Consider the following 57,671-nt stretch of genomic DNA (forward strand, 5'->3'; position numbering starts at 1 on the left):
GCAGGCAACGGCCCGAAGGGCGAGGCGCTTTAGCGCCGAGTAATCCTTCCCCCACTACTGTTGCATTCTCTTCAGCCACCTGCACTGCTATCTCCTCGCTCGCGCTTCGCTTAGCGAGGCTACACACTCTCGCACTCTCTCAGCCACTTGCACTGCTATCTCCTCGCTCGCGCTTCGCTTAGCGAGGCTACAGGTGGTGCCGTTTGGTAGCCCGGACAGGTGCGCAGCACCGCCTCCGGGAAAACTCACAGCGGGGGCAATCGTCTTTTTACCGGTGAACTCTTCACTACCGATGTATTGCACTGCGCATACTCTGCGAGACCATCCAGTATCGTATCCAGCTGCGTAATATCACGGACCACAAGACGCATAACAAAACAATCCTCTCCGGTGACTTTGTCACTTTCGATACACTCCGGCATAGCCTGGATATATTTATCCACTTTTTGCAGCAATCCCGGTAGCGGTCTCACTCGTACTAATGCCTGCAGACTATATCCCAGCGCCGCCAGATTCACCCGCGCGCCATAACCCTCAATTACCCCTTTTTCCTCAAGGCGTTTTACCCGCTCGGCGGTACTCGGCGAGGTCAATCCCACCTGCGCGCTCAATACCTTGAGCGAAACTCTGGCATCTTGTGTCAGGCAGGTCAGAATCGCCCGGTCTATTTCATCAATTATGTATTCCATTTATTTCACCTAATTAATAAAGGCATTCATCTGTTTTTACCTTATTTCGGATATATCAAGCTGTCAGGCTTTTCACGACAATAATGGAAAACTTCTGGAGGTGAAATATGCAGCTTTCTCGTGGTGTCTGGCAGATGAGCCTGGCGATGATCATTTCCGGCTCGATTGGCGCATTCGTGCTGCTCTCTGGTTTGCCGGTAATTGATGTGGTGTTCTGGCGCTGTCTTATCGGCGCGGTCACATTATTGCTGTTTATTTTGTTAAGCCGGCAACCCTTCAGCCGCCTGACGCGCCTCACTCTGGCGCTGGCAGTCCTTGGCGGCGTCGCGCTGGTGATCAACTGGCTGCTGCTGTTTGCCGCCTACTCACGCGTTTCTATCGGGATGGCCACCGTGGTCTACAACACCCAGCCCTTTATGCTGGTATTACTGAGCATGATACTAGGTGAAAAGGTAAGCGCGGTAAAATGGGGATGGTTACTGCTGGCCTTCGGCGGCGTAGTGATTCTGCTATCGAGCGAACTAACTCCCGCCCACGGCGACAATCTCGTTACTGGCATTGCACTGGCGTTATGCGCGGCGTTTTTTTATGCCCTGACCGCCATTATCGCCCGCAAGCTGCAGCCGCTACCGGCGCAGCATATCGCTTTTATTCAGGTTATCGTCGGTACGGTAATGCTTTTGCCGCTGGTTCATGCCCCCGAGTTTAACGGCCATTTTCCCTGGCGCTATTTGCTGATCCTCGGCATCGTCCATACCGGGATTATGTATCAACTTTTATATAGTGCGATTCAAAAGCTGCCGACGCCGGTCACTGGTTCGCTCTCGTTTATCTATCCACTGGTGGCTATCGTGGTTGACTATCTGGTTTTCCATCATGCGCTCACGCCGCTGCAGTTGGCTGGAGGGGTGCTGATTCTGTTTGCTGCGGCGGGCAACAACCTTGGCTGGGGCGAAAAAAAACCCCGCCATGGCGGGGTAAGTCAGCCGTCGAGAATGAACTAGCGACGCGCGCGCACAATCTGGTATTTGCGCGTCAGGTACTCGACCGGCGCGCTCCAGATGTGAACCAGGCGCGAGAACGGGAACAGCAGGAACAGCGTCATCCCCAGCACCAGGTGAACACGGAAGACAAAAGCTACGCCATCGAGATGCTGCGAAGCTCCGCCGTGGAAGGTGACCACCGACTGCGCCCAGCCGACCAGTTTCATCATTTCGCTACCGTCCATATGCTGGGCGGAGAATGGAATGGTCAGCAGACCCAGCGCGCATTGCACCATCAGCAACGAGAGGATCAGGATATCCGCTGTGGTGGTGGTAGCACGAACGCGCGGGCTCAGCAGACGGCGCTTGAGCAGCAGTAAACCGCCGACCAACGTCATCACGCCGCACGCGCCGCCGGCAAACATCGCCATTTTCTGCTTCACGTCGATCGGCAGGAAGGACTCATACATCCAGTGCGGGGTCAGCATGCCGAGGAAGTGACCGGCAAAAATACCCAGGATCCCGATATGGAACAGGTTTGACGCCAGGTTCATCCCTTTACGATCCAGCATCTGACTGGAGGCGGCGCGCCAGGTGTACTGGCCGTAGTCGTAGCGCAGCCAGCTGCCAATAAGGAACACTGAACCCGCAATGTACGGATAGATGTCAAAGAAGAACATATTCAGGAAGTGCATTAGTGCTGTCCTCCGTTAGAGATATTCAAATATTGCGGGGCCACGGCTCCGGCAAAACGGCGCTGGTGAGCGGAGATTTCCGACTCGCCGCAGCCCTGGTCGGCAAAGAATTTGACCTGCTCTTCTTCCCAGACGGCATCCAGCGCCTGCGGTGTATCGTCGCGGGCCTCGTCGGCAATCTTCTCCGCCACTTTCTGGCTATCGACCTGAATATTGGCAAGCTTCAACAGCAGCTCGAACAACACCGCATAGCGGCTCTCGCGCTGTTGCAGACGCGCGCTGAGCAGGCCAAGGATTGGCGCAACGTCCCGCAGGCCGCCAAGCGCTTCCTCTTCCGGCAACTGCGCCAGATACTCAAGGTACAGCGGCAGGTGATCCGGCAGCTCATGGCTATCCAGCAGCAAACCGTGGCGCTCGTACTGCGCCATCAGGTCGACCATCGCCTGCCCGCGATCGCGGGACTCGCCGTGAACATGTTCAAACAGCAGCAGCGAGGTGGCGCGGCCGCGGTCAAACAGCTCGATATACGCCGATTGGGCGTCCAGCGGATCCTGAGCCACTAAATCGCGCAGGAAAACGCCCAGCGCCTGGGCATCTTCTTTGGCGAGTTTTTCCGATGACGCGAGAGCCTCGAACATCTCCTGCTGATGCTGCCATAAGGCAGCGTCAGGGTATTCGAGCAGACGCGACACAATCACGAGTTCAATCATGCGTGCGGCTCCGTTTTGCTGGTAACGTCAATAGCGTCAATGCGACGGCTGTTAAACAGGTTGAATTCGCTGTCAGAGCCGTGGCAACCATCGCCGAAGGTAAAGCCGCAACCGCTCTTCTCCGGGAAGGCATCGCGAGCCTGTTCGCGATGGCTGCTCGGCACCACGAAACGATCTTCGTAGTTGGCGATAGCCAGATAACGGTACATCTCCTGCGCCTGCGCTTCGCTCAGCCCGACCTCTTCCAGCGCGCGGGTATCGACGATGCCGTCGACGGTTTCCGCACGTTTGAAGTGGCGCATCGCCAGCATACGTTTCAGCGCCAGCAGTACCGGCTGGGTATCGCCCGCGGTCAGCAGGTTCGCCAGATACTGGACTGGAATACGCAGGCTTTCTACATCCGGCAGGATCCCGTTGCTACCCAGTTCGCCCGCATCGGCCGCGGACTGAATCGGCGACAGCGGCGGCACGTACCAGACCATTGGCAAGGTGCGATATTCCGGGTGCAGCGGCAGCGCCAGCTTCCAGTCCATCGCCATTTTGTAAACCGGCGACTGCTGCGCGGCTTCAATTACGCCCTGCGGTACGCCATCTTTTAACGCCTGTTCAATCACTTTTGGATCGTTAGGATCGAGGAAGACGTCCAGTTGACGCTGATACAGATCTTTCTCATTCTCGGTGCTGGCTGCGTTTTCAATCGCGTCCGCGTCGTAGAGCAGGACACCGAGATAGCGAATACGTCCCACACAGGTTTCGGAACACACCGTCGGCATCCCGGATTCAATACGCGGGTAGCAGAAGATGCATTTCTCGGATTTCCCGCTCTTCCAGTTGAAATAGATCTTCTTGTACGGGCAGCCGGTGATGCACATACGCCAGCCGCGGCACTTATCCTGGTCGATCAGGACAATACCGTCTTCTTCACGCTTATAGATGGCACCGCTCGGGCAGGTCGCGACGCACGCCGGGTTCAGGCAGTGCTCGCATAAGCGCGGCAGATACATCATGAAGGTGTTTTCGAACTGGCCGTACATCGCCTTCTGCATGTTTTCGAAGTTCTGGTCTTTGGCGCGTTTTTCAAACTCGCCGCCGAGGATCTCTTCCCAGTTCGGGCCGCTGGTAATTTTGTCCATCCGCTGGCCGGTAATCAGCGAACGCGGACGAGCGATCGGCTGATGTTTGCTTTCCGGCGCGTTATGCAGATTCTGGTAGTCAAAATCAAACGGCTCGTAGTAATCATCGATTCCCGGCAGATGCGGGTTGGCGAAGATTTTACCCAGCAGCATCGCGCGGTTGCCCATGCGCGGCTGCAGTTTACCGTTGATTTTACGGATCCAGCCGCCTTTCCATTTTTCCTGGTTTTCCCAGTCGTTCGGGAAACCGACGCCCGGCTTACTTTCTACGTTGTTAAACCAGGCGTACTCCATCCCTTCACGACTGGTCCAGACGTTTTTGCAGGTTACGGAGCAGGTGTGACAGCCGATGCATTTATCGAGATTCAGCACCATGCCGACTTGTGAACGAATTTTCATTTTACGCTCTCCTGTACCTGGTCATTACCTTCGCCGTCTAACCAGTTAATATTCTTCATCTTACGTACCACAACAAACTCATCGCGGTTGGAACCGACGGTGCCATAGTAGTTAAAGCCGTACGCCAGGTGGCCGTAGCCGCCGATCATATGGGTCGGTTTTGGCGTAATACGGGTAACCGAGTTGTGGATCCCCCCGCGCTGACCGGTAACTTCAGAACCCGGCAGGTTAACGATACGTTCCTGCGCGTGGTACATCATGGTCATTCCTGCCGGTACGCGCTGGCTCACTACCGCACGCGCCGTCAGGGCGCCGTTGGCGTTGAAGACTTCGATCCAGTCGTTATCCTCGATACCCAGATCTTTCGCATCCGCTTCGCTCATCCAGACGATCGGCCCGCCGCGCGACAGAGTCAGCATCAGCAGGTTATCGCTATAAGTAGAGTGAATCCCCCACTTCTGGTGCGGCGTCAGGAAGTTCAGCGCCTTCTCCTTATTGCCGTTGGACTTCTCGCCCATCACCGCTTTCACCGAACGGGTGTCAATCGGCGGACGATAGACCAGCAGGCTTTCGCCAAAGTCGCGCATCCACTGGTGATCCTGATACAGCGACTGACGGCCGGACAGCGTACGCCACGGTATCAGCTCGTGGACGTTGGTGTAGCCAGCGTTATAGGAGACATGTTCGTCTTCCAGGCCAGACCAGGTCGGGCTGGAGATGATCTTACGCGGCTGCGCCTGAATATCGCGGAAGCGGATCTTCTCGTCTTCTTTGTTCAGCGCCAGATGCGCATGGTCGCGGCCGGTAAATTCGCTCAGCGCTTTCCACGCCTTCACGGCTACCTGACCGTTAGTTTCCGGCGCCAGGGTGAGGATCATCTCAGCGGCGTCAATAGCGGTCTCCAGCTTCGGCTGGCCTTTCGCCGGGCCTTCCGCCTTGGTGTAGTTGAGCTTACGCAGCAGGTCCATCTCGCTCTGGGTATTCCAGGCGATACCTTTACCGCCGTTGCCGATGGTTTCCAGCAGCGGGCCGATAGAAGTGAAACGCTCGTAGGTCGCCGGATAATCACGCTCGACCGGAATAATATGCGGCGCGGTTTTACCTGGGATCAGGTCACATTCGCCTTTTTTCCAGTCTTTAACGTCAAACGGCTGCGCCATTTCCGCGGCGGAATCGTGCTGAATCGGCAGCGTCACGACGTCGGTTTCTTTGCCGAGGTGGCCTACGCAGACTTCAGAGAATTTCTTAGCGATACCTTTATAGATGTCCCAGTCGCTTTTGGATTCCCAGGCCGGGTCAACGGCGGCAGACAGCGGGTGAATAAACGGATGCATATCCGAGGTATTCATATCGTCTTTTTCGTACCAGGTTGCGGTCGGCAGTACGATGTCGGAGTACAGACAGGTGCTCGACAGACGGAAGTCGAGCGTGACGACCAGATCCAGTTTGCCGTCAAGACCGTTATCCCGCCATTCGACTTCTTCCGGCTTCACGCCGCCCTGCTTGCCAAGGTCTTTGCCCTGAATACCGTTCTCGGTACCCAGCAGGTACTTGAGCATGTATTCATGGCCTTTACCGGAGGAGCCCAGCAGGTTGGAACGCCAGATAAACAGGTTACGCGGATGGTTTTTACCGTTTTCCGGCTGCTCGGCCGCAAAGCGGATAGAACCCTCTTTCAGCGATTTCACGGTGTAATCGACCGGCGTCATGCCGGCTTTCTTCGCTTCGTCAGCAATACGCAGCGGGTTCACGCCCAGCTGCGGCGCCGACGGCAGCCAGCCCATACGCTCAGCGCGCACGTTGAAGTCGATCAGATGTCCGCTGTAGCGGGATTTATCCGCCATCGGCGACAGCAGTTCCTGCGCGGTGACGGTTTCATAGCGCCACTGGCTGGAGTGGTTATAGAAGTACGATGTACTGTTCATGTGGCGTGCCGGACGCTGCCAGTCAAGGCCGAACGCCAGCGGCTGCCAGCCGGTCTGCGGACGCAGTTTTTCCTGACCAACGTAGTGCGCCCAACCGCCGCCGCTCTGGCCAACGCAGCCGCAGAAGATCAGCATGTTGATCAGCCCGCGGTAGTTCATGTCCAGATGGAACCAGTGGTTCAGGCCCGCACCGACGATAATCATCGAGCGGCCATGGGTCTTATCGGCGTTATCGGCAAATTCGCGCGCGGTACGGATGATGTGCGCGCGGGATACGCCGGTGATTTTTTCTGCCCAGGCTGGAGTGTACGCCTTGACGTCATCGTAGCTGGTCGCGCAGTTTTCATCGTTCAGACCGCGTTCCAGGCCGTAGTTCGCCATGGTCAGGTCGTAAACGGTAGTCACCAGCGCGGTGGAACCATCGGCCATCTGCAGGCGTTTTACCGGCAGTTTGTGCAGCAGAATGTTTTCGAGGTCGACTTTGTTGAAATGCTCGGAACCTTCGCCGCCAAAGTATGGGAAACCGACGTTGGCGATATCATCATGGCTGCCAAGCAGGCTAAGGCGCAGCTCAATTTCTTCGCCGGTTTTACCATCGCGCTGTTCGAGGTTCCACTTGCCTTTGTCGCCCCAGCGGAAACCCAGAGAACCGTTAGGTACGGTCATTTCGCCCTTCTCGTCAAAGGCGACGGTTTTCCATTCCGAATTCTGCTCCTGGCCCAGGGAGTCAACCAGGTCGGCAGCGCGCAGCATACGGCCAGCGGCATAGTAGCCGTCGCGCTCTTCGAGCATGACCAGCATCGGCATGTCGGTGTAGCGACGTACGTAATCGGTGAAGTACTGGCTCGGTTTATCGAGGTGGAACTCACGCAGCATGACGTGGCCCATCGCCAGCGCCATCGCGGCATCGGTACCCTGCTTCGGCGCCAGCCACAGATCGCAGAGCTTGGCGATTTCGGCATAGTCCGGAGTAATTGCCACGGTTTTGGTCCCTTTGTAGCGAACTTCGGTAAAGAAGTGCGCGTCCGGGGTACGGGTCTGCGGGACGTTGGAGCCCCAGGCGATGATGTAGCTGGAGTTATACCAGTCGGCAGATTCCGGCACATCGGTCTGTTCGCCCCAGGTCATCGGCGAGGCTGGCGGCAGGTCGCAGTACCAGTCGTAGAAGCTCAGACAGGTACCGCCAATCAGCGACAGGTAACGGGCGCCGGACGCATAGGAAACCATCGACATCGCCGGGATCGGCGAAAAGCCTGCCACGCGGTCTGGACCGTAAGTTTTGACGGTATAGACGTTTGAAGCGGCAATCAGTTCGTTCACTTCTTTCCATGAAGAACGAACAAAACCGCCGCGACCGCGGGCCTGTTTAAAGCTTTTCGCTTTATCGGCATCTTCAATAATTGAAGCCCATGCCTCAACCGGATCGCTATGCTGAACTTTCGCTTCACGCCACATCTTCATCAGACGCTTACGCATCAGCGGATATTTCAGGCGGTTAGCACTGTACAGATACCAGGAGTAGCTGGCGCCGCGCGGGCAGCCGCGTGGTTCATGGTTCGGCAGATCGGGGCGGGTACGCGGGTAATCAGTTTGCTGGGTTTCCCAGGTGACCAGGCCATTTTTGACATAAATTTTCCAGCTGCATGAGCCGGTGCAGTTCACACCGTGAGTGGAACGCACGATTTTGTCATGCTGCCAACGCTGGCGGTATCCATCCTCCCAATCCCGGTTGGTTTTAAGAAGCTGGCCGTGCCCATCGGCAAAGGTTTCACCCTTCTGTTTGAAGTAGCGAAACCGGTCCAGAAATTTACTCATCGGGTTTCTCCTGATATGGAGCCTGACGGCTCTCTGATAAATCGACATTGCTGGATTTGCAGCGAAAATAGCGCCATGCCGGAAGAGGAGAATTGATGGCGATCAATGCGAAATAGCTTATAAATCCGCACCCAACCCGCAGATACCACCAAAGTAGTAATGATATTTATTAAATATCCAATTGTTTTATAAGGATTATTTTAAATATGACAGAATGTTAACCGGGTTTTATGCCACGCTTAGGTATTAAGTGGTAGATGACGTACCGATAGTTATTTCCCTGAATTCAACAACTTTGCACAAGTAAAAGTATGTTGTAACTAACAACAAATAATAAAAAGGGCGCACCCTGTGGCGCGCCCTGTCACTTCACATTAAGAAAAGACTTATTTCTGTTTACGGCCGTATACCGCCCAGGTGATTACTACGCAGGCAATATAGAAAACGAGGAAGACTTTCATTGCCCCGGCCGGCGAGCCGGTCAGATCCAGCGAAATACCAAACGCTTTCGGAATAAAGAAACCACCGATCGCGCCAATCGCCGAAATAAAGCCCAACGCCGCGGCGGTATCCGTCGCCGCTTCACGCATCGCCTGCGCTTCGCTGCCGCCCTGCGCTTTCACGCGGTCCATCGTAAGCTTACGGAAGATCACGGAAATCATCTGGAAGGTAGAGGCGCTGCCCAGCCCGGCGGTCAGGAACAGCACCATAAATACCGCGAAGAAGGCGATGAAGTTGCCGCCCTGACCATTGGTTGGCAGGGTCAGGAACAGTAACGCGCAGAAAATAGCCATCACCACGAAGTTCACCAGCGTCACGCGGGTCCCGCCGAGACGGTCGGAAATCGCCCCGCCCATCGAACGCGCCAGCGCGCCAATAAACGGACCGAAGAAGGCATAGTGCAGGATCTGCACGTCCGGGAACTGGGTTTTTGACAGCATCGCAAACCCGGCGGAGAAACCGATAAAGGAACCAAAGGTCGCCAGATACAGCAGCGCCATAATCCACAGATGCAGGCGTTTAAGTACCGGCAACTGTTCGCTCAGCGATGCTTTTGAGGCCGACAGATCGTTCATAAAGAACCACGCGGCCAGGGTAAAGATGATCAGGAATGGCACCCAGATCCACGCGGCGTTTTCCAGATACAGCATTGAGCCATCCGGCTGCTCGCTACCGCTACCGCCAAAAACGGCAAAAATAGAAATCGAGACTACCAGCGGCGCAACCAGCTGCATCACGCTGACGCCCATGTTACCAAGGCCGCCGTTAACCCCCAGCGCGCCGCCCTGCTTTTCTTTCGGGAAGAAGAAGCTGATGTTCGCCATACTGGAAGCAAAGTTAGCGCCGGCAAAGCCGCACAGCAGAGAGATAATCACGAACACGCTAAACGGCGTGGAAGTATCCTGTACCGCAAAGCCCAGCCAAACGCACGGAATAATCATGATACCGGTACTGAACGCCGTCCAGCGGCGGCCGCCGAACAGCGGGACCATAAAGGCATAAGGTACGCGCAGCAGCGCGCCGGAAAGCGCTGGCAATGCGGTCAACATAAACAGCTGATCGGTAGTGAACTGAAAACCCACTTTATTGAGGTTTACCGCGACGGCGCTAAACAACATCCAGACGCAGAAAGCCAGTAAAAGACAGGGAACGGAGATCCATAAATTGCGGCTCGCCACACGGTGGCCGCGCTGTTGCCAAAACTCAGGATCTTCAGGACGCCAGTCGGTGATGACTGAGCTGCTAGCCTTCTCCGGGATTGAAGATTGACTCATAGATACCTCTGATTATTCATATTTCCTGATGCTACCTTAGGGGTTGCTCAAGGCTGTAAGTTGATATAAATCAAAGGAAAAGCGCGAGCCATTTTGTACAAAAATAAATCATGCTCCGAAATGAGTAGATAATTATGAGAAAAAAAGTGTGGTTTTTCACGCGACTGCTGGGTTCGTGGTTATCCCTCCCACCACGGCACCTACCACCGACAATTAAGGGGTAATCCCTTAGGGGTATGGGTATACTCCAGGGGATAGTCGAGAATAAGCGCCACTCCCGGAGAGATGACCCATCAGGAGCCACCCATTCCATGTTAAAACGTTTGTTTACGCCGCTCACATTGGTTAATCAGCTGGCGTTAATCGTACTGCTCGCCACCATTATTGGCGTAGCCGGTATGGCGATATCCGCCCGCCTGGTGCATGGAGTGCAGGGCAGCGCCCACGCCATTAACAAGGCAGGCTCGTTGCGTATGCAGAGCTACCGCCTGCTGGCGGCTATTCCGCTGACGGCCAACGATCAAAAGCTGTTTAACGATATGACCGCTACCGTTTTCAGCCCGGAGTTGCAATACTCCGCGCGTCGTGACGGCCAGGAAGTACAGCTGAAAGCGCTGCAGCAATATTGGCAGTTGTCGCTGGGACCGGGCATGAAACAGGCCGTCAGGCAAAGCGACGTGGCACAGGATGTCGCCGACTTTGTCGACCGTATTGACCAGTTGGTTACCGCTTTCGACCACACCACCGAACAGCGTATCGAGCGCGTGGTCTGGATCCACCGCATCCTCGCCATCGGCATGGCGCTGCTGCTGATCTTTACCATTATCTGGCTGCGCGCCCGCCTGCTGCGGCCATGGAAACAGTTACTGGGTATGGCGCGGGCGGTCAGCCAGCGCGATTTTACCCAGCGCGCGCACATCAGCGGTCGCAACGAAATGGCGACCCTCGGCATGGCGTTGAATAACATGTCGGAAGAGCTGGCGGAAAGCTACGCCGTGCTTGAACGGCGGGTACAGGAAAAGACCGCCGGCCTCGAGCAGAAAAACGAGATCCTGGCCTTTTTATGGCAGGCCAACCGTCGGTTACACTCCAGCGCCCCGCTGTGCGAGCGCATCTCACCGGTGCTGAACGGTCTGCAGGGGCTGACGCTGTTACGAGATATTGAAGTGCGGGTGTATGACCTCGAGGATGAAGACAATCATCAGGAGTTTGCCTGCCACTCCGATATCGAATGCGATGATAAAGGCTGCTATCTATGTCCGCGCGATCTTCCCCCGCTGCCGGATGGCGGCACAACGCTGAAATGGCGACTATCAGACGCGCATAACCAGTATGGCATCCTGCTGGCCACGCTGCCGGTTGGCCGCCACCTGAGCCACGACCAACAGCAACTGGTGGATACGCTGGTGGAGCAGTTGACCAGCACCCTGGCGCTGGATCGCCATCAGGAAAAACAGCAGCAGCTCATCGTGATGGAAGAACGCGCCACCATCGCCCGTGAGCTTCACGACTCTATCGCCCAGTCGCTTTCGTGCATGAAGATGCAGGTGAGCTGTCTGCAGATGCAGGGCGATAGCCTGCCGGATGAAAGCCGGCTGCTGTTGGGGCAGATCCGCAACGAACTCAATACCTCATGGGCGCAGCTAAGGGAGCTGTTAACCACCTTCCGCCTGCAGCTTACCGAGGCGGGTCTGCGCCCGGCGCTGGAGGCCAGCTGTCAGGAGTACAGCGCGCACTTTGGTTTCACGGTACAACTGGATTATCAGTTGCCGCCGCGTTTTGTCCCGTCGCATCAGGCGATTCACCTGCTGCAGATCGCCCGCGAGGCGTTAAGCAATGCGTTGAAGCATGCTAACGCGACAGAAGTCATCGTGACCGTGTCACAACGCGATAATCAGGTACGTTTAGTCGTTGCCGATAACGGCCGCGGCGTACCGGAAAACGCGGAGCGAAGTAACCATTACGGTTTAATTATTATGCGGGATCGCGCGCAAAGCTTGCGCGGCGACTGTCAGGTGCGCCGCCGGGAGACCGGCGGTACCGAAGTCGTGGTGACATTTATCCCGGAAAAATCGTTTTCAATCCAATAAGGAGACCCCTATGAGTCAACAGGAACGGGCAACCATCCTTCTCATTGATGATCATCCCATGCTGCGCACTGGCGTAAAGCAACTGGTTAGCATGGCGCCGGACATTCAGGTTATCGGCGAAGCCAGTAATGGCGAACAAGGTATCGAACTGGCGGAATCGCTGGATCCGGACCTGATTCTACTGGACCTTAATATGCCAGGGATGAACGGCCTCGAAACGCTCGACAAGCTGCGGGAAAAATCGCTCTCCGGCCGCGTGGTGGTATTCAGCGTCTCCAATCATGAAGAGGACGTAGTGACCGCCCTGAAACGTGGCGCCGACGGCTACCTGCTGAAAGATATGGAACCAGAAGATCTGCTGAAAGCGCTGCAGCAGGCCGCTGCAGGCGAAATGGTATTAAGCGAAGCGTTAACCCCAGTACTGGCCGCCAGCCTGCGCGCTAATCGCGCCACGTCCGACCGCGACATCAGCCAGTTGACCCCGCGCGAGCGTGATATTCTGAAGCTGATTGCCCAGGGCCTGCCGAACAAAATGATTGCCCGCCGCCTGGATATCACCGAAAGCACCGTTAAAGTGCATGTGAAACACATGCTGAAGAAAATGAAGCTGAAATCACGGGTTGAAGCCGCCGTCTGGGTTCACCAGGAACGGATCTTCTAAGGCGATTCCGTCCAGGAAACGTCGGGAGCCGTAAACGTCACCAGCGGCTCGGTCAGCGCCAGTGCGATCTCATTGGAAGAGACGCGCTGACCCGATTTATCTTCAACCACCACCGACAGACGCCAGCGATTCACCGCGCCCGGCTCGCTGTTCCACACCGGCATAATGATGCTCCAGCCATCCGCACTGTTGGCATTAACCGGCGGCGTCAGGCTTAGCGCCTGAGTGTCCCCCTGCCAATGCAGCGATTTAATGCCGTGCAGGCTATTAATTTGCAACTTCAGCTGTACCGTTTCGCCGGAGTGCAGATCCCACGGCGGCGTCGCCAGATAGACCGTCAGATTCTTACGCTGTCGATACTCCACTACCGGCAGATTATCGCGTTCCGGGCTATCGTAGCGGCTGCCGCGTAGCGAGTTGCTGATAGCCACTTCATCCGCCGCCAGTTGCTGTTTCAGCGGAACCCCAAAACGATAATTCAGCTTCAGGCCGACATTATTCTGGCTGACGCCATTTTCACCCTGTTTGTGCTTAGCGGTGACCGTCACCAACGGTACCGGGGTGTAATTCAGTCCCACCGAAACCGCCACTGGATTGTGGTATCCGGTACCGGAATGAAACAGATCGACGCTATCGCCAAAGTACTGTTCGACGCTAACGCTGGTATTGATGTGCTGATAAAACGGCAATCGCGCCTGGGCAGTCACGTCATAGCCGACGGCCATCCGCTGCTCCTGGGTCTGATTTTCCCGCAACTGCCAGTCGCCAAGTGGGTGGTAATAGTTGGCCGATAAGCGCAAATACTCGCCCCAGGCTTCCGCGCCGATGCTGCCGCGCGCCAGGCTCTCGCTGAGCACTTTGTCGTAAAACGAGTTATAACCCAGCAGCCAGCTACCGACACGCCAGCGCTGGCCCAGCCCAACATTGCCAACCAGATCGTTCTCGCGCCGGGTAACCGAATATTGATTCCAGGTGAGGTAACGCTCATTGTCCTGCAGCGGCACAAACCAGCTACCCTTGCTGCCGGTGAAGTTACCCTCTTTATCCACCAACAGGTCGATATTGGCATTACCCCACGGCGACAGCCAGTTTTCCAGTTGATGGCTGAACTCATTGCCGATTTTGCTGATGGCGAACATCCGCGCCTGCTCGCCGGTGGTGAGTCCGTTATCGCTCATGCTGGCTTCGCCGAATTTCTTGGCCATCTCGGCGAAATGTTTGGCATCGTCGTCGACCTGCGGCGCTATGCCTAAATCGGGCAGCGTCGTTTGCGGCGGCATACTGCTATCGTTAGCAATCAGCGCCCAGGCGGGAGCGCCTGTCAGCAGCAGGAGAAGCGTCAGTGATGGGGTTAAGCGGTACGGCAAAGGCATCAAACGGATTAACGTAAGCTCACGGGGAATAACAACATCACGTTAGTTTATCGTTTTTTGCCCTTCCCCGCAGCCCTGTGGGCCATTCCAGGAATAAACTGAAACCGGTTGATGTTTGCTGTCCCCGATCATCAAACCGGCGTTCGGGTTTGATTTGCCGCCAGCAGCGCTTTGAGTTCCGGAATACAGGAACCACAGTTGGTGCCACACTTGAGCTTCGCGCCAAGCGCCTCTACGCTGACGCAGCCGCCGGCAATAGCCTCGCCGATCTGCCGCTCGCCGATACTAAAGCAACTACAGATAGTCTGCCCACGCGGCGCGCTGTCGCCGCCCTTACGGCCGCTGAGCAACGCATGGCGTAGCCCGGCGGTCTGCGGCGGCGTCCGAAACGCCGTATACAGCCATTCAGCATCGATTTGCGGCGGCTTAATATCGCTCCAGCAGCCGAGCATCAATTGCCCGTCGTGCCAGGCCAGTAGGTTCCACAGCCCGCCGCCCTCGGCAATTTGCAACTGCCATCCCTGCTTGCGACACCACTCGGTCAGCCAGCTTTGCGGGCCGGTATCCGCGGCCAGCGACAAATGGCTAAGCCCTACCGCCGCCCGTCGCCGCCAGTGCAGCGAGGATGGCAACGGTAAGGGCTCGCGAGATAATAGCTCCCCTTGCCACGCCGGCCGCCACGGCGCTATCGCCACCGCCGACTGCTTGCTCTCCGGCTGCCCGGAATGCGGATCGGTGACCGCCGCCAGTAAATTATTGACCCGTCCCTGACGGGCAAACTGATTATTCCAATGCATCGGCACAAAGAGCGAACCGGCGCGCTGCCCTTCGCTGACTATCACCTTCGCAATCATCACGCCGTGGCGCGACCAGACGCGAGCCAGTTCTCCCTCACGTAATTGAAAGCGACGCGCATCGGCAGGCGCCACCTCGACGACCGGTTCGGCAATGTGCTGCATCAACCGCGGTATTTCGCCGGTGCGGGTCATGGTATGCCACTGATCGCGAATACGTCCGCTATTGAGGATTAATGGATAAAATGCCTCGGTCTGCGCCCGGGTCGGCTGCGGCGACACCGGCACCATCCGCAACCTGCCGTCGCCGTGCCAGCCCTCCGTTAACCGCCAGGGCGCGGCGCTGCGGCTCACCGGCCAGCGCACCGGCGCCAGGGCATCCCACGCCTCTCGGCTGAGGTCCGCCAGCCCGCCAATATCAAACGCCCGCTGACCATCATTTTCAAACCCTGAGAGCGCCGCGTGTTCACAAAATACCTCATGCGGATGTTGCCATGAAAAAGCTCGGGCATAACCTAATTCGGCGGCGAGACGGGAAATGATCCACCAGTCGGCTTTCGCCTCCCCCGGCGGCGGCAAAAAAGCCCGCTGACGCGAAATTCGCCGCTCCGAGTTGGTCACGGTACCATTTTTTTCGCCCCATGCCAGCGCCGGAAAGCGGATATGGGCAAAGCGCCCCGTATCAGTATTGGCGGCGACATCGGAGACCATCACCAGGGGACACCTGGACAGCGCCTGACTCACCGCGTGGCTATCGGGCAGTGAGACCACCGGATTGGTCCCCATAATCCACACCGCTTTGACCTCGCCGCGTCCAATCGCGGCGAAGAGTTCGACGGCGGTTAGTCCCGGCGTCTGCGCCAGTCGCTCGCTGCCCCAAAAGCGCGCTAATCGCTGCAGGTCCTGCGGCTCAAAATTCATATGCGCTGCCAGCATCGTCGCCAGTCCGCCCACTTCACGCCCGCCCATGGCGTTGGGTTGACCGGTCAGCGAAAACGGCCCGCAGCCGCGGCGGGCAAACTTCCCGCTGGCAAGATGGACATTGATAATCGCGTTGCACTTATCGCTGCCGCTGGCGGACTGATTAATTCCCATGGTGTACAGCGTGATGGCGCGAGGCGCAGCGATAAAATCACGATAAAAGCGAGCCACTTGCTCCGGCGCCAGGCCGCAGAAAGCGGCCGCTTTTTCCACGCTCCACTGCGCGGCGATGGTCAGCGCCTGCCGCTGGTCGCGAAAACCCGCCGCCATTCCACCGCTGGCGGCAATGGCATTTAGCAGGCCGACAAATAGCCCGCCATCGCTACCGGGCGCCAACGCCAGATGATCGTCGGCAATATCGCAGGTCGCGGTGCGTCGCGGATCCACCACCACGATCCGCAACCGCGGATTATCGCGTTTCGCCTGCGCCAACCGCTGATAGAGAACCGGATGCGCCCAGGCGGCGTTGGAGCCCACCAGCACCACCAGATCGCTCTGCTCGACATCTTCATAGCTGCACGGCACGACGTCCGCGCCGAGCGCCCGCTTATAGCCGGTGACCGCCGATGACATACATAACCGCGAATTCGTATCGATATTGGCGGCGCCGATAAAGCCCTTCATCAACTTGTTGGCGGCGTAATAATCCTCAGTTAACAGCTGACCGGAAGCGTAAAACGCCACCGCCTGCGGACCGTAGCGCTCAATAATGTCGCGCAGACGTGAACCCGCCTCCGCCAGCGCCTGCGGCCAGCCGACCGCCCGGCCATCGACTTCAGGGTGTAATAACCGCCCGCTAAGCGAGGTCGTTTCCCCAAGCGCTGCCCCTTTTACGCACAAGCGGCCAAAGTTAGCGGGATGGTTTTCATCGCCGCGAACCGTGACGGTTCCACTGGGTTCAACGCGGGCGATAACTCCGCAGCCGACGCCGCAGTATGGACAGGTGGTTCGGGTTTCACTCATCAGCTCGCCTCCGCGCGCAGCAGCAATGCCTGGTTGCCGACCCACACTTTGCCCTGTTCGATCTTCACCGGCCACGCGCGCACCGACGGCTCGCCGCTGTCGTACAAGCGACCATCTCGCAAGCGAATCCGCTGTTTATACAGCGGCGAAATAACGATCGGCTCGCCGCCCGCGTCGCCTAAAATGCCGCGCGATAACACGTTGGCCTCGCTGCCGGGTTCCTGGTTATCCAGCGCATAAACTTGCTCGCCGAAGCGGAACAGCGCAATCTGCCGCTCGCCGAGGCGCGCGCCGATCCCCGCCTGCGGCGGGATCGCGTCCAGATCGCAGATCGCCTGCCACGGCCGCGACGGCAGGGCCGGTTGCCCAAGCCCTTGCGGCGCCACCAGCTGAGGCTGACCGCGTAGGATTTGCCGCTGCACCGCCTCATCGGCCTCATCGCTGTTAACGTAGGAACGGAATAGCGCCAGCCGCTGTGGATCGTTCAGGGTGGTCTGCCATTCGCACTGGTAGCTATCCACCACCCGCGCCATCTCCTGCTCCAGCTCATCGCCGATACCGAGACTATCGTGCAAGATCACCTCGCGTAGATACGCCACGCCGCCTTCAAGGTTATCCATCCAGCTACTGGTGCGCTGCAGGCGGTCGGCGGTGCGAATATAAAACATCAACAACCGATCGACGGTACGGATTAGGCTGGCGTCATCAAGGTCACTCGCAAAGAGGTCCGCATGGCGCGGTTTCATCCCGCCGTTGCCGCAGACGTAAAGATTCCAGCCCTTTTCAGTCGCAATAACCCCAATGTCTTTACCTTGCGCTTCGGCACATTCGCGGGTACAGCCCGAGACCGCCATTTTGATTTTATGCGGCGCGCGCAGCCCCTTGTAACGATGTTCAAGCCTTACCGCCAGCCCCGTTGAATCCTGAACCCCATAGCGGCACCAGGTCGAGCCGACGCAGGATTTTACCGTGCGTAATGATTTGCCGTAGGCGTGTCCGGTTTCAAATCCCGCCGCCGCCAGCTCGCGCCAGATGTCCGGCAGTTGCTCCAGCCGCGCGCCAAACAGGTCGATACGCTGTCCTCCGGTCACTTTACTGTACAGCTGGTAACGTTTGGCGATCTGGCCGATAGCGATAAGCCCGTCCGGTGTCACTTCGCCTGCGGCCATCCGCGGCACCACCGAGTAAGTACCGTCTTTCTGAATATTGGCGAAGTAGCGATCGTTGGTGTCCTGCAGCGGCAGATGCGCCGGTTTCAGCAGATACTCATTCCAGCAGGAGGCCAGTACCGACGCCACCAGCGGTTTACACACTTCACAGCCGTGGCCCTGCCCGTAACGGCTAATGAGCTGATCGAAGGTATGGATGTGGTTGACTCGTACCAGATGATAGATCTCCTGCCGCGACCACGGAAAATGCTCGCAGATATCTTTTTTAACCTCGACGCCCTGCCCGGCAAGCTGGTGCTCCATCACCTGTTTGACCAGCGCGCTGCAGCCGCCGCAGCCGGTCGCCGCTTTAGTGCAGCTTTTGATTGCCGCCATATCACCCGCTCCGGCGCTGACCGCCTGACAAATGTCCCCCTTACTGACGTTATGGCAAGAGCAAATCTGCGCGCTATCCGGCAGTGCCGCCACGCCCAGCGCTTTCGTCGTGGCCCCATCCATGGCAGGGAGGATCAGACTTTCCGGACGAGACGGTAGCGCCATGCCGTTCAGCATCATCTGCAACAGCGTCGCGTAGTCACCGGCATCGCCCACCAATACGCCGCCCAGCAGCGTTTTGCCATCAGCGCTGACAACGATCTTTTTGTAGATCTGCCGCGGACCATCGGTCCATTGATAGCTCTGGCAACCAGCTGTACGTCCGTGAGCATCGCCAAACGACGCTACATCCACGCCGAGCAGTTTGAGTTTGGTGCTCATATCGGCACCGCTAAAGCGGGCGGTTTCGCCGGCCAACTGCGCCGCCGCGGTGCGCGCCATGTGGTAGCCCGGCGCCACCAGGCCATAAATTTTGTTGTCCCACAGCGCGCATTCGCCAATCGCCAATATATCTGCGTCCGAGGTCCGGCAGTGGTCATCGATACCGATACCGCCGCGTTCGCCGATTGCCAGGCCTGCGCCGCGCGCCAGCGCATCCTGCGGGCGGATCCCGGCGGAAAAGACCACCATATCGGTCTGCAGCGTGCCGCCATCGGCGAAGTTAAGCTGCAGCCCGTCGGCGGTGCGCACTATCGCCGTCGTCGCTTTGCTGGTGTGCACGCCAACCTCAAGATCGAGAATTTTCTCCCGCAGCATCGCCGCGCCGCCGTTATCCAGCTGCACCGCCATCAGGTTGGCGGCGAACTCCACCACATGGGTCTTAAGCCCCAACTGTTTTAACGCGTTGGCGGCTTCCAGCCCCAACAGCCCGCCTCCAATGACCACCCCGCTCTGCGCAGTGGCGGCGCGGGCGGCAATGCGGTCAAGATCGTCAAGCGTACGATAGACGAAGCAGCCTTCTTCATCGTTACCGGGGATTGGCGGCACGAAGGGATAGGAGCCGGTCGCCAGCACCAGCTTATCCCAATGGGTTTCATGGCCGTGGGCATCGCGCACGATTCGCGCCGGACGATCGATTTCCGCGATCGTCTCTCCTAGCCGCAGCTCAATGCCGTACTGGCTAAAAAAGTTTCCCTCTACCAGCGATAGCGACTCTGCGCTGCGCCCGGCGAAATATTCCGAGAGATGAACCCGGTCATAGGCGGCATAGCGCTCTTCGCCAAAAACCACGATACGGTACTGCTGGTGCAGGTTCCGGCTCACGCATTGCTCAAGAAAATGGTGGCCGACCATGCCGTGTCCGACCAGCACTAATACAGGTTTAGTCATCGTCATTTTTCCTGCAGCCCGCGGCTGCGTTATAGAAGGGTCAAAAAGCCACTCCGCTGAAGGGGACCTATCGCTGCCGAGCAGCGCGGTAAGCGGCGCCGCCTGCTGGCAGTCGCCCAGCAGCAGCACGCCGTGCAACCGGCCATCGCGGATCAGCAGGCGACGGTAGTGGCGATCGATGGGGTCCCAACTGCTGTAGATCTGGTCCTGCTCGCCGGCCCGCTGTTCGCCGGCGCTAAAAAACTCGATACCGGTGACCTTCAGCCGGGTGCCGCCGTCCTGCCAGCTGAATTCTTCGCCGGGAGCCCCGCACAGGCGTTCAACTAACACATCGGCCTGGCGCAAGCAGGGAGCCACCAGCCCCCAGGTTTGGCCGTCAATCTCACAACACTCGCCGATAGCGCTGATCCCCGGCAGCGAGGTCGCCATCCGGCGGTCGACGATAATCCCCCGCTGGCAGGCTACGCCGCTGCGCGCCGCCAGACGGATATCCGGCCGCACTCCGGTGGCCAACACCACCCGGCTGGCGGCAAAAGCGCGCCCGTCCTCCAGCCGCACATGCTGCTCGTCAATAGCGGCAATTCGGCTCTCCAGCTCGCAGCGGATGCCGCGTGCCTCAAGCTGTTGTTTTAACTGTTCCGCGGCAAAAGCATCGGTAAGCGGCTCCATCAAACCGCTACCGCGATGGAGTAGCGTCACTTCCCCACCGTGACGGCGCAGCGCCGCCGCGACCTCCACGCCCAATACGCCACCGCCGATTACCACCGCCGGGCCGGGGATTGCCAGGATGTCTTTAACATCCGCCAGGGTGCGAAAGGCGAATACCTGCGGGCGCTCAATACCCGGCAGCGACGGGATAAACGGCTGCGACCCGGTGGCGAACACCAGTTCATCCCATTCCAGCCAGTCGCCGCCGACGCGCAGCCTCCGCCCCGCGACATCCACTTCGCTGACCGCCTCGCCAAGCCGCACGCGGACACCATGCTGTGCGTACCACTCCGTCGGCAGCAGTTGGATTTGCGCCGCCGTTTTTTCCCCGCCGAGTACCGGCGAGAGCTGAATGCGGTTGTAGGCCGGCTGCGGTTCATCGCCGATAAGCGTGATGATGAAACGCCCCTGCGCGCGCGCCGCCAGCTTCTCTGCCAGCCGGGTTGCCGCCATACCGTTGCCGATAATTACCAGTCGCCGCATCATTCCGCCTTAGGCCGCTTTCGGCTGCTTTTCGTAGAGGAAATGGAGGATCTGCTGACGCAGGTGGTGGTAGTGGTTATCTTCCGCCAGCTGGACCCGGTTACGCGGACGCGGCAGATTAACGTCAAGGATCTCGCCGATCGTCGCGGCCGGTCCATTGGTCATCATTAACACCCGGTCGGAAAGCAGCACCGCTTCATCGACGTCGTGGGTGATCACGACAATGGTGGTGTTCAGTTCCTGCTGGATGTGCATTACCGCGTCCTGCAGATGGGCTCGGGTGAGCGCGTCCAGCGCGCCAAAAGGCTCATCAAGCAGTAACACTTTTGGCTTCATCGCCAGCGCGCGCGCGATGCCAACCCGCTGTTTCATACCGCCGGAGATCTCCCCCGGCCGTTTGTGCAGCGCGTGCCCCATCTGTACTCGCTGTAAATTGTGTTCGATCCACTCCCGGCGCTCTGCCTTGCTCATGGTACGGCGAAACACCTGATCCACCGCCAGCGCCACGTTGTCAAAACAGCTCAGCCATGGCAGCAGCGAATGGTTCTGGAACACCACCGCCCGCTCCGGTCCCGGGCCGGAAATTTCACGGTTATCGCATAGCAGCCCGCCCTCAGTGGGCTGGGTAATCCCGGCGATCAGATTCAACAGCGTGGATTTGCCGCATCCGGAGTGGCCAATCAGACTGATGGTTTCCCCTTCGTGAATATCAAAAGAGACGTTTTGCAGCGCCAGGAACTCGCCGCTGGCGGTGTTAAAGCATTGACTGACGGCCTGTACCTGAATTAATGGTTTCATAGCGACTCCTTATTTTTCCTGCCAGCTGAAGCGGCGGGCGAGCAATATGAGCCCCTGTTCTAGCAGCAGGCCGACAACGCCGATAATGACGATGGCGATGATGATGTTTTCCACATTGAGGTTGTTCCATTCATTCCAGATCCAAAACCCGATACCCAACCCGCCGGTCAGCATCTCGGCGGCGACGATCACCAGCCAGGCAATGCCTATCGACAGCCGCACGCCGGTTAATACCGCGGGCAGCACTGCCGGAAAGAGGATTTTGCGCATCACCGTCCATTCCGACAGCTGCAGCACGCGAGCCACATTGAGATAGTCCTGCGGGATACGCCTGACGCCTTCCGCGGTGTTAATGACCATCGGCCAGATAGAGCAGATAAAAATGGTCCAGCTGGAAGCCGGTTCCGCCTTCTGGAACAGCAGCAGGCCAATCGGTAACCACGCCAGCGGACTCACCGGGCGCAGCAGCGCGATGAGCGGGTTAAACATTCGCGCAAAGAACAGCGAGCGGCCGATAAGAAAGCCCAGCGGAATACCGGCCAGCGCCGCTAAACCAAAGCCCACCGCGACCCGCTGTAGCGAAGCCAACACGTTCCAGCCGATGCCCATATCGTTCGGTCCGTCGCGGTAGAAGGGGTCGGAAAACAGCGTCAGCGCCGAATCCAGAGTGCTCAACGGCGTCGGGAAGCCTTTCGCGCCAATCGCCGCCAGCTGCCAGCCGAGCAGCAGTAGAGCCAGGCCCAGCAGCGGCGGCAGTAGACGCTGCAGCGCGGCGTTCAGCCAGCACCTGGCGGACGGCGTAGCTTTGCGCACCTGCAGCGGCGGCAGGACAATGATTTCGCCCGGCGCGGTTGAGGTCTGCGCGCGCGGCTGCGTGTTAATGGCTGGTTTCATCTCATGCCCCCTTATGTTAAATGGCGAAACTGGCGGCATACCCTTCCGGGTCGACGCCGTTCCACACTTTGCCGTCCAGCAGCGTGCTGCTGCGTAAAGTTTGCGTTGGCGCAGTGATGCCGCCCACGGCCTGCGCCGCCTCTTTCCACAGGTCGATGCGGTTGATACGCTGCGCTACCGCCTGATAATCCGGCGCGCTTTTCAGCAGGCCCCAGCGGCGGAATTGGGTTAAGAACCACATGCCGTCGGAGAGCCACGGATAGCTGGCTTCCCCCTGCTGGAAGAAGCGCATGGGATGAGCGTCGCGCCAGCGTTTGCCGATGCCATTGTCGTATTCGCCAAGCATGCGCCCGCTAAGGTACTGTTCTTTGGTGTTGAGCCACGCCCGTCTGGCGAGGATCCGCGCGGTTTCGCGGGTGTTGTCGGCAGACGCTTCAATCCAGCGCTGGGCCTCCAGCAGCGCCGCCACCAGCGCCCTTGCGGTATTTGGGTAGCGCGCCACCCAATCGCTGCGCGCGCCGAGGATTTTTTCCGGATGATCCGCCCAGATTTGCTGGCTGGTTGCTGCCGTAAAACCAATGCGATCGTTGATCGCCCGCGCGTTCCACGGTTCGCCGACGCAGAAGCCGACCATATTGCCGATGCGCATGTTCATCACCATTTGCGGCGGCGGCACGACCACCATGCGCACATCGGCGAAGGGGTCGATACCGGCGTTCGCCAGCCAGTAATAGAGCCACATCGCATGGGTGCCGGTAGGAAAGGTGTGGGCGAAGGTGTAGCTGCCCGGCGCTTTTTGGTCGATCAGCCGCTTGAGCCCATGACCATCGCTCACGCCTTGCGCCTGCAGGTCACTTGAAAGGGTGATTGCCTGACCGTTGCGGTTCAGGGTCATCAGGTTGGCCATCTGCTGCGGTTTGCCGGCAATACCAAGCTCAAGGCCATACAGCATGCCGTAGAGGATATGCGCCGCATCGAGTTCGCCGGCGACCAGCTTATCGCGCACCGCCGCCCAGCTGGCCTCCTTACTTGGCTGCAGGCTAATGCCATACTTTTTATCGAATCCTTTCAATGCCGCAATCGCCAGCGGCGCGCAGTCGGTTAGCGGGATGAATCCGACCCGCACGGTGGCCAACTCCGGCTTATCGGAACCCGCCGCCCACGCCGCCTGCATCACTCCGGGCAGCAGCATAGCGCCGCCCAGCGCCGCCCCGGCCTGCAAAAAGCGCCGTCGTGAAATGAAAACTTTATCGCCCATAGCCGCTCCAGAACGCGCAAAAAAAAGCGCCCGGCAGTGCTTTCGCACCGCAGGACGCCTTTATCCAGAGACCTTCAGACCGCCGTTGGTCCGTTGTCTCAAATTGTTGATTCACTCAAGTTCAGTAATGCAAAGCGGATGCCAATTTGTGTTATTGCCCGCCAGACGTTGTTTTACCGCTCTCCGCGTCAACTATTGCACCATCGTCAGGCAATGCCTGCCCGCTGATTGTGCATTCAATTTGACGATGAGTCCGGCAGCAGAGCTTTCACCGTCAGCAGCGCGCGGGCGATTTCGACCATCCGCTGGTTCTTATCCATCGCCATTTTACGCAACGCCTGCCAGGCCTGTTCTTCCTGCATTCCCTGATGGCTCATCAGCAGCGCTTTCGCTTTATCTATAATCTTGCGCTCCTCAAACGCGGCTTGCAGCGAGGCCAGTTGGCCGGAGAGTTGCTCAAGTTCCCACGCCTGCTGGCGGACCAGCGGCAGCAGCTGCTTATCCAGGCGCAAAGTCAGGCTATCGCCGCACTCTTCTTCAGGCCATTGCAGCGGCGGCATATCGTCTTCTCCACGTTCGAGCAGTTGCCGGGTCGCGCTGAGCAGGTCGGCAATCAACGCCTCCTCCAGACTGCGCATCTGCTCAAGCCGTTCAGTTTGCAGGCTAAACCAGCGCTGCGCCGCGGCCCCTTCGTCCGCCGAGGGCTGGCGGGTACAGGCGATGCGCCGCAGTTGCTCAATCTCGCGCCCGGCTTCGCAACCCTGCAGCAGCTCAAGCGCCCGCGGCAGACCGGAGAGCGCCTGAAAGCTGTCAAAACAGGGCTGCTGACCGTCAATGCGGTCAACCAACTGCTGACGGAGCTCGCCGTTAAATTGGCCGCGCGCGAAGCCCAACGCTCCCAGCGCGCGCTCCTGGCCCGCCAGCTCTTTACCCTGCATAAAGCTGTACAGGGCGACCATGCGCCCGGCGATCTGCGGATCGTCTATGGTGTCATTCAACTGCGGCACAATATTCAATAAATGGCGAATAATACGGCTAAAGCGCTGAGTGGCCTCCTGAGCGTCCACCGCGCGGCCTTGCACCGCCGCTCGCAGCGCCGGAAGCTGCGCCAGATACCATACCGCGCTGGCTATACGCCAACACAGCGCGCTGCTGGCGGATTCCCGCGCCGGTTGTAGCGCGGCATAAAAAGCGCTTAAGCGCGCGTCCACCAGCGCCCCGCCAGCCCGACGCTCGGCGTCATACAAGCGGCCCTCGGAAGAGAGCCACATATTGGAGGCGCCGCGCTCGCACTGCAGCATATGGACCAACCCACTTATTTCGCTCGCCAGCGTCCCTTGCTGCGTTAGCTTGCGGAGCTGCTGTTTTTGTAGCTGGCGCGCATAATGAAACCAGCCGATTGCTTCAGGCGTCATGCCGGTCGTATTATTCATACCCCCTCCCGAATTACGTCTTTAGATAAAGCTAAGCAATAACCATGCCTGATAAAAGGAGTCTTTATGCAACGTATTGTGATTGTCGCCAACGGAGCCGCTTACGGCAGTGAATCCTTGTTTAATAGCCTGCGCCTGGCTATCGCCCTGCGTGAGCAGGAGTCAGACCTCGATCTGAAGCTGTTTTTAATGTCCGATGCGGTGACCGCCGGGCTACGCGGGCAGAAACCGGCGGAAGGCTATAACATCCAGCAGATGCTGGAGATCCTCACCGCGCAGAATGTGCCGGTAAAACTCTGCAAGACCTGTACGGACGGACGCGGGATCACCCATTTGCCATTAGTAGATGGCGTGGAAGTGGGAACGCTGGTCGAGCTGGCGCAGTGGACGCTGGCGGCGGATAAAGTGCTGACCTTCTGAATTAACCGCCATTAACAGGATTAAATGTCAGGCTGGTGGGCATTGCTGATGCAAAAGTACGCCAGCTGAACGCTTTCAGGAAGATTGTCATTTTTGTTTAATCGTTATCCATTTTGTTGATCGAAATCATCATCCACACGCTCCCCCTTTGGTGTTATGCAACGAGCAAAGTGTGAACGATATCACGCGCGGGTTGATGAATTCAGAGACAGAAACGGGGTATGAAAATGGCAATGGTAAAAGCAAGTTTAACGTTATTCGGCGGTGATACGCTGGTGGTGCGCTGTTCAGAGCGCTGTCATATTCACTTAATGAGCGCCAAGGCCGCCGGCGACAGCCACGCCGATATTTTTAGCGTGCAGGACAGGGACAGCGCTTATCTCACCGTGCCCTACAGCGGCACCTGGAACGTGCTGATCGACAGCCATAGTCAGTCCCTCGAGCACTCCATTAGCTACGTTCCCGCCTGAATCTCCACGCCCGGTAAACCGGGCGTTTTATGCGAGCCCGGGTTGGCTCGCCTCGCCGACCAGATGTCGCACCTGGATAATCAGATCGTCAAGACTGGCGTCGCGCATGCCAAGCTTGCGTAATTCCTGATCCAACGAAAAGAGATACTGGGCATTGGTGCCGAGCGGCCCGCTGGCGCGGGCTATCAGCGGCGCGATGGTTTGTGCGCTGGTATCAGATTCATACAGTGGGTGGCGCGGATCCATAATAAACACCAGCGCATTCACCGTACGCCCATCGTCCAACTCAAGACGGCACCAGGTTGGCAAATAGCAGCCGGTGATCATTTCCCGCTTCCACAGAAGCGTCAGCTCTTGCTCCAGCGTCTCATCCGGCAGACGATAGGCCACGCCGGTGGTACGCCCGCCTTCCTTCAACGCCAACATCCTGCCCGGCTGATGTGCGCTGCCGCGACCGGCGGTCAGGCGCAGGCAAAACGCGCGATGCCAACCCGGCAGCGTACCGGTGCAGGATTCGCTGTATTCCAGCGCCGGGTTCCACATCAACGAACCGTAGCCGAAAATCCACACCGAACCGTTATCCGGACGACAGGCCAGAGTCGCCGCCAACGAGGCCGCCCGCTGCTCCGCCGACCACAGCAGCGATTCCTCAATCGCGCCAAACGCCGTTTTACAATCCGCATTCATTAAGAAATCACGAGTTAACACTTTCTACTACCTCCGCCACTGCCTGCTTCCCGGCGATAATCTGTGCCATCCGTGAATATTGCTGAATTATTATCCAGCTTTATTACTCAATAAGCAATTAACGGAGCGTTGACAAGGGGGCTGACAAAAAATTAGATCGCAAAAGTGATTACTTTTTCTTATGCCATTTGTCGTCATCGCCTTTTTGGTAATCATTTTTCACCGCCGCCCAGGCGACTTTATGCGCCGTCTCCTCACGGCTGGCATCATCGCGACGGTCGGCTTTATCTTTATATTGATCCCACGCGCTATTGAAAGCTTCTTTATAAATTTCCTGCGCGTGTTCCGGCAAGACGTGCTGAACGCTATCGGGAAGTTCTTGTTTACTACGGTAAGGCATAATGACCTCCAGAATCAGGGTAAAAGCTAAGTCTGGAACACAATTCCCGGGTTGGCAAATGAAAGGAATATTGAGAAATGATTTTTATTAATCATCTGAAAAGTATGTATAAAACATACGTAATAGCCTTTTTTAGCAGACCAACGCATTTCTTATGCAAGAGTGGTAAATTTAAGTAAAAATACAAATTAAACCTATCAATGTCTGTTATTTTATCAACTTACGTTATCTATAATTATAACACCTGCATAAATGGAGATGGTTCATGACACATGCACATGAGGCGGTTAAGACCCGCCACAAGGAGACCTCCCTCGTTTTTCCGGTTTTAGCACTGGTGGTGCTGTTTCTCTGGGGAAGCAGTCAATCACTACCAGTGGTCGTTGCGATTAATATTCTGGCGCTGGTCGGGATTCTGAGTAGCGCATTTAGCGTGGTTCGCCATGCCGACGTTCTTGCTCACCGCCTCGGCGAGCCCTATGGTTCATTAATTTTGAGCCTGTCAGTGGTCATTCTTGAAGTGAGCCTCATTTCCGCATTAATGGCGACCGGCGACGCCGCGCCAACGCTAATGCGCGATACGTTATATTCAATCATTATGATCGTCACCGGCGGTCTGGTCGGCTTCTCTTTACTGCTGGGCGGACGTAAATTCGCCACGCAGTATATGAATTTGTTTGGTATCAAGCAGTATCTGATCGCCCTCTTCCCGCTGGCGATTATCGTACTGGTATTCCCGATGGCGTTACCGGGCGCCAATTTCAGCACCGGCCAGGCGCTACTGGTGGCGCTGATTTCCGCCGCCATGTATGGCGTATTCCTGCTCATTCAGACCAAAACACACCAGAGCCTGTTTGTGTACGAGCATGAAGATGACAGCGACGATGACGACCCGCATCACGGTAAGCCCTCGGCGCATAGCAGCGGCTGGCACACGGCCTGGTTACTGGTACACCTGGTTGCGGTTATCGCCGTTACCAAAATGAACGCTAATCCGCTGGAAACGCTGTTGACCAGCATGAACGCGCCGGTGGCCTTTACCGGTTTCCTGGTGGCGCTATTGATTCTCTCGCCGGAAGGACTCGGCGCCTTGAAAGCGGTGCTGAACAACCAGGTACAGCGCGCGATGAATTTGTTCTTCGGTTCGGTGCTGGCGACGATTTCCCTGACGGTGCCTGTCGTCACGCTTATCGCCTTCCTTACCGGCAATGAACTCCGCTTCGGTTTGGGAGCGCCGGAAATGGTGGTGATGGTGGCGTCGCTGGTGCTGTGCCACATTTCGTTCTCAACCGGGCGCACCAATGTCCTTAACGGCGCGGCGCATCTGGCGCTGTTCGCCGCCTACCTGATGACGATATTTGCCTGACCGGGTAATCAGTAATAAAGCCCAAAAAAAAGCCTGTCGGTGGCGAAACCGGCAGGCTTTTTTACAGCTCAGCGAAACTTAGTTGCTGGTATCCAGCTCGTCGAAGCTTTTCACCAGATCGTCGATCGCTTTCATTTGCTTCAGGAACGGTTCCAGTTTAGCCAGCGGCAGCGCGGACGGGCCGTCACATTTCGCGTGATCCGGATCCGGATGCGCTTCAATGAACAGACCGGCGATACCCACCGCCATCCCGGCGCGAGCCAGTTCCGTCACCTGAGCGCGGCGACCGCCTGAAGCAGCGCCAAACGGGTCGCGGCACTGCAGGGCGTGGGTCACGTCAAAGATGACCGGCGAGTTGTTGGACGCTTTCTTCATTACGCCGAAGCCGAGCATATCAACGACCAGGTTGTCGTAGCCGAAATTAGCGCCGCGATCGCACAGGATCACTTTGTCGTTCCCGCCTTCAATAAATTTATCAACGATGTTGCCCATCTGGCCCGGGCTGACGAATTGCGGTTTCTTGACGTTGATGACAGCGCCGGTTTTAGCCATCGCTTCCACCAGGTCAGTCTGACGCGCGAGGAACGCTGGCAGCTGAATCACGTCAACCACATCGGCCACCGGCTGCGCCTGGCTGGCTTCGTGGACGTCGGTGATGATTTTCACGCCGAAGGTCTGCTTCAGCTCCTGGAAAATCTTCATCCCTTCTTCCAGACCCGGCCCACGATAGGAGTGAATGGAAGAACGGTTGGCTTTATCAAAAGAGGCTTTGAACACATACGGAATGCCCAGCTTTTGCGTGACGGTCACATAGTGTTCGCAGATACGCATCGCAAGATCGCGGGACTCCAGCACGTTCATTCCGCCAAACAGCACGAACGGCAGGTCGTTTGCTACGTTGATATCACCAATGCTAACCACTTTTTGTTTCATAAGATCGCCTTATCAGGGTGTAACCGGAATGGTTCCAGACTAATGCAATGTAATTTGTTTATGTGAAATCGTGTTGATCTGCGCACGGATCATCTCGCTAATCGGATCCTCCGGACACTGCTCAACGAAATAATTGAGATCCAACAGCGCCACGTGATCGCACTCCAGTTGGGCATAGATAAGCCCGCGGTCGCGAATTTCATACGGGTCTTCGGGATTGAACTGCAGCAGCGCTTCGCTGGCGCGTAGGGCCAGCTCCATCTGCCGCTCTTCCATCAACGCCGATTTCAGCGTATCGAGCAGTTTGCGGATCACTTCGGCGTTATCGGCCTCATCGAGATCTTCATTGAACAGTTCTGCCACCGGGCTGATATTCCCCTTCAGCCACACCTCAAGCGTGTGTTCATCAAGCGTCTCGCCGTTGAATGGGTTAATCAGCCACATCTCTTCGCTGGCTTCCGGGTCGGCGCGCAGCAGCATCTGCGTGGGGAAAATAACCGGTACCACCGGTAAATCCAGACGCTGGGCAATCCATAATAGAATCGCCCCCAGCGACACGGCGCTCCCCTGGCGATTCACCAGCACTTTATCCAGCCATAACGCATCGGACAGACGATAAATGCCCTGCGACGCGCCGAAGCCCCACTCGTGATAGAACAATTCCAGCAGCCGGTCGAGCTGACGCTCCTGATCCCAGGAGGTGGCAATCTCTTCCTGCGCCAGTGTTAACAACCGCTGCAACTCATCCTGCACAAAGTGCGTCGGAAAGTCGTCGCGGATCAATTCAGAAATGAGGACCATGCCTTCGCATAATGGCGCTTTGTTAAATTCGAAATCAGCTAATGACCTCATGCCTTACCCCAGTAACGGTATTCTTGTGATGGCGAGTTGAACGATGAAGAACAACACCACCAGCGCCAGCAGAAAGGCGATGAACCGGGTCTGCTGGCGGCGCGGGCGACGTCGGCCCAACGCAATAAATCCTAATGCGATGTAAATGATAACGCCAAACAGCTTTTCAGTCAGCCATGCGCCATCTTCGGTAAACGGCAGATAGTGCGTAATCGCCATTAATCCCGCGCCGCTGAGAAACAGCAGCGTATCGCTACAATGCGGCGCGATACGCACCCAGCGCTGGTTGAGCATCGCGCTGCCGCTGTAGGTCCACCAGTAACGCAGCACGAAAAGCCCGACGGATGTCACCACGCAGGCAATATGCAAATAGAGTACTGCAGTAAATAAATTCATTCGCCGGCTTGCTCCTTGTGCGGCCAACGCCCGAGAGTCAGACGTTCGTTATCGCCATAATCGCGGCAGGTCTCGACATCGAGATAACCTGCTTCATTAAACAATGCGCGTACCGCCTCGCCCTGCTTCCAGCCATGCTCCAGTAGCATATAAGCGTTGGGTAACAAGTACTGACGCCCTTCACGGATGATATGCGCTAAATCGGCCAGCCCCTGGTCGGCGGCGACCAATGCCGTTCTCGGCTCAAAGCGGACATCGCCCTCGGCAAGATGCGGATCGGTTTCATCGATATAGGGGGGATTACTGACAATCATCGCGAACCTCTGCCCCTTGAGCGCGCTAAACCAGTCGCTCTGCAGCACGGTCACGTTGTTGAGAGCGAGATGGGCGGCATTGCGCGCGGCGAGCGCCGCGGCGTCAGGCATAAAATCAACGGCAGTGACCTTGCAGTCCGCCCGCTCGCTGGCCAACGCCAGGGCGATAGCGCCGGTGCCGGTGCCAAGATCCAGGATACGGCAGGCCGTCTGCGGCAAGCGTACCAGCGCCTGCTCGACCAGGCATTCGGTGTCGGGCCGCGGGATCAGCGTCGCCGGCGAGACAAACAGCGGCAGCGACCAGAACTCGCGCTGACCAACCAGATGAGCCACCGGCTCGCCGTTGAGGCGGCGCGCCAGCAATGCTTCCAGCTCCGCCAACTGTTCCGCCGTCAATACGGTTTCGTCAAAAGCGAGGATCCAGGTCCGCGCTTTGCCGGTGACGTGCCCCAGTAAGATCTCGGCGTCGCGACGCGGGCTGTCGCTCGCGCCGAGCCGGGCTATTGCCTGAGTAAGCCACTGTCGAAAGGTCATCATTCCTGCTCGGAAAGCGCCGCCAGCTGGTCAGCCTGGAATTCCTGCACAATCGGTTCGATCAGCATATCCAGTTTGCCTTCCATGGTTTCATCCAGACGGTAAAGAGTCAGGTTGATACGGTGGTCGGTCACGCGCCCCTGTGGGAAGTTGTAGGTACGATTGCGGTCGCTGCGGTCGCCGCTGCCCAGCAGGTTACGGCGGGTAGACGCTTCCGCCTGCTGACGCTTGGCGACTTCGGCGGCGCGAATACGCGCACCCAGCACCGACAGCGCCTTGGCTTTGTTTTTATGCTGTGAACGTTCGTCCTGACACTCAACGACGATACCGGTCGGCAAGTGGGTAATACGGATAGCGGAGTCGGTGGTGTTGACGTGCTGACCGCCCGCGCCCGAGGAGCGGAAGGTATCAATACGCAGGTCCGCCGGATTGATATCCGGCATTTCGGCTTCCGGCAGCTCCGGCATCACCGCCACGGTACAGGCGGAGGTGTGGATACGCCCCTGGGATTCGGTCGCCGGAACGCGCTGGACGCGATGGCCGCCGGATTCAAATTTCAGCCGCCCATAGACGCCGTCGCCGCTGATCTTGGCAATCACTTCTTTAAATCCGCCATGTTCGCCTTCGTTGGCGCTCATGATTTCGACCCGCCAGCGGCGGGCTTCGGCGTAGCGGGTGTACATGCGGAAGAGATCCCCGGCGAACAGCGCCGCTTCATCGCCGCCGGTACCGGCGCGAACTTCGACAAAAGCGTTACGTTCATCGTCCGGATCTTTCGGCAGCAGCAGCACCTGCAGCTGTTGTTCCAGCGCTTCGCTTTTTTCTTTGGCATCGCGCAGCTCTTCCTGCGCCATTTCGCGCATTTCCGGATCGTCGAGCATCATCTGCGCGGTTTCGATATCGTCCTGCACCTGGCGCCAGTCGGTATAGCAGCGGGCAACATCGCCAAGCTGCGCATATTCGCGCGACAGCGCGCGGAAACGGTCCTGGTCGGCAATGGTGGCGGCGTCGCCAAGCAGCGCCTGAACTTCTTCATGGCGTTCGTACAGAGCTTCCAGTTTAGCAACAATAGAAGGCTTCATAGGCGTGAATTCACCCTGTCTTTAAATAGAGAAATGTGCGCTATTCCAGCCCGAGGCTGTTGCGCAGAATATGCAGGCGTTCATCATCCCCGTCACGGGCAGCCTGCTGAAGAGATTTGGTTGGAGCGTGGATCAGGCGGTTGGTCAGCTTACGGGCCAGATCTTGCATAATTTCCTGCGCATCGCCGCCCTGCTCCAGCGCGGCAAGCGCTTTCGCCGTCAGCTCCTCGCGAACCTGCTCGGATTGGGAACGATATTCGCGGATAGTCTCGCTGGCGCTTTGGGCGCGCAGCCAGGCCATAAATTCGCTGGTTTCCTGCTCGACGATCGATTCCGCCTGCACCGCCGCGGCCTTACGCTGCGCCAGATTGTGCTGAATGATATTTTGCAGGTCATCAACGCTGTACAGATAGGCGTTGGCCAGCTTGCCGACTTCCGGCTCGACGTCGCGGGGCACCGCGATATCCACCAGCAGCATCGGCTGATTGCGGCGCGCCTTCAGCGCGCGCTCGACCATCCCTTTGCCGATGATCGGCAGCGGGCTGGCGGTAGAACTGATAATAATATCGGCGTCTTTTAAACGCTCGTCGATATCGCTGAGGGCGATAACTTCCGCGCCGACTTCATCCGCAAGCGCCTGGGCGCGTTCACGGGTGCGGTTGGCAATCACCATTTTGCGAACGTTATGTTCGCGCAGATGGCGGGCGACCAGTTCGATAGTTTCCCCCGCGCCAACCAGTAACACCGTGACGCTGGAGAGCGATTCAAAAATTTGTCGCGCCAGCGTACAGGCAGCGAAGGCAACGGAAACGGCGCTGGCGCCGATATCGGTTTCGGTACGCACGCGCTTAGCCACCGAGAACGATTTCTGGAACATGCGCTCCAGTTCGCTGACGTTCAGATGGCCGCGGCTGGAATCCGCAAACGCTTTTTTCACCTGCCCGAGGATTTGCGGCTCGCCAAGCACCAGCGAATCCAGGCCGCTGGCGACACGCATCAGATGGCTGACGGCGTCGTTATCCTGATGCCAATAAAGACTTTTACGTAGGTCTTCTTCATTCAGGCCGTGGAAGTCACATAGCCAGCGGATCAGCGCTTCCTGCAGGTTGTCCTGCTCTTCAACGCTGAGATATAGCTCCGTGCGATTACAGGTTGATAACACCACCCCGCCCTGCACCATCGGCTGAGCCAATAAGCTCTCCAGCGCCTTGTCGAGCGTATCCGGCGAAAACGTTACGCGTTCTCGCAGCGCTACCGGAGCTGTTTTGTGGTTGATGCCAAGAGCTAAAAGGGTCATGGTGAGGGAATAGTACCAGCGTTGCTAAGGTTAGTCTGAGCGCATCATACAGGATGCGCGTACTCAATAAAAGAGACGCCCCCCTTTTGGAGTAATAGTCAGGGCTTAATAGCCACTAACGGTAATTTTTTGATTTCAGACAACTTGAACGTAGACGCTATCGGCCAGCGACGCTAGCATTAAGGGTTATTATTGCAACCCGCTACACAAATCGGTGTGCGAACCATCAGTCGCCGCATTTCACTGTAGACATCAAGGATTTGTCATCATTATGAATCGACTGTTCCGCCTGCTGCCGTTGGCAAGCCTCGTTCTGACCGCCTGTGCAATCAATACTCCGCCGCAAGGGCCCGGCAAAAGCCCGGACTCCCCGCAATGGCGCCAGCACCAGCAGGATGTCCGCAACCTTAACCAGTTCCAGACCCGCGGGGCGTTTGCCTATCTTTCCGATGAGCAGAAAGTGTATGCCCGTTTCTTCTGGCAACAAACCGGCCAGGACCGCTACCGCCTGCTGCTGACCAACCCGCTTGGCAGCACCGAACTGTCATTAACCGCGCAGCCGGGCGGCGTCCAATTGATTGACAACAAAGGCCAGACCTACAACGCCACCGATGCCGAAGAGATGATTGGCCGCCTGACCGGCATGCCGATCCCGCTTAACAGCCTGCGTCAGTGGATTATCGGCCTGCCGGGCGATGCCACCGACTATTCGCTGGATGACCAGTACCGCCTGCGCGAACTCAACTACACGCAGAACGGTAAAACCTGGCACGTGACCTACAGCGGCTACACCAGCGACACCAAACCCACCCTGCCGTCAAATATGGAACTCAACAACGGCAGCCAGCGCATCAAGCTGAAAATGGATAACTGGATTGTGAAATGATGAGTCGCTGGCCCGCCCCCGCAAAATTGAATCTGTTTTTGTATATCACCGGTCAACGCGCCGATGGTTATCACACGCTGCAGACGTTGTTTCAGTTTCTCGACTATGGCGACACGCTGACCATTGAACCGCGCCGCGACGGCAAACTGCGGTTGTTAACGCCGGTCGCCGGCGTGCCGGATGAAGAGAACCTGATTATTCGCGCCGCCAGGCTACTGATGGCGGCGGCGGAGTCTCACGGTCAACTCCCCGCAGGCAGCGGCGCGGATATCAGCATCGACAAACGCCTGCCTATGGGCGGCGGCTTAGGCGGCGGCTCTTCTAACGCCGCGACGGTGCTGGTAGCCCTCAATCATCTGTGGGGCTGCGGGCTTAGCGAAGACCAGCTGGCGACGCTTGGGCTACAGCTCGGCGCCGATGTCCCGGTTTTCGTTCGCGGTCACGCGGCGTTTGCCGAAGGGGTTGGCGAGATTCTCACCCCGGTCGATCCGCCGGAAAAATGGTATCTGGTCGCCCACCCGGGCGTAAGTATCCCGACGCCGATCATTTTTCGCGATCCGGAGTTACCACGAAATACCCCGAGCAGGTCAATTAATACCTTACTAAACTGTGAATTCGGCAACGATTGCGAGGTTATCGCAAGAAAACGTTTTCGTGAGGTTGATGCAACGCTTTCCTGGCTGTTAGAATACGCGCCGTCGCGCCTGACTGGCACAGGAGCCTGTGTGTTTGCTGAATTTGACACCGAATCCGCCGCTCGTCAGGTGCTGGAAAAAGCCCCGGAATGGCTGCAAGGCTTTGTTGCGCGAGGAATAAATGTCTCGCCGCTGAAGCAAGCCCTACTGAAGTAATTCTGCTTTTTGCATGAATAACGGCAAGTTTGCCGGGCAAACAGAGTATCGGTGACAACGTCACCCTGTTCCAGACGTTGCATCGTGCTCTTTAATACACCGCCTGGATGAGATGGCGCCGGCCCGCACAGTTTAATGGCCCGTTTCATCCACCACTGGACGCATGCCTGAGGTTCTTCTCGTGCCTGATATGAAGCTTTTTGCTGGTAACGCCACCCCGGAACTAGCACAACGTATTGCCAACCGCCTGTACACTTCTCTTGGCGACGCCGCTGTAGGTCGTTTTAGCGACGGCGAAGTCAGCGTACAAATCAACGAAAACGTACGCGGTGGTGATATTTTCATCATCCAGTCCACTTGTGCTCCCACCAATGACAACCTGATGGAATTGGTTGTTATGGTTGATGCCCTGCGTCGCGCTTCTGCAGGTCGTATCACCGCTGTTATCCCTTACTTCGGCTATGCCCGCCAGGACCGTCGCGTACGTTCCGCTCGTGTGCCAATCACCGCTAAAGTCGTCGCTGACTTCCTGTCCAGTGTCGGCGTTGACCGCGTACTAACCGTTGACCTGCACGCTGAACAGATTCAGGGCTTCTTTGATGTTCCTGTTGATAACGTATTCGGTAGCCCAATTCTGCTCGAAGATATGCTGCAGCTGAATCTGGACAACCCGATCGTGGTTTCTCCGGACATCGGCGGCGTGGTTCGCGCTCGCGCTATCGCGAAGCTGCTGAACGATACCGACATGGCGATCATCGATAAACGCCGCCCGCGCGCTAACGTTTCTCAGGTGATGCATATCATCGGCGACGTCGCTGGCCGTGACTGCGTGATGGTTGATGACATGATCGATACCGGCGGTACCCTGTGTAAAGCAGCGGAAGCGCTGAAAGAACGCGGTGCGAAACGTGTCTTCGCCTACGCGACTCACCCGATCTTCTCCGGCAATGCTATCCAGAACATTAAAAACTCTGTGATTGATGAATTCGTCGTCTGCGATACCATTCCGCTGACGCCGGAAATCAAAGCGCTGGACAAAGTCCGCACCCTGACCCTGTCAGGTATGCTGGCCGAAGCGATTCGTCGTATCAGCAACGAAGAATCCATTTCCGCTATGTTCGAGCACTAATCGAGCCCAGCCGAAAAACCCGCTGCGGCGGGTTTTTTTGTCTCTGGTTCATATTTGTATGACTAATGCCTCCTTCACCTGCCATTCAGTTGACAGATGATGCGCTCATGGATGAAACATTATTGTGAATAGATTATTTTCCTCACATGTGATGCCTTTCCGCGCCCTCATCGACGCTTGCTGGAAAGAAAAATACACCGCATCGCGCTTTACCCGCGATCTCATCGCCGGGATAACCGTCGGGATCATCGCTATCCCGCTGGCGATGGCGTTAGCAATTGGCAGCGGCGTAGCGCCTCAATATGGACTCTACACCTCGGCGGTGGCGGGGATTGTCATCGCCCTGACCGGCGGTTCGCGCTTTAGCGTTTCCGGCCCCACCGCGGCCTTCGTGGTGATCCTCTATCCGGTGTCACAACAGTTTGGCCTGGCCGGCTTGCTGGTGGCGACGCTAATGTCGGGTATCTTCTTAATCCTTTTCGGCCTCGCCCGCTTTGGCCGTCTGATTGAATATATCCCGCTTTCAGTCACCCTTGGCTTTACCTCCGGTATCGGCATCACCATCGGTACCATGCAAATTAAAGACTTCCTTGGTCTGCAGATGGCGCATGTCCCAGAGCACTATCTGCAGAAAGTCGGCGCGCTGGTGATGGCGCTGCCGACAATTAACGTTGGCGATGCCGCCATCGGTATCGTGACGCTGGGTATTCTGATTTTCTGGCCGCGTTTGGGCATCCGCTTGCCGGGGCACCTGCCGGCGCTGCTGGCGGGCTGTGCGGTGATGGGCATCGTTAATTTACTCGGCGGACATGTGGCGACCATCGGCTCGCAGTTCCACTATGTCCTCGCCGACGGCAGCCAGGGCAACGGTATCCCGCAATTGCTGCCGCAGCTGGTGTTGCCGTGGGATATGCCGGGCTCGGAGTTCACCCTGAGCTGGTCGTCGCTGCGCGCGCTGCTGCCTGCCGCCTTCTCTATGGCGATGCTGGGCGCCATTGAATCACTGCTCTGCGCGGTGGTGCTCGACGGTATGACCGGCACCAAACACAAAGCGAATAGTGAGCTGGTCGGCCAGGGCCTGGGCAATATCATCGCGCCATTCTTTGGCGGCATTACCGCCACCGCGGCGATTGCTCGCTCCGCGGCTAACGTGCGCGCCGGCGCGACCTCGCCGATTTCCGCGGTGATCCATGCCCTGCTGGTGATCCTCGCGCTGCTAATCCTCGCCCCGCTGCTCTCGTGGCTGCCGCTGTCGGCCATGGCTGCCCTGCTGCTGATGGTAGCGTGGAATATGAGCGAGGCGCATAAGGTGATTAACCTGCTACGCCACGGGCCAAAAGACGACATCGTTGTGCTGCTGATGTGCATGTCGCTGACCGTGCTGTTCGATATGGTCATCGCCATTAGCGTCGGTATCGTGCTGGCTTCGCTGCTGTTTATGCGCCGCATCGCGCGCATGACGCGACTGGCGCCGGTCAACGTTGAAGTGCCGGACGATGTACTGGTGCTACGGGTGATCGGCCCGCTGTTCTTCGCCGCGGCGGAAGGATTGTTCACCGATTTGGAAAGCCGGATTGCAGGCAAGCGCGTGGTGGTGCTGAAGTGGGATGCGGTGCCGGTGCTGGACGCCGGCGGTCTTGACGCTTTCTTGCGCTTTGTGAAGCGCCTGCCGGAAGGCTGCGAGCTGCGGGTATCGAACCTTGAGTTCCAGCCGCTGCGTACTTTGGCGCGCGCAGGGGTCCAGCCGATTCCGGGACGCCTGAGCTTCTACCCTGACCGTACCGCGGCGCTGGCGGACATTGAATTAGCGCAATAAAAGGGAGCTCGCCGGAAAACATATCCGGCGAGCTGAATTCAGTTAGCTGTGACGATGCTGGTCGCGACGGCAGCGTTTATCGTAGTGGCGTACCCACCAATAGCGGTCGGAGACTCTTTCATGACCACCAACGCGAGCGCCCGCCAGCCACAAAACGGCGCCGACGAAAATACTCAACACCGCGCCATGAGCAAAGAATTGCGGCAGGTTAAATTGTGGAAGCTGGTTTAAAATAGAGTAACCAACGCCGACCACCATCACAACCAACCCTAAACCCATCAGTATGTTACCGAGTAACGAAGCGTTTCTGCGTTTCATATGTCACCTCCGGACCTTGGGCTACATGGGAATATCCCCAAAATTTATAGGTTAAGTATAGACAATAGGGATATGAGTGATTGCGTGAGTGATCACATTCGGGAACATCTGATCAACAAAAGTTTACAAATAAGCCACTGAACAACATCAAATTCTAATGGTTCAAAGTGGAAATTATCAGTAACGGTAGCGTTTCGCTGGCAGAATTTTGTCAAGCGCCGACGCAGGCAGTACACTACGCGGCAAAGAAAGACCCATGCAGGAATAAAAAGTGACGATAAAACTGATTGTCGGCCTGGCTAACCCCGGAGCGGAATACGCGGCAACGCGCCATAACGCCGGCGCCTGGTACGTAGATTTACTGGCGGAGCGCCACCGCGCGCCGCTGCGAGAAGAGAGCAAATTCTTCGGCTATACCTCGCGCCTGAACCTGGCGGGGGAAGACGTGCGCCTGCTGGTGCCGACCACCTTTATGAATCTCAGCGGCAAAGCCGTGGCCGCGATGGCTACCTTTTACCGTATTAATCCGGATGAAATTCTGGTCGCCCACGACGAGCTCGATTTACCCCCCGGCGTCGCTAAATTCAAACTTGGCGGCGGACACGGCGGTCATAATGGCCTGAAGGACATTATCAGCAAGCTGGGTAATAACCCAAACTTTCACCGCTTACGCGTCGGAATTGGCCATCCGGGCGATAAAAATAAAGTTGTCGGCTTTGTGCTGGGTAAACCACCGGCCAGCGAACAGAAGCTAATTGACGAAGCGGTTGATGAAGCGGCGCGCTGTACCGAGGTGTGGCTGAAAGACGGTTTAACCAAAGCAACCAACCGTTTACACGCCTTTAAAGCGCAATAAGCGTCCGACGTGCGGAATTTTTGCCGCACACCGTGTATAATAGGCGAAGCTATTTACTTTTCTACAGTCTGTTATTCATAACAGACTGATTATCCAAAGATTAAGGTGATTTAAATCATGGGATTCAAATGCGGTATCGTCGGTTTGCCCAACGTCGGCAAATCCACCCTGTTCAATGCGCTCACCAAAGCAGGTATTGAAGCGGCCAACTTCCCGTTCTGTACCATTGAGCCGAACACCGGTGTCGTACCGATGCCCGATCCGCGTCTGGACAAACTGGCTGAGATCGTCAAGCCGCAGCGTATCCTGCCGACGACCATGGAATTCGTTGATATTGCCGGTCTGGTTAAAGGCGCGTCCAAAGGCGAAGGCCTGGGTAACCAGTTCCTGACCAATATTCGTGAAACCGAAGCCATCGGCCACGTAGTGCGTTGCTTTGAAAATGACAACATTATCCACGTCGCGGGTAAAGTCGATCCGGCGGAAGATATTGACGTTATCAACACCGAGCTGGCGCTGTCCGACCTCGACACCTGCGAACGCGCCATTCACCGCGTGTCCAAGAAGGCCAAAGGCGGCGATAAAGACGCTAAGGTTGAACTGGCCGCGCTGGAAAAATGCCTGCCGCAGCTGGAAAAAGCAGGCATGCTGCGCGCGCTGGATCTGAGCAAAGAAGAGAAAGAAGCGATCCGCTATCTGAGCTTCCTGACCCTGAAGCCGACCATGTACATCGCCAACGTTAACGAAGACGGTTTTGAAAACAACCCGTATCTCGACCAGGTTCGCGCTATCGCTGAGCAAGAAGGTTCCGTGGTGGTTCCGGTTTGCGCCGCCGTTGAATCCGACATTGCCGAGCTGGACGACGAAGAGCGTGACGAGTTCATGGCCGAGCTGGGCCTTGAAGAGCCGGGCCTGAACCGCGTGATCCGCGCAGGTTACGCTCTGCTGAACCTGCAGACTTACTTCACCGCTGGCGTCAAAGAAGTTCGCGCATGGACTATTCCGGTTGGCGCTACCGCGCCACAGGCTGCCGGTAAAATCCACACCGACTTCGAAAAAGGCTTTATCCGCGCCCAGACCATCGCCTATGAAGATTTCATTGCTTATAAAGGTGAACAAGGCGCGAAAGAAGCCGGTAAAATGCGTGCGGAAGGGAAAGACTACATCGTTAAAGATGGCGACGTAATGAACTTCTTGTTCAACGTCTAATCCCGGACGATAAAATCCGCGCTCCGGCGCGGATTTTTCATTTCAAAGCCTCGCAGGTTTTATGACTCGCGAGGCTTTAAATTATCTGAATGGCGCATCTAACGGAATTTCTGCGTCAGGCTCGTGGGTAATTCGGTTACGCAGATCGCGACGAATCATTTCAATTGCCCAGAACCAAAAAATATGGCCAAGCAGTTCAGAAATATATTCATCAGCCGGAATGTTTAATAACGACGGCGTAAGTCCTAATAGCGGAAATGAAATCCAGTGTACCGCAATGGTGGCGACAATCCCGGCCCATACTCCCTGCCATAATTTAACTTTTGGGAATATCTCCGCCACCACGCAATAGCCAATCGCGAACACCAGCGAAAAGATGATATGCGTGACCATTACCGGATTGATGATATGCTCAGAGAAGGTGTACACGGTATGTGTAGGATCAATGCCAAGATAGTCGCGTAAAAAGAGATAAGGAGGATTAAATTCATCACGCCCACCGGAAAATGTTCGCGGCGGCAGAGGTACTTCCGCCCCCCACTTAACGAATGCCGACATAATTCCGGCAATAACCCCAACTAATAATGCGACGCCATAGCGACGCCGACCTAGTGCAGTTTGTACAAAAAAGTCCTTAATTGCCATAAATCCCTCGCCATGAATAATATTGTTACAGCATTGCAATATTCTTTAAGTCCGCGCGGGTATGGCTTGATCAAGATCACACTTTTTGTTCAAAAGATAAACAAAGCTAATATTTTTATGTCATCGCGGAGCATCAATTAATGCCCCGCGTGGCATTCTTTTAATCACGCCACCCCATTGCCGGTGCAACGTGCTTCAGAATAGACTCAATCACGTGAGCGTTATAATCCACGCCCAGCTGATTCGGCACCGTCAGCAATAAAGTATCCGCTTCTGCGATCGCCTCATCCTGTTTCAGTTGCTCGATGAGCTTATCGGGTTCAGCGGCATAGCTGCGGCCGAAAATGGCGCGGGTTTTCTCATCAAGAAAACCAATACTGTCGCTGTTATCCCGGCTGGAGCCAAAATACATCCGGTCGCGATCGTCCATCAGGGCAAAAATACTCCGACTGACCGATACCCGCGGCGTACGCGTGTGCCCCGCCTCCGTCCAGGCCTGACGATAAGCGCGGATCTGTTTCGCCTGTTGAATATGAAATGGTTCGCCCGTCTCATCATCTTTCAGCGTCGAGCTCTGCAGGTTCATACCGAGCTTCGCCGCCCACATCGCCGTGGCATTAGAGCCCGCGCCCCACCAGATACGCTCGCGTAGTCCGGCGGAATACGGCTCAAGGCGCAGCAATCCCGGCGGGTTGGGGAACATCGGTTGCGGGTTAGGTTTAGCGAAACCTTCGCCGCGTAGCACGTCCAACAGTACCTCAGTGTGGCGCCGCGCCATATCAGCGTCGGACTCGCCATCCTGCGGTTGAAAACCGAAATGACGCCAGCCATCAATCACCTGTTCCGGCGAGCCCCGGCTGATGCCAAGCTGTAAACGCCCACCGGCTATCAAATCTGCAGCGCCGGCATCCTCCGCCATATATAGCGGGTTTTCGTAGCGCATATCGATAACGCCGGTGCCAATCTCAATCTTTTTAGTTTTCGCGCCGATAGCGGCCAGCAGCGGGAACGGTGAACTGAGCTGGCGGGCGAAATGGTGCACCCGAAAATAGGCGCCGTCCGCGCCTAACTCTTCGGCGGCAACGGCCAGATCGATGGATTGTAAAAGCGTGTCGGCAGCGGAACGAGTCGCCGACTGCGGCGATGGCGTCCAGTGGCCAAATGACAAAAATCCAATCTTTTTCATGAGGATAGCCCCTGATTTGGCAAAACATTCAGCAGACGCGGAGATACTATTCCGCGTCTGTTTGTGGTTCCCCCTACTCTACCCCTTAACCAAAATGTATAAATGGCGTTTATTTAACAGAATGGTTCAAATAAATTGACCAAATATAACGATGGTTATTTCTGCATCAGCGCAAAAACGCCCCAACCGAAATATTCCCGGGTATTGGTGACGTGGCGAAGCGGTGCGGCATTGAGCTCCGCACGTACCTCAGCCGCAAATTCATCGTCGGGATTCGCCAGCAGCCAACGGCGCATCGTTAGCCATTTAGCGGCTTCATAACGGTCCCACCCTTCGCGGTCAGCCAGCACCATCTCAACAATGTCATAGCCCAGTTCGCCAAAAGTGGCGACCAGCGCTGGAAGCGGCAACAAATCGGCCACCGCAGAAACGCCGCAGGCGCGCGCCTGTTCTTCTGTGGCGGGCACCTTACGCCACCAGGGTTCCCCGATAAGTAGCATACCGCCAGGCTTAAGGCTGCGGGCTAACTGCGCCACGGTTCCAGCGACGCCGCCGGCTATCCACGTCGCGCCGATACAGGCCGCTACATCGTATTGCCGTTCGGCAACGTAACCTGCCGCATCGCTATGGAGAAAAGTGACGCGATCGCTAACGCCAAGCGCTGCGGCGCGTTGTTTAGCCTGCGCGGTAAACAATGGGCTCATATCAATGCCCAGACCGCCGATAGCATGGTCCCGCGCCCAGGTGCAGAGCATTTCACCAGAACCGCTGCCAAGGTCGAGGATCTGCGCCCCTGCCTGCAGGCGAAGTACGCGGCCAAGCGTGGCATATTTTTCCGCCGTGAAGGGGTTATGGATACGATGTTCACTTTCGCTGATGGTAAAGATACGTGGGATATCGATAGTTGTGGTCATGTCACTCTCCTTAGCGGTTATCCGGCTGGGCGCGAACGTTATTCAGCCCGCTGGTGTTGATGCGGTATGGTTGGCCGTTAACGGATTTAATCAGTTTTTTAGTGCGGAGCTTTTTGAAAACGGCGAGCGTACAGTCGCTGAGCAGTAGGCCTTCGCGGCTATAGCACTCCACGGCGATGACGCGGCCTGAGGTATCGCGAATGTGCGCAATACGTCCGCCTTTCGCGAGAACGTGTAAGGTACGTTGTTCCTGACGGGATAAATTCATACTGGAAAACCTGTTTAATCATCATGTGCAAAACGTGCAAACACGCAGCGGTGTCCGCATTCGATTTCAGCGCAGTGATAACCAGCCCGGCCTGAAAGGTCGGCAAACTGATTATCAGATGATTACATTCTCCAGCATCAAAGCCTCGGTAGAGTTGAAAGGTATTTACCGGCTGGATGATAACATCCAGTGACAGAAAGGATATTTATAAACGGGAAAATTGTGATCGGTATCTGAAATTGCGCCCCCGCCCCATGACGAAAGGCGCACAATGAATGGCAGCAACGCATTGCTCCTGATTACCACATCAAATCATCAGGTACTTTAAAGTCAGCGTACGGATCGTCTTCGTCCTCTGCTTCCTGGCTCAGGGCGCTGTTCAACACAATACTCTCGGCGTCGCGCTGGGCGATTTTATCCGCCACGCTGGCAGGAATAATCGCGTATTCATATTTACCGTTATTATCAACAGCAAGGCGGGCAATCGCCAGACGGCCGCTAATGAGCTGCGCCTGGGTGGTTTTATCCACATCAATGTTTTTGATGAGATTATTATCCGTAAAGTTAAAAGCGATATGGCCTTTCGCAATCGTGATTCGGTTCATTTCGATCAGCTGCTTAACCTGCGCTTTATACTCTTTTGCTAAAGCCGCTTGCTTTTGCTGCTCGCTGAGCTGCTTGTCGCGCTCAAGCTGGGCTTTTTTGTTTTCCTCAACGGCCTCGCGGGCTTCACGCGCCTGAACACGTGACTTTTTCGCCGTTCTCTGAACCTTAGCCATCTTTTTACTGGTGACCAGACCCGCTTTCAGCATCTGCTCTTGTAAGGTAAGTTTTGTCATCGTCGTTTCTACAATCGTTTGAATTATGATTCGGATACGGAAAATCAGGGTCAGACTTTAAGGAGCTTCACCGTGGCGTCGATGTCGATTTCATCTTCAGAGAAGATGAGCGTGGTGCCCTGAAAGGTAGTGATCGCCAGCTTTTTCAGCGTACGCATTTCACCCGGCTTCACGCTCGCTTTGGGCTTGATGCTGTTCATCAGCAGCCCCACGGAGAGCACCGCATTTTCCTTGTCGATACGCGTATCTGCTGGCACTTCCTCACTGTAGACCAGGTAAGACTTAATCGATGTCAGCTTCAGGCGCTCACCGGCAATATACAGATGTTTGCTTTCCGGGATGACCTTCACCGCGTAAGCCGATAGGCCTTTATTATTGGTCGTAGGTTCAAACGTGACCGCCGCATCTTTCTTAATCAGCTCCGGATTGGCGACCTTAATCACGTGAAAATAGCGGTTATCACCATTTTCATCTTTGATAAATCCGAAACCTTTATCTTTAAACCACGTTGTGATCGTACCGTTCATCGCCATTACCGCCTGATTAATCGTTTATCTACTCAATTTTGCAGCGCGCAGTTTAAAGCACAATGTCAGCGTAGACCATGCCTTTGCTCTAAGTGTTACCCGATATCGGCAATTGATCCTGGCTTTTGCCGAAAATTTGATTCATTAATGAGTACGGTTCATTCAGGAGAATGCATGATGCCTAATCTACCCTCCATTGCGTTGCTAGGTCCTGGCGCTATCGGCACGACCATTGCCGCCGTACTGCATGAAGCGGGCCGCAAACCGCTGCTCTGCGGGCGCACCGCGCATCAACGGTTGGTTTTGCGCCACGAAGACGGCGAAACGATCATTCCAGGACCAGTATTGACCGATCCACATACGCTGGAACACCCGATTGAGCTGCTGTTTGTGGCGGTGAAAACCACCCAGGTAGCGGATTGCGCGGGCTGGCTTACCGCGCTGTGCGATGAAAACACGGTGGTCTGCGCACTACAGAACGGCGTTGAACAGGAAAGTCTGCTTAAACCCTATGTTAACGGCGCAAAGGTGTTGCCTTCGGTCGTCTGGTTTCCGGCACAACGTGAGGCGGATGCTTCGGTATGGTTACGCGCCAAACCACGCCTGACGCTACCCGATACGCCGCAAGGGAAGAAGATAGCCGAGGTTCTCGACGGTACCCGCTGCACGGTTGAGTTGACGGCAGATTTCGCATCGGTCGCCTGGCGAAAACTGCTGCAAAACGCCGTCGCTGGCCTGATGGTGCTGGCGAATCGCCGCGCCGGGATGTTTTCGCGCCAGGACATCACCGGGCTGGCGCTGGCCTATCTACACGAGTGTCTGGCGGTGGCCCGCGCCGCAGGGGCGGTACTCGCCGATAGCGTGCCGCAGGAAATTGTTGATGGGTTTCATCAGGCGCCGGCGGATTTAAGCACCTCAATACTTGCCGACCGTCAGGCCAATCGTCCGCTGGAATGGGACATTCGCAACGGAGTTGTACAGCGCTATGGCCGAACGCTGGGCGTTGCCACCCCCATCAGCGATGTCGTCGTGCCGCTGCTGGCGGCTGGAAGCGAGGGGCCTGGCTAAGATTGCTTCAAAAAAATTACCGTATTTGTTATAGTGTTACTCACTGATTATTTACCTCTGCGGTGCCAAAAAGAACAAGATTCACCGCAACCCAGGACAAGAAAATGTTAGATTACCGCTTCCCGACAGCTTTGCAGATGGTTCTCAGCGTAGCGATGGCGGAGCAATTGGGTGAACGTTCGACGAGTGCGATCCTGGCCTACGGCCTGGAAGCCAACCCGAGCTTTATCCGTAAACTCATGGTTCCGCTCACCCGCGACGGCATCATCGTCTCCACGCTTGGCCGCAACGGCTCTATTCATCTTGGCCGTCCTGCCGATCAAATCACGCTGCGTGATATCTATCTTTCCGTTATTGAAGATAAAAAACTGTGGGCGTCCCGCCCTGATGTCCCGGCTCGCTGCGTGATCAGCGCCAACGCCTGCTGGTACTTTAAGTCCGTAGCCGATGAAGCCGAGCAGGCGTCGCTCGCGGTGTTAGCTCGCCATACCGTGGCAAGCGCCCTGGAAGAGGTCAAAAAAGCCGATACCAGCGGCTGCGATCCGCTGCCTGAGCTGACTGCCCGCTATAAAGAAGCGCATTAACTTTTCTTGTTGCGAAAAAAAACCGCCTTAAACGAAAAGGCGGTTTTTTGTTATTAGCAGCGACCTACTCAGGCAGGACGTCCCTAACCGGTTCGCCGCGCGTCACCAGTTTTCGCAGCGTCACGTAAAACACCGGCGTCAGGAACAGCCCAAACAGCGTCACGCCGAGCATACCGGAGAACACCGTGATCCCGGTGACGCCGCGCACTTCCGCCCCCGCGCCATGGCCAAGAATCAGCGGAATCGTCCCGGCAATAAAGGCAATCGAGGTCATGATAATCGGACGTAAACGCAGACGACAGGCTTCCAGCGCCGCTTCCATAATCCCTTTGCCCTGAATTTCCAGTTCGCGGGCAAACTCGACAATCAGAATCGCGTTTTTACACGCCAGCCCCATCAGCACCACCAGCCCTACCTGCACAAATACGTTATTGTCGCCGCCGGTCAGCCAGACGCCAAACAGCGCGGAGAGCATGGTCATCGGGACGATAAGGATCACCGCCAGCGGTAGCGTCCAGCTTTCATATAGCGCCGCCAGCACCAGGAATGCCAGCAGGACCGCGACCGGGAAGACGATCAGCGCCGTATTGCCCTGCGTAGCCTGCTGGAAGCTGAGATCCGTCCACTCAATATTCATCCCATTCGGCAGTATCTGCTTAGACATGCCTGCCAGCTGCGTCATCGCCTGGGTGGACGAGAGCACGCGGGGATCGGCATCGCCAATCAAATCCGCCGCCGGATAACCATTGTAGCGAATCACCGGATCCGGTCCGTAGGTGGTATTAATATTCACCATACTGCCAATCGGCACCATTTCGCCCTGATTATTGCGGGTGCGTAAATTAGCAATATCTTCCACGCTGTCGCGGAACGGCCCGTCAGCCTGCGCCATTACGCGCCAGGTACGCCCAAACTGGTTAAAGTCATTCACATACGATGACCCCAGATAAGTTTGCAGCGTCCCGAAAAGGTCGGTCAACGACACGCCCTGCGCTTTCGCTTTATCTCGATCGACCTGCACATCCAGCTGCGGCACGTTCGCCTGATAGGTCGATATCGGGAAATGCATCCCCGGCGTCTGCATAATCGAACCCGACATCGCGTTCACCGCGTTTTGCAACGCGCCATAACCCAGACCGGCGCGATCCTGAATATACAGTGAATAGCCGGAACCCTGACCCAGCCCTAAAATCGGCGGCGGCAGAATCGAGAAACCAAAGCCCTGCTGAATTTGCGCGATTTTGGCATTAATCTCGGCATTAATTTCCGCTGCGGTGTGTTTTCGCTGATCGAACGGTTTCAGACCAAAAAAGACCGTCCCGGTGTTCGGCGTATTGGTGAACTGCAGCGCATTAAGCCCCGGAAAAGCCACCGCATAATCCACGCCTTCGGTATTCATACCGATTTCGCTCATTTTGCGGATCACGGCGTCGGTGCGCGCCAGTGAAGAGCCTTCGGGCATTTTCACGCCGCCAATTAAATACAGTTTATCCTGCGTCGGAATAAACCCGCCGGGTACGACTTTAAACATCACGCCAGCGGCGCAGAGCAGCAGGACGTAGACCACAAACACCGCGCCGCGTCGCACGAGCGTTTTGCCTACCAGCCCCTGATAGCCGTTTGAGCTACGATGGAAAAAACGGTTAAACGGACGGAAAATCCAGCCGAACAAGCGATCGATAAGCCGGGTCGGGAAGTCTTTCGCCGCGCCGTGCGGTTTTAACAGCAGCGCAGCCAGCGCTGGCGAGAGCGTCAGGGAGTTGATGGCGGAGATCACCGTCGATATCGCAATCGTCACCGCAAACTGCTTATAAAACTGCCCCGTTACCCCGGAGAGGAACGCCATCGGCACAAACACCGCGCACAACACCAGCGCGATAGCGATAATCGGCCCGGAGACTTCGCGCATCGCCTGATGCGCCGCCGCTAGTGGCGCCAGCCCCTCTTCGATGTTTCGTTCGACGTTTTCCACCACCACGATGGCATCATCCACGACGATACCGATCGCCAGTACCAGCCCGAACAGACTCAGGGTATTCAGCGAAAAGCCCAGCAGATAAAGAATGCTGAAGGTACCCACCACCGATACCGGCACCGCGATAAGCGGAATAATCGACGCACGCCACGTCTGCAGGAACAAAATCACCACCAGCACCACCAACACTACCGCTTCCAGCAGCGTTTGCACCACCGCGCGAATCGAATCGCGCACAAACACGGTCGGATCGTACGGCGCCGCCCATTTCATATCTTCCGGGAAACGGGTGGAGAGTTCGTTCATTTTCGCGCGTACGGCGTTAGACAAATCGATAGCATTCGCCCCCGGCGACTGGAAAATACCAATCCCGACCGCGTCTTTATTGTTAAGCTGGGAACGTAACGCATAGCTACCCGAGCCCATTTCGATACGCGCCACGTCGCGCAGGCGCACCAGCGAACCGTCTTGCGCCGTTTTCAGAATAATATTGCCAAACTCTTCTTCCGTATGCAGACGCCCCTGGGCGTTAATAGAGATCAAAAAATCGCTCTCTTTCGGCAGCGGCTCGGCGCCCAGCTGTCCGGCGGAAACCTGAACGTTTTGCTCCTGCATCGCAGTCACCACATCCGATGCGGTTAACCCGCGCGCCGCAACCTTATTGGGATCCAGCCAGATGCGCATCGCATATTCACCCGAGCCAAAAATCTGGATCTGTCCGACGCCGGGCAAACGCGCGAGTTCATCTTTGACTTTCAACGTGGCGTAGTTACGCATATACAGTGAATCGTACTTACCGCCGGGTGAAAACAGATGCACCACCAACGTCAGCGTTGGCGATTGCTTCTGGGTGGTGATGCCTAAACGGCGGACATCTTCCGGGAGACGCGCCTCGGCCTGCGAGACCCGGTTTTGCACCTGAACCTGCGCCTGATCGGGGTCGGTTCCCGGACGGAAAGTGACGGTAGTAACCAATACGCCGTCAGAGCCTGCGACGGACTTCATGTACATCATATTTTCGACGCCGTTGATGGCTTCTTCCAATGGCGTCGCCACGGTTTCGGCGATCACTTTCGGGTTGGCGCCGGGATATTCCGCCCGCACCTGCACGCTAGGCGGTACGACATCAGGATATTCGCTGACCGGCAACAGCGGAATGGCGATCAAGCCGGTGATAAAAATCAGAATCGACAGCACGGCGGCAAAAATCGGCCTGTCGATAAAAAAGCGGGAAAAGTCCATATGGCGGATTCTCAGATAAGGGATCAGTTGAGGGCGGCGCTGGTGGTCATGGCAACGGTCTTCGCGTTAACCGGCATTCCCGGCATAAACACTTTTTGCAAACCATCGACGATGACTTTATCCCCAGGGTTCAGCCCCTGCTTGACGATACGTAAACCGGCAGCCAACCGCCCCGGCGCAATATCGCGACGCTGGGCTTTACCCTCTTTATCAACGATATAGACATATTTACGGTCCTGATCGGTCAGTACCGCTTTGTCGTCGATAAGCGTGGCTTTGAATTCAGCGCTACCCGGCAAGCGGACACGGGCAAAGAGTCCCGGCGTGAACAGACGCTGCGAATTGTCCAGCAGCGCGCGCATGCGGATCGTACCGGTGCTCGGCGTTAACTGATTATCCAGAAAATCCACTTTGCCCTGATGAGGGTAGCCCTCTTCGCCCACAAGGCCGATCTCAACCGGTAATGCCTGGTGGCTGCTGGAGGCCCCCTGCCCCCTGCGGGCAAGATTTTGGTAGTGAAGATAGGTCGACTCATCCACGTCAAAGTAGACATAAACCGTTTTCTGCGACACCAGCGTGGTAAGAACGCTGGCGGTATCACCAGCGGTGACCAGATTACCGCTGGTGATTAACGCGCGGCTGGCACGGCCATCAATAGGCGCGGTCACTTTGGTGAAGTCCAGATTAAGCTGCGCGGCATCAACCGCCGCCTGGGCGGCGCGAATATCCGCTTGCGCCTGGACCGCAGCGGAGCGGCGCTGCTCCCACTCTTCACGGGAAACCAGATTGGTATTGATTAATTTATCGGTGCGGTTTGCTTCACTGCGCGCCAGGCTGGCTTGCGTTTTCGCTCTCGCCAGGGTTGCCTGCGCCTGTTCCAGCGCCGCGCGATAGGTTCGATCGTCAATGGTGAATAACACCTCCCCCTTCTTCACCTCCTGACCGTCGGTGTAATTCACTTTATCAATATAACCAGAAACGCGGGGACGGAGCTGCACGCTTTCCACCGCCTCAATCCGGCCATTAAAGCTATCCCACTGGCTAATGGATTTCACCACCACCTCAGCGGCGCTGACGGCAGGCGCTTGCGGCGCGGCGTTTTGCGCGACGCCTTCATCGCAGCCGGCGAGCAGCGCCGAGAGTAGCACCATACCTACTGCAGTCAGATGACGTTTTCCCCAGGTTTTTTGCAGGCTCATTATTTTTATTCCGGTAATTGTCGCCGCCGGGCAAGACGCTGCGGGAGACGCTGCGCCACTTCCTTTGTCCGGGCAGGCTTAAGGCCATTTGTGTCGTTCATCGCCACAAAACTGTAACAGTTGCGAATACACTATCGCGGCGATTGTAGGAAGGCGCTAAACTAAGTGCAAGAATAATTGTTGCACTTTATGTGCTATTCATCTGGATCGAAAAAAGCCCATTTCAGGCAGGGAATTAATTGCAACAATAAAACTTGCAATTAATGCTAAAACGAGCCACCTTAAATGCAACAATTAAAGATGCTTTTATTATCTGCGTGGAGCAACAAGATGAACACTGCTGCGGTTATTCACGATCTACTCGATTGGATCGACAACAATCTCGAGAGCCGTCTGGATATTGAGACCGTTGCCAGGCGTGCGGGCTATTCGAAATGGCACCTGCAGCGGATCTTCAAGGAGCACACCGGTTACCCTCTCGCTGAATATATTCGCATGCATAAGCTACAAAGATCGGTCGAACGCTTAGCCAACAGCGACGAGCCTATTTTAAACGTGGCGATCGCACTGGGTTTCGACTCCCAGCAATCCTTTAACCGCAGCTTCAAGCGCCAGTATGGTCAGGCGCCCGGCGCCTGGCGACGCAGTATCTGCGGTGCAGAAACACAGCATTTACGCTAACCGTCGTGATAATCGTCCTCAGGGAATCGGCGAGCGAACAGTAGAAGCACCTATGTTTAGCAGCTATCAGGGCGTAGCGCCTACCGTTATGATTGGCACATACCAAACAAACAAGGACGCGTTACCATGCTGAACAAATCGCCGTTGGTGTTGTTATTGTTCCCTTTACTGCTGGCAGGTTGTCACCATCATCAGCCCACGCCGCGCGCGGCGGCGAGCGCCACTGAAGTAGACGATCTGTTCGCCAGCTTCCCTTCGTCGAAACCATCAAGTCGGGCGACCTACGCCCGACAGATAATGACCGCCATCAGGGCAAAAATGCCTGATTCCGTGGAATATCCCGGGCAAACCTGTCGGATTCGTTTGTCGCTGCAGCGTGATGGCACCGTGAATTCCGCGACCGTGGAAAAAGGGGATGAAGAACTATGCAACACTGTTGTATCCGCATTTATGCAAGCCGACATTCCCGCCGCGCCGGATGATGACGCTTATCAGACGTTTAAAAATACCAGTATCGATTTTAAAGCAAAAGACTAGCGCTTTATTACCAGCGCCACGGCATTCAACCGGCCGTAATTCGTAGTATATTAAAAGCAATCTCTGTTATCAGGTATACGGAATGTCTTACTCCATCGGCGAATTTTCCCGTCTTTGCGGCATCAATGCGACCACGCTGCGGGCCTGGCAACGCCGATACGGCCTGCTTAAACCCGAGCGTACCGATGGAGGCCACCGCCTGTACAACGATGATGATGTCCAACTGGCGCTAAAAATTCTCGACTGGGTAAAAAAAGGCGTGCCTGTAAGCCAGGTTAAACCGCTATTGACCCGCCCTGACGCGGGCCCTGGTGATAACTGGCTTGTCCTGCAGGACAATATGCTGCAGCGGCTGAAAGAGGGAAAAATCGAATCCCTGCGCCAGCTGATCTACGATGCCGGTCGGGAAAATCCCCGGCCTGAGCTGGTTTCCAACGTATTGCGCCCGTTACGCAGTAAAGTATCGGCTAATGTGCCGGCGATGCAGACCCTGCGTGAGATCCTCGACGGCATCATTATCTCCTACACCTCTTTTTGTCTTGAAGGCGATAAACGCGCGCCGGGCGATAACTCTCTGATTACCGGCTGGCACCTGAGCGACCCATGTGAAATCTGGCTGGAAGCGCTCATGCGTACCGGACAAGGTCATCGCATCGATGTGCTACCGATGCCGTCCACCGCGCTGGCCCCGGAAATCTTTCCTCAACGCCACTGGTTGCTGGTGACCACGGGCCAGCTCACCGCCGCACGCCAGAGACAGATAGATCTCTGGCGTCAATTGGTGATTTCTCTGGACGTTATCTCCTTGTAAAAAAGCTTTGCTCCCCTACGCCATGTTCTCCGCTAAAAAAGCACGCCAAAAACTTGGACAAAAATACGTGATTGTGTAAGTTTAATGTATCGGGCTAAACGTTTTTGCGCGATGGCCCATCCAGTGAGAACAAAGCGAGGAGTACGCCATGAATAAGCAACCTGTCATTGGCATCAGCGGCTGTTTAACCGGCTCGTCCGTGCGCTTTGATGGCGGACATAAACGATTGCCATTTGCGATGGATGAACTGGCGCCGTGGGTAACCTTCAAACCCATTTGTCCGGAAATGGCCATCGGTCTCAGCTCTCCTCGTCCGGCTCTGCGCCTGGTGCGGACCGACGAAGGTGAGATTCAGATGCGTTTTAGCAGCGAGCCGCACGACGATGTCACGGGCAAAATGGCGGACTTTACCGCCGGTTACCTGCCTGGGCTTGGCGAATTAGCAGGTTTTATCGTCTGCGCCAAATCACCTAGCTGCGGCATGGAACGCGTGCGCCTGTATGATGAAAAAGGCAACCGCGGGCGCAAAGAAGGAACCGGCCTGTTTACCCACGCGTTGATGGAAGCCTATCCGTGGTTGCCGGTAGAAGAGGATGGACGACTGCACGACCCGCAGTTAAGAGAGAATTTTGTCGAGCGTCTTTTCGCCCTGCATGAACTGAATACGCTGCGGGCCAATGGCCTGACCCGTCGGGCGTTAATGGATTTTCATAGCCGCTATAAACTGCAGCTACTGGCGCATCATCAGGCCGGCTATCGCGAAATTGGCCCTTTCGTCGCGTCGATGCATCAATGGCAAGACCTGGATGCCTTTTTCGTCGCCTACCGCGATAAGCTGATGGCGATCCTGAAAAACACCGCCTCCAGGAAAAACCACACCAATGTGCTGATGCATATTCAGGGCTATTTCCGCGAACGGTTGAATAGCCGCCAGCGCGGCGAGCTGCGTGACGTGATACTGCATTATCGCGCGGGGCTGCTCCCAATCCTGGCGCCCCTTACGCTGCTTAAGCATTACCTGGCCGAGTATCCTGATCGCTATCTGCAGACGCAAAACTATTTTGATCCCTACCCGCAGGCTTTAGCCCTGCGCCTGGGTGTTAATTAACCGCCAGGCGGTGTGCAATTACGACGAAGCGTGACTACTTCTTCTTGTTCATCATGGCTTTTAAATCGGCAAAAGGATTGTAGGTGGCTTCACCGACATCCTTTTGCGCATCTTCACCGGCCACCACTCTGGTACCGTACTGGTCGGCCTCAGTGTACTTGGAGTGCTCATGATCGTGGCAATAGAGGCACAATAGCTCCCAGTTGCTGCCATCTTCCGGGTTATTGGTATGATCGTGATCGATGTGATGTACCGTCAGTTCACGCAGGTTGGAGTAGACAAATTCGCGCGAGCAGCGTCCGCATACCCATGGATAAATTTTAAGCGCCTTCTCGCGATAGCCACTTTCCAGGCGGGCGTAGTTTTTGGGGATCAAAGCCATGGCAGATGTTACCTGTGATAAAGAGAGAATTTACGATAATAACGCCAATATAGCGTAAAACGGAGCAGGAAAGGAAATCGATGCGCTGAGGTGGCGGGGGCAAAATCCCGGCGTGGCGCCGGGAAGATGATTATTAATGGCTGGTCACTGCCGCCGCCGCGACCGGATGATCCGCTGAAGCGACAACCGTGGTACGCGCCACAGGATGGCGACCGTTATCGCTGGTTGCCGCCGCCACCGCCACCGGATGGTCCGCTGTGGCGACAGCCGTAGTACGCGCCACCGGATGGTTGCCATTATCGCTGGTTGCCGCCGCGACCGCCACTGGATGATCGGCTGAGGCTACAGCTGCGGTCCTTGCGACCGGATGGTAACCCGCGAAGGCAGAAATACTTGCTGATGCTAATACCAGGGTCAGAATAATCTTTTTCATAATATCACCTCTAATAATAATAACCTGAAAAAAACCAGGCAAAATATGGCAATAAATACAGCCAATGGATGATTTACCGTAGCAAGCGGTAGCGGGCATGAATAGCTCACTGTTATTTAATTATGGATAACCCGGTACACAACAAATAAAAACGGGAACCCTTAGGCTCCCGTTTCGCATTAATACAGAAAAATGGATTACATGTTTTTGATGATCGCGTCGCCGAACTCAGAGCATTTCAGCAGTTTCGCGCCTTCCATCAGACGCTCGAAGTCATAGGTCACGGTCTTGGCGGCGATGGCGCCTTCCATGCCTTTAACGATCAGGTCTGCGGCTTCGAACCACTGCATGTGGCGCAGCATCATTTCTGCAGATAGGATAATGGAACCTGGGTTCACTTTGTCCTGGCCGGCATACTTCGGCGCGGTACCGTGGGTGGCTTCGAACAGCGCGCACTCGTCGCCAATGTTGGCGCCCGGCGCGATACCGATACCGCCAACCTGCGCCGCAAGGGCGTCAGAGATATAGTCGCCGTTCAGGTTCATACAGGCGATAACATCGTATTCAGCCGGACGCAGCAGGATTTGCTGCAGGAACGCATCGGCGATCACGTCTTTAACCACGATCTCTTTGCCGGTCTTCGGGTTCTTGATTTTCACCCACGGGCCGCCGTCGATCAGCTCACCGCCGAACTCTTCGCGAGCCAGCTGGTAACCCCAGTCTTTGAACGCGCCTTCGGTGAACTTCATGATGTTGCCTTTGTGCACCAGGGTCACGGAATCACGATCGTTAGTGATCGCATATTCGATAGCGGCGCGTACCAGGCGTTTGGTCCCTTCTTCAGAGCACGGCTTGATGCCGATACCGCAATGTTCCGGGAAGCGAATTTTCTTCACACCCATCTCATCGCGCAGGAATTTGATAACTTTGTCAGCTTCGGCAGAGTCTGCTTTCCACTCGATACCCGCATAAATATCTTCGGAGTTTTCACGGAAGATAACCATATCGGTCAGCTCCGGGTGTTTAACCGGGCTCGGGGTGCCCTGATAGTAACGTACCGGACGCAGGCAAACGTAGAGATCCAGCTCCTGACGCAGCGCCACGTTCAGAGAACGGATGCCGCCGCCAACTGGCGTCGTCAGAGGACCTTTAATAGCAACACGGTAATCACGAATCAGATCGAGGGTTTCAGCAGGCAGCCAGACATCCTGGCCGTAAACGTGGGTAGATTTTTCACCGGTGTAAACTTCCATCCAGGAAATTTTACGCTCGCCTTTATAGGCTTTCTCAACGGCGGCATCAACCACTTTCAGCATCGCTGGGGTAACGTCAACACCGATACCGTCGCCTTCAATGAACGGGATAATCGGGTTATGAGGGACGTTCAGTTTGCCGTTTTGCAGGGTGATTTTCTGACCTTCCGCCGGAACTACTACTTTGCTTTCCATTAACCTCTCCTTCGAGCGCTTCTGGTTCTGCTCTTCCCTCTTCACGCGAGCCTGGTGTTGGCTTAGTCGGCCTACTCCTGAGTACCGGGTTGCCCCGCTAACCGGAGATTCGCGTCCGTGTTGCCTTCCTGCCTGTATTGCGAATCGGTTTGAGCAATTTTTTGTTAATAATTTGTAATGAGCATGTCAATACTACCTGAATGTTTGCGTCCATGAAAGGCATTCGTAATTAGGCTATAATGCGGCAATTGAGAGAGCCTGAAAATACCATGCAGAAAACTTCATTTAGAAAACATCGCGTTGAGCGATTCAGCACACAACAAGTGACCAGACAACGTAAAGAACGCCAGCTTAAAACTGTGATCTTGTTCAATAAACCCTACGATGTGTTGCCGCAGTTTACCGACGAGTCCGGGCGTCGCACGCTGAAGGATTTTATCCCTGTCGCCGGCGTTTACGCTGCCGGTCGCCTTGACCGCGACAGCGAAGGTCTGCTGGTGCTGACCAACGACGGCGCGCTACAGGCAAAACTGACCCAGCCCGGCAAGCGCACCGGCAAGATTTATTTCGTTCAG

At 56.3% G+C, this 57,671-nt stretch carries 52 protein-coding genes (1 of these 52 running past the window's edge); 19 read left to right on the plus strand and 33 right to left on the minus strand.

From position 1 onward, the window contains the following. Positions 1–245: 245 nt before the first annotated feature. A complete protein-coding gene (locus tag ABLU86_RS19185; RefSeq protein WP_042892273.1) occupies positions 246–689 on the minus strand; it encodes an Lrp/AsnC family transcriptional regulator in 444 nt (147 codons plus the stop codon). A gap of 107 nt (positions 690–796) precedes the next feature. On the opposite strand from ABLU86_RS19185, the gene ABLU86_RS19190 reads away from it, so the two are divergent. Next, positions 797–1,693, plus strand: coding sequence for a DMT family transporter (locus tag ABLU86_RS19190; RefSeq protein ID WP_020079115.1), 897 nt, complete (start codon positions 797–799; stop codon positions 1,691–1,693). Here ABLU86_RS19190 and narI read toward each other — a convergent pair. From narI to ABLU86_RS19215, 5 genes are all read right to left on the minus strand, one after another. Beyond that, complete coding sequence (gene narI / locus ABLU86_RS19195) at positions 1,690–2,367, minus strand: respiratory nitrate reductase subunit gamma (RefSeq protein ID WP_015367083.1); 678 nt, start codon at positions 2,365–2,367, stop codon at positions 1,690–1,692. The two genes, ABLU86_RS19190 and narI, sit on opposite strands and share 4 nt — an antisense overlap. Continuing rightward, positions 2,367–3,077 carry a nitrate reductase molybdenum cofactor assembly chaperone gene (narJ, locus tag ABLU86_RS19200; protein WP_020079116.1) on the minus strand — a complete coding sequence of 237 codons (711 nt, stop codon included), beginning with the start codon at positions 3,075–3,077 and terminating at the stop codon, positions 2,367–2,369. Before narJ ends, narI begins: the two co-directional genes overlap by 1 nt. After that, positions 3,074–4,609: a nitrate reductase subunit beta gene (gene narH, locus ABLU86_RS19205; protein ID WP_015705097.1), complete on the minus strand. Its 1,536-nt coding sequence runs from the start codon at positions 4,607–4,609 to the stop codon at positions 3,074–3,076. Before narH ends, narJ begins: the two co-directional genes overlap by 4 nt. Then, a complete protein-coding gene (locus ABLU86_RS19210; protein ID WP_042892270.1) occupies positions 4,606–8,349 on the minus strand; it encodes a nitrate reductase subunit alpha in 3,744 nt (1,247 codons plus the stop codon). The genes narH and ABLU86_RS19210 overlap by 4 nt, the downstream gene beginning before the upstream one ends. A gap of 386 nt (positions 8,350–8,735) precedes the next feature. Beyond that, entirely contained in the window at positions 8,736–10,124 is a 1,389-nt protein-coding gene (locus ABLU86_RS19215; RefSeq protein ID WP_015705095.1) for a NarK family nitrate/nitrite MFS transporter, read from the minus strand. Positions 10,125–10,435: 311 nt separating this feature from the next. Here ABLU86_RS19215 and narX point away from each other — a divergent pair, with 311 nt between their 5' ends. Together narX and narL are read left to right on the plus strand one after the other, a co-directional pair. Beyond that, entirely contained in the window at positions 10,436–12,214 is a 1,779-nt protein-coding gene (narX, locus tag ABLU86_RS19220; protein WP_015367089.1) for a nitrate/nitrite two-component system sensor histidine kinase NarX, read from the plus strand. Between the two features lie 10 nt (positions 12,215–12,224). Then, positions 12,225–12,875, plus strand: a complete 651-nt coding sequence (gene narL, locus ABLU86_RS19225; RefSeq protein ID WP_015705094.1) for a two-component system response regulator NarL — start codon at positions 12,225–12,227, stop codon at positions 12,873–12,875. On the opposite strand, the gene ABLU86_RS19230 is transcribed toward narL, so the two are convergent. The 7 genes from ABLU86_RS19230 to nasR all read right to left on the minus strand — a co-directional run bounded on the left by ABLU86_RS19230 (position 12,872) and on the right by nasR (position 25,433). Further along, complete coding sequence (locus tag ABLU86_RS19230) at positions 12,872–14,248, minus strand: YchO/YchP family invasin (protein WP_015367091.1); 1,377 nt, start codon at positions 14,246–14,248, stop codon at positions 12,872–12,874. The genes narL and ABLU86_RS19230 overlap by 4 nt on opposite strands. Before the next feature lie 131 nt (positions 14,249–14,379). Beyond that, positions 14,380–16,986, minus strand: a complete 2,607-nt coding sequence (locus ABLU86_RS19235; RefSeq protein WP_058675558.1) for a nitrate reductase — start codon at positions 16,984–16,986, stop codon at positions 14,380–14,382. Next, positions 16,986–21,053: a nitrite reductase large subunit NirB gene (nirB, locus tag ABLU86_RS19240; RefSeq protein WP_163374434.1), complete on the minus strand. Its 4,068-nt coding sequence runs from the start codon at positions 21,051–21,053 to the stop codon at positions 16,986–16,988. The genes ABLU86_RS19235 and nirB overlap by 1 nt, the downstream gene beginning before the upstream one ends. Positions 21,054–21,059: 6 nt before the next feature. Further along, positions 21,060–21,848 (minus strand): ABC transporter ATP-binding protein, encoded by a 789-nt coding sequence (locus tag ABLU86_RS19245; protein ID WP_045361322.1) that lies wholly within the window; start codon positions 21,846–21,848, stop codon positions 21,060–21,062. A 9-nt stretch (positions 21,849–21,857) separates the two neighbouring features. Then, complete coding sequence (ntrB, locus tag ABLU86_RS19250; RefSeq protein ID WP_015367095.1) at positions 21,858–22,742, minus strand: nitrate ABC transporter permease; 885 nt, start codon at positions 22,740–22,742, stop codon at positions 21,858–21,860. A gap of 16 nt (positions 22,743–22,758) precedes the next feature. After that, entirely contained in the window at positions 22,759–24,000 is a 1,242-nt protein-coding gene (locus ABLU86_RS19255) for an ABC transporter substrate-binding protein (protein WP_348796388.1), read from the minus strand. A 236-nt stretch (positions 24,001–24,236) separates the two neighbouring features. Beyond that, positions 24,237–25,433, minus strand: coding sequence for a nitrate regulatory protein NasR (nasR, locus tag ABLU86_RS19260; protein WP_015367098.1), 1,197 nt, complete (start codon positions 25,431–25,433; stop codon positions 24,237–24,239). A 66-nt stretch (positions 25,434–25,499) separates the two neighbouring features. On the opposite strand from nasR, the gene ABLU86_RS19265 reads away from it, so the two are divergent. Then, positions 25,500–25,853, plus strand: coding sequence for a DsrE/DsrF/TusD sulfur relay family protein (locus ABLU86_RS19265; protein ID WP_015367099.1), 354 nt, complete (start codon positions 25,500–25,502; stop codon positions 25,851–25,853). A gap of 227 nt (positions 25,854–26,080) precedes the next feature. Continuing rightward, the gene (locus ABLU86_RS19270) at positions 26,081–26,323 is read left to right on the plus strand and encodes a DUF1883 domain-containing protein (RefSeq protein WP_015705086.1); all 243 of its coding nucleotides are present in this window, start codon (positions 26,081–26,083) and stop codon (positions 26,321–26,323) included. A 27-nt stretch (positions 26,324–26,350) separates the two neighbouring features. Here ABLU86_RS19270 and ABLU86_RS19275 read toward each other — a convergent pair whose 3' ends face one another. Next, positions 26,351–27,031, minus strand: a complete 681-nt coding sequence (locus tag ABLU86_RS19275) for a gamma-glutamylcyclotransferase (protein ID WP_015705085.1) — start codon at positions 27,029–27,031, stop codon at positions 26,351–26,353. A 148-nt stretch (positions 27,032–27,179) separates the two neighbouring features. Next, complete coding sequence (chaB, locus tag ABLU86_RS19280) at positions 27,180–27,410, minus strand: putative cation transport regulator ChaB (protein WP_015367102.1); 231 nt, start codon at positions 27,408–27,410, stop codon at positions 27,180–27,182. 265 nt (positions 27,411–27,675) lie between these two features. Here chaB and chaA point away from each other — a divergent pair, with 265 nt between their 5' ends. Next, positions 27,676–28,776 carry a sodium-potassium/proton antiporter ChaA gene (gene chaA / locus ABLU86_RS19285; RefSeq protein ID WP_015367104.1) on the plus strand — a complete coding sequence of 367 codons (1,101 nt, stop codon included), beginning with the start codon at positions 27,676–27,678 and terminating at the stop codon, positions 28,774–28,776. A gap of 78 nt (positions 28,777–28,854) precedes the next feature. Here chaA and kdsA read toward each other — a convergent pair whose 3' ends face one another. Genes kdsA through hemA form a run of 6 tightly spaced genes read right to left on the minus strand, consistent with a single transcriptional unit; the run spans position 28,855 to position 34,184 of the window. Further along, entirely contained in the window at positions 28,855–29,709 is an 855-nt protein-coding gene (gene kdsA, locus ABLU86_RS19290) for a 3-deoxy-8-phosphooctulonate synthase (RefSeq protein ID WP_015367105.1), read from the minus strand. Between the two features lie 39 nt (positions 29,710–29,748). Further along, entirely contained in the window at positions 29,749–30,561 is an 813-nt protein-coding gene (sirB1, locus tag ABLU86_RS19295) for an invasion regulator SirB1 (protein WP_015367106.1), read from the minus strand. 3 nt (positions 30,562–30,564) lie between these two features. Beyond that, the gene (gene sirB2, locus ABLU86_RS19300; protein WP_015367107.1) at positions 30,565–30,957 is read right to left on the minus strand and encodes an invasion regulator SirB2; all 393 of its coding nucleotides are present in this window, start codon (positions 30,955–30,957) and stop codon (positions 30,565–30,567) included. After that, positions 30,954–31,805 carry a peptide chain release factor N(5)-glutamine methyltransferase gene (gene prmC / locus ABLU86_RS19305; protein WP_045410870.1) on the minus strand — a complete coding sequence of 284 codons (852 nt, stop codon included), beginning with the start codon at positions 31,803–31,805 and terminating at the stop codon, positions 30,954–30,956. Before prmC ends, sirB2 begins: the two co-directional genes overlap by 4 nt. After that, a complete protein-coding gene (gene prfA / locus ABLU86_RS19310) occupies positions 31,805–32,887 on the minus strand; it encodes a peptide chain release factor 1 (RefSeq protein WP_015367109.1) in 1,083 nt (360 codons plus the stop codon). The genes prmC and prfA overlap by 1 nt, the downstream gene beginning before the upstream one ends. Before the next feature lie 40 nt (positions 32,888–32,927). Further along, positions 32,928–34,184, minus strand: a complete 1,257-nt coding sequence (gene hemA, locus ABLU86_RS19315; protein WP_015367110.1) for a glutamyl-tRNA reductase — start codon at positions 34,182–34,184, stop codon at positions 32,928–32,930. Positions 34,185–34,455: 271 nt separating this feature from the next. On the opposite strand from hemA, the gene lolB reads away from it, so the two are divergent. The 4 genes from lolB to dauA all read left to right on the plus strand — a co-directional run bounded on the left by lolB (position 34,456) and on the right by dauA (position 38,866). After that, a complete protein-coding gene (gene lolB / locus ABLU86_RS19320) occupies positions 34,456–35,070 on the plus strand; it encodes a lipoprotein insertase outer membrane protein LolB (protein WP_015705083.1) in 615 nt (204 codons plus the stop codon). Next, entirely contained in the window at positions 35,070–35,921 is an 852-nt protein-coding gene (gene ispE, locus ABLU86_RS19325; protein WP_015367112.1) for a 4-(cytidine 5'-diphospho)-2-C-methyl-D-erythritol kinase, read from the plus strand. Before lolB ends, ispE begins: the two co-directional genes overlap by 1 nt. 181 nt (positions 35,922–36,102) lie before the next feature. Then, positions 36,103–37,050, plus strand: a complete 948-nt coding sequence (gene prs / locus ABLU86_RS19330) for a ribose-phosphate diphosphokinase (protein ID WP_015367113.1) — start codon at positions 36,103–36,105, stop codon at positions 37,048–37,050. A gap of 124 nt (positions 37,051–37,174) precedes the next feature. Next, the gene (gene dauA / locus ABLU86_RS19335) at positions 37,175–38,866 is read left to right on the plus strand and encodes a C4-dicarboxylic acid transporter DauA (RefSeq protein ID WP_072050073.1); all 1,692 of its coding nucleotides are present in this window, start codon (positions 37,175–37,177) and stop codon (positions 38,864–38,866) included. A 42-nt stretch (positions 38,867–38,908) separates the two neighbouring features. Here dauA and ychH read toward each other — a convergent pair whose 3' ends face one another. Then, positions 38,909–39,184 carry a stress-induced protein YchH gene (ychH, locus tag ABLU86_RS19340; RefSeq protein WP_015367115.1) on the minus strand — a complete coding sequence of 92 codons (276 nt, stop codon included), beginning with the start codon at positions 39,182–39,184 and terminating at the stop codon, positions 38,909–38,911. 271 nt (positions 39,185–39,455) lie between these two features. Here ychH and pth point away from each other — a divergent pair, with 271 nt between their 5' ends. Together pth and ychF are read left to right on the plus strand one after the other, a co-directional pair. After that, entirely contained in the window at positions 39,456–40,040 is a 585-nt protein-coding gene (gene pth / locus ABLU86_RS19345; RefSeq protein ID WP_015705080.1) for an aminoacyl-tRNA hydrolase, read from the plus strand. A gap of 117 nt (positions 40,041–40,157) precedes the next feature. Then, complete coding sequence (gene ychF / locus ABLU86_RS19350; RefSeq protein WP_015705079.1) at positions 40,158–41,249, plus strand: redox-regulated ATPase YchF; 1,092 nt, start codon at positions 40,158–40,160, stop codon at positions 41,247–41,249. An 81-nt stretch (positions 41,250–41,330) separates the two neighbouring features. Here ychF and ABLU86_RS19355 read toward each other — a convergent pair whose 3' ends face one another. The 6 genes from ABLU86_RS19355 to ABLU86_RS19380 form a co-directional block, all read right to left on the minus strand. Next, on the minus strand, positions 41,331–41,894 hold the full coding sequence (locus ABLU86_RS19355; RefSeq protein WP_348796389.1) for a DUF1440 domain-containing protein: 564 nt from the start codon (positions 41,892–41,894) through the stop codon (positions 41,331–41,333). 160 nt (positions 41,895–42,054) lie between these two features. Further along, the gene (locus ABLU86_RS19360) at positions 42,055–43,080 is read right to left on the minus strand and encodes an LLM class flavin-dependent oxidoreductase (protein ID WP_015367119.1); all 1,026 of its coding nucleotides are present in this window, start codon (positions 43,078–43,080) and stop codon (positions 42,055–42,057) included. A gap of 155 nt (positions 43,081–43,235) precedes the next feature. Then, on the minus strand, positions 43,236–43,994 hold the full coding sequence (locus tag ABLU86_RS19365) for a class I SAM-dependent methyltransferase (protein WP_064569315.1): 759 nt from the start codon (positions 43,992–43,994) through the stop codon (positions 43,236–43,238). Between the two features lie 10 nt (positions 43,995–44,004). Next, positions 44,005–44,262 (minus strand): YjhX family toxin, encoded by a 258-nt coding sequence (locus tag ABLU86_RS19370; RefSeq protein ID WP_015705074.1) that lies wholly within the window; start codon positions 44,260–44,262, stop codon positions 44,005–44,007. A gap of 299 nt (positions 44,263–44,561) precedes the next feature. Further along, positions 44,562–45,101 carry a DUF2058 domain-containing protein gene (locus ABLU86_RS19375; RefSeq protein WP_015367123.1) on the minus strand — a complete coding sequence of 180 codons (540 nt, stop codon included), beginning with the start codon at positions 45,099–45,101 and terminating at the stop codon, positions 44,562–44,564. Between the two features lie 50 nt (positions 45,102–45,151). After that, positions 45,152–45,634 carry a cold shock domain-containing protein gene (locus ABLU86_RS19380; protein WP_020079125.1) on the minus strand — a complete coding sequence of 161 codons (483 nt, stop codon included), beginning with the start codon at positions 45,632–45,634 and terminating at the stop codon, positions 45,152–45,154. Positions 45,635–45,805: 171 nt separating this feature from the next. On the opposite strand from ABLU86_RS19380, the gene ABLU86_RS19385 reads away from it, so the two are divergent. Beyond that, positions 45,806–46,696, plus strand: a complete 891-nt coding sequence (locus ABLU86_RS19385) for an oxidoreductase (protein ID WP_259925030.1) — start codon at positions 45,806–45,808, stop codon at positions 46,694–46,696. 104 nt (positions 46,697–46,800) lie between these two features. Next, positions 46,801–47,280: an Rrf2 family transcriptional regulator gene (locus tag ABLU86_RS19390; RefSeq protein WP_042892257.1), complete on the plus strand. Its 480-nt coding sequence runs from the start codon at positions 46,801–46,803 to the stop codon at positions 47,278–47,280. A gap of 64 nt (positions 47,281–47,344) precedes the next feature. Here ABLU86_RS19390 and oqxB read toward each other — a convergent pair whose 3' ends face one another. Both oqxB and ABLU86_RS19400 read right to left on the minus strand, forming a co-directional pair. Further along, the gene (gene oqxB / locus ABLU86_RS19395) at positions 47,345–50,497 is read right to left on the minus strand and encodes a multidrug efflux RND transporter permease subunit OqxB (protein WP_348796390.1); all 3,153 of its coding nucleotides are present in this window, start codon (positions 50,495–50,497) and stop codon (positions 47,345–47,347) included. Positions 50,498–50,520: 23 nt separating this feature from the next. Continuing rightward, the gene (locus ABLU86_RS19400; protein ID WP_015367128.1) at positions 50,521–51,696 is read right to left on the minus strand and encodes an efflux RND transporter periplasmic adaptor subunit; all 1,176 of its coding nucleotides are present in this window, start codon (positions 51,694–51,696) and stop codon (positions 50,521–50,523) included. A 330-nt stretch (positions 51,697–52,026) separates the two neighbouring features. Between ABLU86_RS19400 and ABLU86_RS19405 the strand changes: the two genes are divergently transcribed. The 4 genes from ABLU86_RS19405 to ABLU86_RS19420 all read left to right on the plus strand — a co-directional run bounded on the left by ABLU86_RS19405 (position 52,027) and on the right by ABLU86_RS19420 (position 54,833). Further along, entirely contained in the window at positions 52,027–52,377 is a 351-nt protein-coding gene (locus ABLU86_RS19405; protein WP_015367129.1) for a helix-turn-helix domain-containing protein, read from the plus strand. Between the two features lie 126 nt (positions 52,378–52,503). After that, positions 52,504–52,914, plus strand: a complete 411-nt coding sequence (gene tolA / locus ABLU86_RS19410) for a cell envelope integrity protein TolA (protein WP_087877284.1) — start codon at positions 52,504–52,506, stop codon at positions 52,912–52,914. Positions 52,915–52,996: 82 nt separating this feature from the next. Next, positions 52,997–53,725 carry a MerR family transcriptional regulator gene (locus tag ABLU86_RS19415; protein ID WP_015705067.1) on the plus strand — a complete coding sequence of 243 codons (729 nt, stop codon included), beginning with the start codon at positions 52,997–52,999 and terminating at the stop codon, positions 53,723–53,725. Between the two features lie 148 nt (positions 53,726–53,873). Further along, complete coding sequence (locus ABLU86_RS19420) at positions 53,874–54,833, plus strand: DUF523 and DUF1722 domain-containing protein (protein WP_015367132.1); 960 nt, start codon at positions 53,874–53,876, stop codon at positions 54,831–54,833. 34 nt (positions 54,834–54,867) lie between these two features. On the opposite strand, the gene yajD is transcribed toward ABLU86_RS19420, so the two are convergent. The 3 genes from yajD to icd all read right to left on the minus strand — a co-directional run bounded on the left by yajD (position 54,868) and on the right by icd (position 57,096). Next, positions 54,868–55,215, minus strand: a complete 348-nt coding sequence (yajD, locus tag ABLU86_RS19425) for an HNH nuclease YajD (RefSeq protein ID WP_015367133.1) — start codon at positions 55,213–55,215, stop codon at positions 54,868–54,870. A 133-nt stretch (positions 55,216–55,348) separates the two neighbouring features. After that, positions 55,349–55,648, minus strand: coding sequence for a hypothetical protein (locus ABLU86_RS19430; RefSeq protein ID WP_015367134.1), 300 nt, complete (start codon positions 55,646–55,648; stop codon positions 55,349–55,351). Between the two features lie 197 nt (positions 55,649–55,845). Next, positions 55,846–57,096: an NADP-dependent isocitrate dehydrogenase gene (gene icd, locus ABLU86_RS19435; RefSeq protein WP_015367140.1), complete on the minus strand. Its 1,251-nt coding sequence runs from the start codon at positions 57,094–57,096 to the stop codon at positions 55,846–55,848. A gap of 239 nt (positions 57,097–57,335) precedes the next feature. On the opposite strand from icd, the gene rluE reads away from it, so the two are divergent. Beyond that, positions 57,336–57,671: the 5' portion of a 23S rRNA pseudouridine(2457) synthase RluE gene (gene rluE, locus ABLU86_RS19440; RefSeq protein WP_032705674.1), read on the plus strand. The gene runs 315 nt beyond the window's last position; 336 of the gene's 651 nt are visible here — the first part of the coding sequence; the start codon lies at positions 57,336–57,338; its stop codon lies off the right edge, out of view.

The sequence above is a fragment of the Klebsiella sp. JN_Kp121 genome, assembly GCF_040062145.1.
Classification (GTDB): domain Bacteria; phylum Pseudomonadota; class Gammaproteobacteria; order Enterobacterales; family Enterobacteriaceae; genus Klebsiella; species Klebsiella aerogenes.

Bases quoted from the DNA above. Each gene is read 5' to 3' on its own strand.
- ABLU86_RS19185 (WP_042892273.1), bottom strand. From the start codon at position 689: ATGGAATACATAATTGATGAAATAGACCGGGCGATTCTGACCTGCCTG.
- ABLU86_RS19190 (WP_020079115.1), top strand. From the start codon at position 797: ATGCAGCTTTCTCGTGGTGTCTGGCAGATGAGCCTGGCGATGATCATT.
- narI (WP_015367083.1), bottom strand. From the start codon at position 2,367: ATGCACTTCCTGAATATGTTCTTCTTTGACATCTATCCGTACATTGCG.
- narJ (WP_020079116.1), bottom strand. From the start codon at position 3,077: ATGATTGAACTCGTGATTGTGTCGCGTCTGCTCGAATACCCTGACGCT.
- narH (WP_015705097.1), bottom strand. From the start codon at position 4,609: ATGAAAATTCGTTCACAAGTCGGCATGGTGCTGAATCTCGATAAATGC.
- ABLU86_RS19210 (WP_042892270.1), bottom strand. From the start codon at position 8,349: ATGAGTAAATTTCTGGACCGGTTTCGCTACTTCAAACAGAAGGGTGAA.
- ABLU86_RS19215 (WP_015705095.1), bottom strand. From the start codon at position 10,124: ATGAGTCAATCTTCAATCCCGGAGAAGGCTAGCAGCTCAGTCATCACC.
- narX (WP_015367089.1), top strand. From the start codon at position 10,436: ATGTTAAAACGTTTGTTTACGCCGCTCACATTGGTTAATCAGCTGGCG.
- narL (WP_015705094.1), top strand. From the start codon at position 12,225: ATGAGTCAACAGGAACGGGCAACCATCCTTCTCATTGATGATCATCCC.
- ABLU86_RS19230 (WP_015367091.1), bottom strand. From the start codon at position 14,248: ATGCCTTTGCCGTACCGCTTAACCCCATCACTGACGCTTCTCCTGCTG.
- ABLU86_RS19235 (WP_058675558.1), bottom strand. From the start codon at position 16,986: ATGAGTGAAACCCGAACCACCTGTCCATACTGCGGCGTCGGCTGCGGA.
- nirB (WP_163374434.1), bottom strand. From the start codon at position 21,053: ATGATGCGGCGACTGGTAATTATCGGCAACGGTATGGCGGCAACCCGG.
- ABLU86_RS19245 (WP_045361322.1), bottom strand. From the start codon at position 21,848: ATGAAACCATTAATTCAGGTACAGGCCGTCAGTCAATGCTTTAACACC.
- ntrB (WP_015367095.1), bottom strand. From the start codon at position 22,742: ATGAAACCAGCCATTAACACGCAGCCGCGCGCGCAGACCTCAACCGCG.
- ABLU86_RS19255 (WP_348796388.1), bottom strand. From the start codon at position 24,000: ATGGGCGATAAAGTTTTCATTTCACGACGGCGCTTTTTGCAGGCCGGG.
- nasR (WP_015367098.1), bottom strand. From the start codon at position 25,433: ATGAATAATACGACCGGCATGACGCCTGAAGCAATCGGCTGGTTTCAT.
- ABLU86_RS19265 (WP_015367099.1), top strand. From the start codon at position 25,500: ATGCAACGTATTGTGATTGTCGCCAACGGAGCCGCTTACGGCAGTGAA.
- ABLU86_RS19270 (WP_015705086.1), top strand. From the start codon at position 26,081: ATGGCAATGGTAAAAGCAAGTTTAACGTTATTCGGCGGTGATACGCTG.
- chaB (WP_015367102.1), bottom strand. From the start codon at position 27,410: ATGCCTTACCGTAGTAAACAAGAACTTCCCGATAGCGTTCAGCACGTC.
- chaA (WP_015367104.1), top strand. From the start codon at position 27,676: ATGACACATGCACATGAGGCGGTTAAGACCCGCCACAAGGAGACCTCC.
- kdsA (WP_015367105.1), bottom strand. From the start codon at position 29,709: ATGAAACAAAAAGTGGTTAGCATTGGTGATATCAACGTAGCAAACGAC.
- sirB1 (WP_015367106.1), bottom strand. From the start codon at position 30,561: ATGAGGTCATTAGCTGATTTCGAATTTAACAAAGCGCCATTATGCGAA.
- sirB2 (WP_015367107.1), bottom strand. From the start codon at position 30,957: ATGAATTTATTTACTGCAGTACTCTATTTGCATATTGCCTGCGTGGTG.
- prmC (WP_045410870.1), bottom strand. From the start codon at position 31,805: ATGACCTTTCGACAGTGGCTTACTCAGGCAATAGCCCGGCTCGGCGCG.
- prfA (WP_015367109.1), bottom strand. From the start codon at position 32,887: ATGAAGCCTTCTATTGTTGCTAAACTGGAAGCTCTGTACGAACGCCAT.
- hemA (WP_015367110.1), bottom strand. From the start codon at position 34,184: ATGACCCTTTTAGCTCTTGGCATCAACCACAAAACAGCTCCGGTAGCG.
- lolB (WP_015705083.1), top strand. From the start codon at position 34,456: ATGAATCGACTGTTCCGCCTGCTGCCGTTGGCAAGCCTCGTTCTGACC.
- ispE (WP_015367112.1), top strand. From the start codon at position 35,070: ATGAGTCGCTGGCCCGCCCCCGCAAAATTGAATCTGTTTTTGTATATC.
- ychH (WP_015367115.1), bottom strand. From the start codon at position 39,184: ATGAAACGCAGAAACGCTTCGTTACTCGGTAACATACTGATGGGTTTA.
- ychF (WP_015705079.1), top strand. From the start codon at position 40,158: ATGGGATTCAAATGCGGTATCGTCGGTTTGCCCAACGTCGGCAAATCC.
- ABLU86_RS19355 (WP_348796389.1), bottom strand. From the start codon at position 41,894: ATGGCAATTAAGGACTTTTTTGTACAAACTGCACTAGGTCGGCGTCGC.
- ABLU86_RS19360 (WP_015367119.1), bottom strand. From the start codon at position 43,080: ATGAAAAAGATTGGATTTTTGTCATTTGGCCACTGGACGCCATCGCCG.
- ABLU86_RS19365 (WP_064569315.1), bottom strand. From the start codon at position 43,994: ATGACCACAACTATCGATATCCCACGTATCTTTACCATCAGCGAAAGT.
- ABLU86_RS19370 (WP_015705074.1), bottom strand. From the start codon at position 44,262: ATGAATTTATCCCGTCAGGAACAACGTACCTTACACGTTCTCGCGAAA.
- ABLU86_RS19375 (WP_015367123.1), bottom strand. From the start codon at position 45,101: ATGACAAAACTTACCTTACAAGAGCAGATGCTGAAAGCGGGTCTGGTC.
- ABLU86_RS19380 (WP_020079125.1), bottom strand. From the start codon at position 45,634: ATGGCGATGAACGGTACGATCACAACGTGGTTTAAAGATAAAGGTTTC.
- ABLU86_RS19385 (WP_259925030.1), top strand. From the start codon at position 45,806: ATGCCTAATCTACCCTCCATTGCGTTGCTAGGTCCTGGCGCTATCGGC.
- ABLU86_RS19390 (WP_042892257.1), top strand. From the start codon at position 46,801: ATGTTAGATTACCGCTTCCCGACAGCTTTGCAGATGGTTCTCAGCGTA.
- oqxB (WP_348796390.1), bottom strand. From the start codon at position 50,497: ATGGACTTTTCCCGCTTTTTTATCGACAGGCCGATTTTTGCCGCCGTG.
- ABLU86_RS19400 (WP_015367128.1), bottom strand. From the start codon at position 51,696: ATGAGCCTGCAAAAAACCTGGGGAAAACGTCATCTGACTGCAGTAGGT.
- ABLU86_RS19405 (WP_015367129.1), top strand. From the start codon at position 52,027: ATGAACACTGCTGCGGTTATTCACGATCTACTCGATTGGATCGACAAC.
- tolA (WP_087877284.1), top strand. From the start codon at position 52,504: ATGCTGAACAAATCGCCGTTGGTGTTGTTATTGTTCCCTTTACTGCTG.
- ABLU86_RS19415 (WP_015705067.1), top strand. From the start codon at position 52,997: ATGTCTTACTCCATCGGCGAATTTTCCCGTCTTTGCGGCATCAATGCG.
- ABLU86_RS19420 (WP_015367132.1), top strand. From the start codon at position 53,874: ATGAATAAGCAACCTGTCATTGGCATCAGCGGCTGTTTAACCGGCTCG.
- yajD (WP_015367133.1), bottom strand. From the start codon at position 55,215: ATGGCTTTGATCCCCAAAAACTACGCCCGCCTGGAAAGTGGCTATCGC.
- ABLU86_RS19430 (WP_015367134.1), bottom strand. From the start codon at position 55,648: ATGAAAAAGATTATTCTGACCCTGGTATTAGCATCAGCAAGTATTTCT.
- icd (WP_015367140.1), bottom strand. From the start codon at position 57,096: ATGGAAAGCAAAGTAGTAGTTCCGGCGGAAGGTCAGAAAATCACCCTG.